This is a genomic window from uncultured Thiodictyon sp., from assembly GCF_903828115.1.
GTDB lineage: Bacteria > Pseudomonadota > Gammaproteobacteria > Chromatiales > Chromatiaceae > Thiodictyon.
Map to the genome: position 1 here is coordinate 1 of NZ_CAIKKU010000868.1, position 45,773 is coordinate 45,773.

Sequence of the window (45,773 nt, forward strand, 5' to 3'; positions counted from 1 at the left end):
CCCTACGCGGCGCCGCGCCCGTAGGGTCCGCTGTGCGGACCACTCAGGCGTCCGCAGGAACCATGGTCAGGTTGGGCTTGGGACCGGACCCCACGCGGCTGCTCCTCGGGCGAAGGACTGCATTCTAAGCCCATGCGGCTCCCGCGGACGCCGGCAGCAGTGCAGGCCGCCGGGCCATGCCGAACACGCCGGCCTTACTCCAGGCACGGACGGCGTCCTTCTGATAGGGCCGCAGTTCGAGCCCGGCGGGCGGGGTCAAGGTGGCGCCGGGGCCGGGCTCGCGGACCTGGTTGGGGTCGATGCCGGGCGGGGGTTGGTCGGGGTTGCGGTAGCGTTCCAGGAGGACGCGGCTGGCCTGGCTGAAGTCGATGATGGAGAGGCCCGGGACCTGGCCGGTCCACAGGGATTCAAAGTCGTCGATGGCGGCCTGGACCCGGCCTTCCAGGTCCTGCCAGGAGCGGAACACGTCCAGGTGCTCGAAGTTCTCGACCAGGCCCCCGGCGGTCTCGTTGGCGGAGCCGGAGAAGCTGACGTGGTGGCCGCGGTCGTCGGAGAAGACGCCGGTCTTGGCGTGGAAGAGACCGCGGGCGTAGCTCCCCTGCGGGGTGACGCGCAGTGCGAGCTTGATCTCCAAGAGGCCGGCGGCGGCGAGCCAGGCGAGCGCGTTGAGCCGGTCCCTGATCAGGGCGTCTTCGATCTCGGCCAGGCTGCGGGCGGCGATGGTGCGAAGGCAAGCTGCCGGGGTGTCGTGGGCGCGTTCCAGGGCGGCGCAGTCGTCCGGTTCCAGGTGTGGGGAGACGATGAGACGCATCCGCCCGCGCCGCAGCGCCAGGCTCGCGACCCCGCGGGCGGCGAGCGCGAGGCCGCTGCTGGTGAAATAGCCGGCGGCGCGGCGGTAGAGGACGGCGGCCTCGAGACAGGGGACGAAGAAGCCGTGGACCAGGTCGTCGCGGCCGGTGCGGTAGGTGAGTTGCAGCGGGAGGTCGGTCAGGTTGGGCACTGGGTGATCGGGTGTATTGGGGCAGTAGGTTGGCGACGCGTCCGGTTACTGCTGCCAGGCGGCGGCTCAGTGTTGGCGGAGCCAGGCTTCGAGGTCGGCGACGGCGGTGAAGTCGAGCAGCGCCTCACCCAGGTCTTCGCTTCGCTCCAGCGGCAAGTCGGCGATACGCTCCGCAATCTCGGAAGACAGTGAGCCGAAGCGGCGCCGCAGTTGTCTTTGCACCAGGGCCGAGGCTTCCATCTGGCGGCCTTCCTCATGGCCTTCCAGATGACCCCGTTGGTACCCGATACGTTCGACAGAGGTGACGTAAGGCATGGTCTTGTTGCACTCCAGGGTGGTGAGTTCCTGCCAGAGCTTGGTTTCCAACTCGGCGGGCAGGCGCATCATCCAGTCGATAACGGCGAACAGGTCGATGATCCTTTGACGGTCCCAGTCCCGTTCATAGAGTAACTGGGCGAGGCGCCATTTTGCCGCATATCTGCGCTCGGCGTCGCCGCGCGTCTGGCGGGTGAGCAGATGCGCGGCGGTGACCAGGGCGAAGGGGTTGGGGTCTTCCAACAGGGCTTCCAGGCGGGGCGCATAGTCGAGGAGTTTGACCAGCGGGTACTCCAAGACGAGCCGACAGCCGAACAGGTCCCAGCCGAAGGCGCCCGGACGCCAGTTTGGGCTGTCGTCCGCGAGCACGGCGAGGCTGGCGACGGGTCGGTCGTAGCGTTGGAAAATCCGACAGTTGTAGGTGAACATGCGCTTGGGGAAGGCGCTGTCGTGGCCGCCCTGGATCTCGATATGGATGTAGACCCAGTCCTCTGCGCCGTCAAGGCGGTGGACGCAGACCAGCTTGTCGACGAAGCGCTTGCCCACCTCGGCGTCCTGGACCACTTGGGCCAACTCCTTGTCCAGGAACTGGTACCCGCGGCTCCAGTCGATTTGCGCGTAGGCGGTCGGGAAGTAGAAGGCGAGGAACTCCGGGAAGTGGTGCTCCAGGGCGTTCTTCCAGGGGGTGTCGTTGTCGGCCGTGGGGGTGGGCTGGTCGGGGCGCTCGGCCATGGTTGAATCTCGGGTTCGTCGGGGCCTTGTGATCATGGTGCCGGGCGCTACGTTGACGGCGAGGGCGCTGGTCCGCACAGCGGACCCTACGCGGCGCAGCTTCCGTAGGGTCCGCTGTGCGGACCACTGGGCGTCGGCAGGAACCATGGTCAGGCCGGGTGTGGGACCGGACCCCAGGCGGCTGCTTCTCGGGCGAAGGACTGCATTCTAAGCCCATGCGGCTCCCGCGGACAGATCAAGGCGAAGTCTTTACCCATGGGCGGATCTTCTCCAGCATCTTCCCGCCGATGCCCCTCACCCGCAAGAGATCTTCGACGCGCTGGTATGGGCGCCCCGCGATGATGGCATCGGCAGTCGCTTCGCCGACCCTGGGGATGCCCATCAGTTCATCTCTGGCCGCAGAATTGACATCCACCATCTGCGTGGGCTGCTTCGACTGCTGGTGCACAGTGGCAATACGGGTTTCCGAATCCTCCACTCGCTCGGCGCGACGCTCCTCCGCCAGGGCATCCCAATCGGTGTAGGCCCAGACCCCTTTGCGTTTATTGGCCGCCAGCAGTTCACTGTCGCGCAGGGCTGCCCGATAGTCTTCCTTGCTCAATCCCTTCGGCGTCGCACGATAGACGCCAAAGGCGCGGGCATGCCCCGCGGAAACCAGCGATGCGGCAAGGTCCTCGCCGTGGGCGGTGGTAACGAATGCATAAATGCGCTGGTACCTGGCGTCACCTTTGGCATCGGAAAACGCGGTGTGCACTGTGAAGGGTTGCGCCAACAGTGAACGTACCACGGCGGCTGCGGCCTCCCCCAGGGATTTTGCCAGTTCGATCGACGCGGTCGGCGTTCCGCCGTAAGCGGAAATCCCGAAATACCGTCGCTGGGCACGCAGGCGCCTGGCGTCGACATCATCCGTAACATGCCACTCCAGGCAATCCGCACCATACAGGCGCAGCGTGTGTTGCGTTCCGTCCGGAAACCGCGCCGGGAAGCTGTCGCCATCCGCCCATGCGGCTGGCACCAAGCGAACATTCTCGATGGTTTGCAGATCAGCGGCAACGCCGAATCCGTTCAGAAAGATAAGGACGCAGAGCAGTGTCGAGCGGATTGCGGCGCAGATCATGATATGAAGCGAATCCACTGACCCAGTCTGAAACATGGCAGCTTGCCCGGTCGCGTCGCGGCTGAAGCCGCTCCCACGGGCCTGAGCCTTGGAGGGGCGTGGCGGACGCCGCCGCGTCAGGGGATGACGCGGCGGCCTGGCGGCTACTGCGGGGCCTTGCCGTCCTGGTTGCGGAAGAAGCGGAAGAACTCGGAGTCGGGCTGCAGGACCATCATGTCGCCGCCGGGGCCGAAGGCGCCGCGGTAGGCGTTGAGGCTGCGGTAGAAGGAATAGAAGTCCGGGTTGGCGCTGAAGGCGGCGGCATAGATGTCGGTCGCCTTGGCGTCGCCCTCGCCGCGGGCCTCCTCGGACTCCTTGTAGGCCTCGGCCAGGATGACGGTGCGCTGACGGTCGGCATCGGCGCGGATGCGCTCCCCCGCCTCCTTGCCCTTGGCGCGCAGGTCGCTCGCGACCCGCTCACGCTCGGCGCGCATCCGCATGTACACCGATTCGCTGACCTCCGGCGGCAGGTCGATCTTCTTGACCCGCACGTCGATCACCTCCACCCCCAGGGTATTGGCCTGGAGGTCGGCCTTCTTGGTCAACTCGGCCATCAGCTCGGTGCGCTCCTCGGACACGACCTCCTGGATGGTCCGTCGCCCGAATTCCTCGCGCAGACTGCCGCCGATGCGCTCCCCCAGAAGCTTGGCGGTGCGGCTGGAACTGCCGCTGGTGGAGCGGAAGAACTGCGCGGGGTTGCTGATCCGCCACTTCACGTAGTAATCGACGATGACCGCCTTCTGCTCCACCGTGAGATAGCGCTGGGGGGACGAGTCCAGGGTCTGGATGCGGCGATCGAAGAGCTTGATCTCGTTCAGCAACGGCACCTTGAAGTGCAGTCCGGGCGTATAGTCGGTACCGGTGATCTCGCCCAGGCGCAGCTTGATGGCGGTCTGCCACTCGTTGACGATGAAGGTCGATGACCAGATCAACAGCAGCAGACCGACCAGGACGGCCGGCAGGAAGTTCTTGTACTTGCTTATCATGTCCATCAACGCGCCCTCCGGTCACGATCAACGGGGCGGGCGACCGCCGGGCGGGGCTCGGCTTCCGCCGGCGCGGCGGGCGGCGGGGGCGCCGTCACGCCCGTCGTCTGACGATTCCGCATCAGTTGATCGAGCGGCAGGTACAGATTGCTGGCCCCCTCCTTAACGTCGAGCACCACCTTGTTGGTACCACTCAAGACCTCCTGCATGGTGTCGAGATACAGCCGCTCGCGCGTCACCTCGGGCGCCTTGAGATAAGCCGCCAGCACCGAGGTGAAGCGCGACGCCTCGCCCTCGGATTCCGCGACCACCTTGTCCCGATAGGCCTTGGCATCGGCGATGATACGGGCGGCCTCGCCGCGCGCCTGGGGCAGGACCTGATTGGAGTAGGCCTCGGCCTGGTTCTCCGAGCGCTGCTTGTCCTCACGCGCCTTGATCGCGTCGTCGAAGGCCTCCTTGACCTGCTCCGGCGGCTTGGCCGGCTGCATGTTGACGGAGGTCACCTTAAGACCGGTCTTGTAGAGGTCCAGAAGCTCCTGCACCCGCTCCCTGATGATCGTCTCGATAGCCTCGCGGCCGTCGGTCAGGATGAAGTCCAGCTTGCTGCCGCCGATGGTCTTGCGCACCACGGTCTCGGTCGCATCCTTGATGGAGCGCTCCGGGCTCTGGTCTTGGAACAGAAACTGGGCGGGGTCCTGGACCAGCGACTGGATCGTCAACTCCACGTCGACAATGTTCTCGTCCTTGGTCAGCATGGCCGCCTGGTGGCTGAAGGTCGATACCTCGTCCACGTTGACCTTCTCGACCGTTTCAAAGGGATAGGGGATCAGCCAGTGCGGCCCCGGGTCCGTGGTGTCCAGATACTTGCCGAAACGCATCACCACGCCGCGCTCCGCCGGCGCCACGATGTAGAGACCGGTGGCGAGCCACGCCAGGACCAACACCCCGACGATGATGGCGACGGTGCGCGCCGCCAGGGCCCCGCCGGGGAGATTGAAGCCCCCGCCGCCGCCTGAGCCGCCGTTACCGCCGGACTTGTTCCCGCCGAACAGTCCGCCGAGCTTTTCCTGGAGCTTGCGTACGACCTCATCGAGGTCGGGCGGCCCTTGGTCGCCGCCGCTCTTGCCGCTCCAGGGGTCTTTGTTGCCGCCACCTGGCTCATTCCAGGCCATAGAAACTCCGTCTGTCGTAAGTCAGCGTCAGTGATTGGGGAAGCCCCGAGCGGCGCGCGCGCCGGACTGAGGCCGTGTATGGACCATACCGCGACCGGGATCGCCGAGCGCCAGTCAGCAAGATGCCGACGATACCGGCCGAATCAAGCATCGCACACCGGGTCGCGCCGCGACACCGGACCGCCGATTGTAGGCAGCGGACCGCCGCGGCGCAAACCCGGCACGCGTGAGTCACTCCGGGGTTTCAGGTTCTTCGTCGCCCCCGCCCTCCTGGTCCAGCCCGAGTTGGTCCGCCAGACCCGGCGCCTGCGCCGCCAGGCGCCGCAGGTCGCCCGGGGCGATCAGTATCTCCATACGCGACCCCCCAAGGTCATCGGGCTCATCGGCCAGGACGCCGGCATGGGCGTAGATCCAGGCGCGCAGCCGGGCGTCCTGCGGACCCAGGAGCAGGCTACGGGGCGAGCGCGCCCCGTCGATCAGTTCCGCCACGGCCGTCAACAGCAGGTCGATCCCGGCCCCGGAGGCGGCCGACAGCCAGACCCGCACCGGCGTCCCGGCGGCATCGCGCTCCAACCGTGGGGGTTCGTCGTCCAGCAGATCGATCTTGTTCCAGACCTCCAGGCGCGGCAGTTCCAGACTCCCGATCTCCGCCAGGACCGTCTCCACATCGGCGATCAGACGCGCGCGATGGGGGGCCGAGGCATCCACCACATGCAGCAGCAGGGCGGCGTTGCGGGTCTCCTCCAGGGTGGCGCGGAAGGCCGCCACCAGCTCGTGGGGGAGTCGGCTGACGAAGCCCACGGTGTCGGCCAGCAGGGCCCGCCCGCCGTCCGGCAGGGCGAGCCGCCGCAGCGTCGGGTCCAGGGTGGCGAAGAGTTGATCGGCCTCGTACACCCCCGCCTCGGTCAGGCGATTGAACAGGGTGGACTTGCCGGCATTGGTGTAACCGACGAGCGAGATCACCGCGAGTTCCGCCTTGTCGCGGGCGCGCCGCCCCTGGGCGCGTTGCGTCTGGATCTGGTCGAGCCGTTGATTGAGCAGCGCGATGCGCTTGGCCAGGAGCCGACGGTCGGTCTCGAGTTGGGTCTCGCCCGGACCGCGCAGGCCAATGCCGCCCTTCTGGCGCTCCAGGTGGGTCCAGCCGCGCACCAGGCGGGTCGAGAGATGGCGCAACTGGGCCAGTTCCACCTGGAGCTTGCCCTCGAAGGAACGCGCCCGCTGGGCGAAGATATCCAGGATCAGACCGGTGCGGTCCACCACCCGGCACTCGAGCAGACGCTCCAGGTTGCGCTCCTGGGCCGGGGAGAGCGGGTGGGCGAAGACCGCGAGCTCAGCCCCGGTCGCTGCCACCAGGTCCTTCAACTCCACGGCCTTACCGCTGCCGATGAAGAGCCGCGCGTCGGGCACCTTGCGGCTGCCCCCCAAGGCGCCGACCACCAGGGCACCGGCGGAGCTGGCCAGCAGCGCAAATTCCTCACGCTCATCGGGCTCGGCCGTGCCGCCCAAGTCCAGGTGGACCAGGATGGCGCGCTCGCCGGAACTCGGCCGGTCGATCACGACAGAACCGGTGCCCTAGGCATTCCCGGGCTCGTCGAGTTCGTCTCCGGTCGGGGGCAGCTTGACGTTGCGGGCCGGCACCACGGTGGAGATCGCGTGCTTGTAGATCATCTGACTAACATTGTTCTTGAGCAGCACGACGAACTGGTCGAAGGACTCGATCTGGCCCTGGAGCTTGATCCCATTGACCAGAAAGATCGACACCGGGATGCGCTCCTTGCGCAGGGCGTTGAGGAAGGGGTCTTGCAGGCTTTGGCCCTTGGACATGGCTTTGGCTCCTTGTTGTAGTCGCTACCGTGAGGATTTGCCCGGCTTGAATGCCTGACCGACCGCGACTGGCGCGGGCGTCGGCGTGCGTGGTCTGCAGCCGGGACCTGCCGAGCCACGCAATCGAATTCTCTTAAGTGTATCGCCTTTGCCGTCTCTCGGGGCGCCCGATCATCCTGGAAAGAGTGGTCGGTGGTCAGTGGTCAGTGGTCAGCGATCAGCCGTCAGCGATCAGCCGTCAGCTAAACGTGCGTCAGTGCCGTCAGGCCCGGCCCCGGTGGGAGCGGCGTCAGCCGCGACGCGACCGCGCAAGCGGCCGTGGCCTCGTCGCGGCTGAAGCCGCTCCCACGCGATCATTACAAGCCCCCTCACGGCCGGTCGCGCCGGGCCGCGATCAACGCCAGTGCCCGCGCCAGCGGCTCCCCCTCGTCGGGCAACCAATGACAATCGGCCTCGGCACGCAACCAGGTGAACTGGCGTTTTGCCAGTTGTCGGGTCGCGACGATGCCGCGGTGCAGCATTTCATCGAAACTGTACTCTCCCAAGAGGAATTTCAAGACCTGCCGATAGCCTACGCAGCGCATGGACGGCAGTTCCGCCGTCAGGTCGCCGCGCGCCCAGAGGCCCTGCACCTCCGCGACCAGGCCCTGCTCCACCATAGCGCGGAAGCGCCGCTCGATGCGCCCGTGCAGGGTCTGGCGGTCCGTCGGCGCCCGCACCAGCTTAAGCAATCGATAGGGCAAGTCGCCGCCCTCCCCGTTACCGCGCCCGATCAGGGTGCTCATGGGCTCGCCGGTGACGGCGTAGACCTCCAGGGCACGCTGGATGCGCTGGGGGTCGTTGGGGTGAATCAGGGCCGCCGTGGGCGGGTCCACCAAGGCCAGCCGCCGGTGCAGTGCCGCCCACCCGAGCCGCTCGCCCTCCTCCAGCAGAGCCGCACGGATCGGCGCGTCCGCATCCGGCAACCGCGCCAAACCCTGCTGGAGTCCGCGGAAATAGAGCATGGTGCCGCCCACCAGCAAGGGGATACCGCCCCCGGCGCTGATCTCGCCCATCGCCGCCAGGGCCTCGGTGCGGAAGCGGGCGGTGGAATAGGACTCGCACGGGTCCAGGATATCGATCAACCGGTGGGGCGCCGCCGCCTGCACCTCCGGCCCCGGCTTGGCGGTGCCGATGTCCAGCCCCCGGTAGATCATGGCCGAGTCCACGCTGACGATCGCGCACGGCAGGCGCTGCACCAGTTCCACCGCCAGTTCGGTCTTGCCGGCGGCGGTGGGGCCCATCAGGAGGATGGCGAGCGGGCGGGGGTCGGGGGCTGGTGAGGGGTCCATCGCTGGGTCTTCGGCGTTCAAGGGTCTATTTCGAGCCTCCCTGCGCCAGGACTTTCTGGATCAAGGGCAGCATACGGAGCGAAAGCAATCGGAAAGGTACAGGTCGATTGCGCAGCCACAATCCCGGATCGCCTCGTCGGATCGCCCGCGCATGAAGAGGATCGGTGTGGCCGTAGTCGGTGTTGCGAATGGCAAGCCAGAGGCCCAGGGCCTCGGCCGGCGGGCTCAGGGTTCGGATCGGGGCCTGCTGCTTGTCGTGGTCCGGGTCGAAGTCCAGCTTCGGCACCACGGCCTTGGGGTCCAGCAGGCCGAACAGTTCCGGACAGGGGGCGGCTTGGCCGGCGTCGATGCCCGCGTCGATCAGGGCCTGACCGGCGTGGGAGAGCCCGGCCGCACGGCGCAGCCACACGCGACCACCCAGGCAGGCCCGATCGGTGAGGGTGGCGTGGACGATGCGCAGGCCGTAGCAGGTCAGGGCGCTCGGCGGTTCGTCGCCGCGGGCACCGACCAGCCACAGGAACTGGCTGGCCAGCGCGACGCAGTGCAGCTTGGTTGCCGAGGTATCTGCGTCCGTGTGTGCCATGGAGTCTCTTCCCGTAGGGTTTCTGCGGTGCGGGCCGGGTGGTCGTTGGTGTGCGATGCGGCCAGTTCATGGGCCGACCGGGGGATTGTATCCAATGGCAGCCGCGCAGGAGACGGCGCCTTCGGTCCCCCATGATTCGCACGCCTGACCACCCCGCGGCATCGGGTCTTCGCGGCTCTGTCGCCAGACCAGGGTGGACCTCGCGGACCTCGGCTACACCGAGCTTGCCCAAACCCGCGTAGAGCGGAACGCCGCAGGCGGTTCCGCCATCTCGGTACACGACGCGATGGCGGATCGACCTGCGGGCATCCGCCCTGCGGAGACGAGCGGGTACGCCGAAGTCGTCAGCGCCGCTGCCACCGTCCCCCGGTTACGCTATAGTTTCACCATGCAACACGCCATCGACCCCAAGATCGATTGTGTCTTCAAGGCCCTGCTCGGGGCCGAGGGCAACCGTCGGCTGTTGATCCACTTCCTGAACGCGGCCTTGGGCGACGACCTGCCGGCGGACCCAGGCGGCGGCACAATAAGTACCGGGTGTTTCTTAAGATCGGTGTCGGTGAGGCTGTAACCGGCATCCGGAGGCGGCGGGAGCCCTGCCAGCCCGAACAAGAGGGCCGGGCGGTCCTGAAACAGACGGTAGAACAGCTGCACGACGCGGCGGCGGATCGCCGCTTTCTGGGGTCGGGCGTCTGAGATTATACTGAAGCATGTTCAGAATCCGGATACCGCCACCGCGCGTACCAGCCTTATGACCCAGCCGACGATCCTCTGTGATCTGAGCCCGCACCGACCCGATCCCCGGACCCTCTTACTCTATGACCGCCTGGACGGGCGGCGGCGTGAATTGGACGGACTGCGGCCCCTGGCGCCGGACCAGGCGGCTGACCTCAAGCGGCTCTATGACCTGGACCTTACCTATAACAGCAACGCCATCGAGGGCTCGACCCTGACCTATGCGGAGACGCGCGTCATCCTGGAGCAGGGTATCACCGTCGCGGGCAAGCCGTTGCGCGAGCACCTGGAGGTGATCAACCACAAGGAGGCGATCGACTTCATTGAGGAATTGGCGGCGCGGGGGGGCGGACCGATGCGCGAGTCCGATCTGCTGTCGGTCCACAGTCTGATCCTGCGCGGTATCGATCCCAAGAACGCCGGGCGCTATCGCACCGTACCAGTGGGCGTGCGGCAAGGGGATGGCGAGATTCGCCACTTCTGCGATCCGTTGCAGGTGCCGCTGGCGATGCGCGCCTTTCTGGACTGGCTCGGCGAGAATGGCAACCACCCGGTCCAGAAGGCGAGCGAGGCGCACCTGCACCTGGTGAGCATCCATCCCTTCATCGACGGCAACGGCCGCACGGCCCGGCTCTTGATGAACCTGATGCTGATCCAGGCAGGCTTCCCTCCGGCGGTGGTCCTGGTGAAGCGGCGTCTGCATTACATCGAGGCGCTGGAGAGCGCCCAGGGGGGCGGGGAACGGGGGCCATTCCTTGCGCTGATCGGCGCGGCGCTGGATGACAGTCTGACCCTTTATCTGGACGCCTTAGGCCGCGGCACGCGCTATCTCTGAAGGTGCGCACAACGCAGGTCGCAAAGCGCTCTATGACGGGCATGGCGCCGCTAACGCCCCCGCGAAAACAGCCGATCCAGTTCCACCTGGGTCACCTGGATCCAGGTCGGCCGGCCGTGGTTGCACTGGTCGGCCCGCTCCACCCGCTCCATGGCGCGCAGCAAGGCGTTCATCTCGTCGAGCGTCAGGCGCCGGTTGGCGCGCACGGCCCCGTGGCAGGCCATGGTCGACAGGACCCGATTGACCTCCTCGCTCACCCGCGCGGACTCCCCGTGCACCGCCAGATCTGAGAGCAGGTCCCGGACCAGGCGCTCCAGGTCCGCGTCGCGCAGGAGCGCCGGGACCTCGCGCACCGCCAGCGTCCCCAGGTCGAGCCGGTCGATCACCAGACCCAGACCCGCCAGGACTTGCCCGTGGGTCTCCAGCAGGCCCGCCTCGCGCGGGCTCACATGCAGGGAGACCGGCACCAGCAGGGGTTGGCTGACGATGCCCCCGGCGCGCCAGGCCGACTTGAGCCGCTCATAGCCGATGCGCTCGTGGGCGGCGTGGATGTCGACGATGATCAGCCCCGCGGCGTTCTGCGCCAACAGATAGACACCGCCGAGTTGCGCCAGGGCGAATCCCAGCGGCGGGGCCTCCCCGTCCGTTGCCGGGAGCGCCGTGCCCCAGCCCGGTCCGGCACTCTCCGCCGCCGCGGTGCCGGACACCCCCGGCCGCTGAAAGGCAAGCCCCGCGGCATAGAGACCCGCCGCCCCCTCGGCCACGCCCAGCGGGAGGCGACTGGTCCCCGGCGCCGCCGTGCTCAGATCCGCTCGCGACAGCGGCCCGAGTGCGTCCGGCGGTCCCGGGTCCGACCAAACGAGCCCCGCCGCCGCGGCCGACGCGCCCCCCTCGCCCGCCGCCCCCAGACTCCCGACCGCCAACCGCCGCTTGAGTCCGCTGAAGATGAAGTCGTGCACCTGGCGCCCCTCGCGGAAGCGCACCTCCTGCTTGGTCGGATGGACGTTCACGTCCACCAGCCGCGGCGGCAGTTCGAGAAACAGCACATAGGCCGGGTGGCGGGCCTGGTGCAGCACGTCGCTGAAGGCCTGGCGGACCGCGTGGGTCACCAGCTTGTCACGCACCATGCGCCCGTTGACATAGAAGAACTGCTGGTCCGGCTGGCTGCGGGAGAAGGCCGGGCGCAACACCCAGCCGGACAGACGCAGTCCCACCGCCTGCTCGTCCAGCCACAGTGACTGGTCGCCGAAGCCCTGACCGAGCAGGGTGTCCAGGCGGGCGCGCACCAGGTCCGAGGCAGCCCCGGCCGGGGCCAGGTCCAGCACGGTGCGGCCGTTGTGGCGCAGGCGCAGGCCCAGCTCCGGACGGGCCAGGGCGATGCGCCGCACCACCTGTTCCAGGTGCCCGAACTCGGTCTTGTCGGTACGCAGGAATTTACGCCGGGCCGGGGTGTTGTAGAAGAGGTCGCGCACGTCTACCGTGGTCCCCGGGGGATGGGCGGCGGGGCGCAACTCACCCGGGGTCCCGTCCGGCCCCACCGTCACCTCATGGCCGCTGCCCTCGTCGGCGGCCCGCGAGGTCAGAGTCAGGCGGCTCACCGAGGCGATGCTCGGCAGGGCCTCCCCGCGAAAGCCCAGGGTCGCGACCGCCTCCAGGTCGGCGAGGTCTGCGAGCTTGCTGGTGGCGTGTCGGGCCAGGGCCAGGGCCAGTTGACCGGGGGGGATCCCGCGCCCGTCGTCGCGCACCCGCAGGCGTTTGATCCCGCCCTGCTCCACCTCGATCTCGATGCGGGCGGCGCCCGCGTCCAGGCTGTTTTCGAGCAGTTCCTTGGCGACCGCGGCGGGGCGCTCCACCACCTCGCCGGCGGCGATCTGGTTGACCAGGTGGCTCGGCAGCACCCGGATCGGCAGGCCGCGGGCGGCGGCGGCGGGGGTGGATTGGTCGATCAATAGTACCCCCCGTTTCAGCTATTCTTGCGCCTGCTCAAGCCCCGCAGGGGCGCGATATACCAGCCCAGGGCAACGCCCTGGGATAGCGTTATTAATATCGGCCTAGCCCTGAAAGGGCGTGACATCAGGAGCCACGCCGTTATGTCACGCCCTTTCAGGGCTAAGCGCTGCGATAACCCATACCCAGGGCGTTGCCCTGGGCTGGTATGTTCGACCCCGTTGGGGTCGCTACGCAAGATAAGCTGAAACCGGGTCCTAGCCGTCGCCCGCGCCATTACCGGACTGCGCGTCGGCACTCAGAGGCCGCACCGCCGTCTGCTCCCGGTAGTGCTGGAAATACTGCTTGATGCCCGCCAGGATGGCCACCGCCAGGCGTTGCTGTTGGGCGCCGCTGCGCAGGCGCGCCTCCTCGCCCGGGTTGCTGATGAAGGCCGTCTCGATCAGGATCGAGGGGATGTCCGGTGACTTGAGCACCACGAAGCCGGCCTTCTGGACCCCCTGCTTGTGGGTCGCGCCGAGCCGGCTCAGGTTATTCAGCACCGCACCCGCGGCCTTCACGCTGCGCTCCTGGGCGGCGTTCTGCACCATGTCGAGCATCACGGTTGCGAGTTGGTCATCGTGCTCCCCCAGGTCCACCCCGCCCACGCGGTCCGCGCTGTTCTCCTTGTCAGCCAGCCACTTGGCCGCCTCGCTGCTGGCGCCCCGGCGCGACAGGGTGAACACCGAGGAGCCCCGCGCCCGCGGGCTGTCGAAGGCGTCCGCATGGATGGAAATGAACAGGTCCGCGTTGTGCTTGCGCGCCTTGCGGATGCGTCCGCGCAAGGGCACGAAGGTGTCACTGTCGCGGATCAGCACCGCTCGCATCCCCGGCTCCTTTGCCACCAGGGCGGCCAGACGCCGCGCGATGGCGAGCGTGATGTCCTTCTCGCGCGTGCCGTGGGCGCCGATCGCCCCCGGATCAGCGCCGCCGTGGCCGGCATCGATCGCCACCACCAGGGTACGCGCCGCCCGCGCCCGCGCCCGTGCCTTGGTGCGCGGCGGCGGCTGGGCACTGGGGGGGGCGTTCGCGTTCAGGGCCTCAGCCGCGGCAGCGACGGCGGCAGCGGTGACGGTGTTGGTGTTGGTATTGGTGTCGGTACGGGCATCGGCACCAGTCCTGGCCCCCGCGGTAGGAATCAGGTCCACCACCAACCGGGACCCGCGTCCCGCGTCCGCCGCCATGGCATAGCTCTTGATCCCCACCGGGCGTTTCAGATCCAGGACGATGCGCAGGTCGTCCCCCGCCCGCGCCCCGCTGCGCAACCCGGTGAGATTGGGGTCGTCCCCGGCGGGCTTGGGGAGCTTGGCGGCGAGTCGCGCGTCCGCGAGGTCGATGACCAGCCGGTCCGGCCCGGCGAGCAGGAAGATCTGCGGCGTAACCTTCGCGCTCAGGGCCAGCACCAGCCGGGTCTTGTCCGGGGCCTGGGTGACGCGCACACCCGTCACCCGCACCGGCTCCGCCGCCAGGGTGGGCGACAGCAGCAGCAGGAGCACCGGCAACAGGACGGCGAACAGCGGCTTCACGGCTTTCACCCGAGGGCAGAATGCGGCGACGGACATGCCCAAAAGATAGCACGGTCCTAGGACCTTTTCCAAATGAAATCCTGAGATTAGACAGGCTTTCTCAAGAACCCGACAGATGGTGGCGGGATCAAACCCCCTCGATCGCCGCGGCGAGTGTCTTAACCGCCAGGATTTCAAGCCCCTCCACCCCCTCCTTCGGCACATTGCCGGCCGGGACTATGGCCCGGCGGATGCCGTGTTTGGCGGCCTCGCGCAGCCGGTCCGGGCCGTTGGGCACCGGCCGCACCTCACCGGAGAGCCCGATCTCACCGAAGGCCATCAGCTCCAGCGGCAGCGGGCGGTCGCGGTAGCTGGAGAGCACCGCCAGCACCAGGGGCAGGTCGGCCGCCGTCTCACTGATCCGCACCCCGCCCACCACGTTGACGAAGACGTCCTGATTGAACATGCCGATGCCGCCATGGCGGTGCAGCACCGCGAGCAGCATGGCGAGCCGATTCTGGTCGAGCCCCAGCGCGACCCGCCGCGGATTGGCCAGCGGGCTCTCATCGACCAGGGCCTGCACCTCGACCAAGAGCGGCCGGGTCCCCTCGCGCGTCACCATCACCACGCTGCCCGGCACCGGTTGGTCGTGGCGCGACAGGAAGATGGCAGAGGGATTCCTGACCTCCCGCAGGCCCCGATCGCCCATGGCGAAGACCCCCAACTCGTTCACCGCCCCGAAGCGATTCTTGATCGCCCGCACCATCCGGAAGGGCCCGCCCGCCTCGCCCTCGAAATAGAGGACCGTGTCGACCATGTGCTCCAGCACCCGCGGGCCGGCGAGCGCCCCCTCCTTGGTCACATGCCCGACCAGGAACACCGCCGTGTCCGCCCGCTTGGCGAAGCGCACCAACTGCGCCGCCGTCTCGCGCACCTGGCTGACCGAGCCGGGGGCCGAGGGCAGCAGGTCCGTGTAGAGGGTCTGGATGGAGTCCACGACGATCACCCGCGGCCCCTCGCGTTCCGCCAGGGCCAGGACGCGCTCCACGCAGGTCTCCGCCAGCAACCGAATGCCGGCCCCGGTCACCCCCAGGCGCCGGGCGCGCAGCCCGATCTGCTGGGGCGACTCCTCCCCGCTCACATAGAGCACCGGGTGCTGGGCGCCCAGCGACTCGCACGCCTGCAGCAGCAGGGTGGACTTGCCGATCCCCGGGTCCCCGCCCAAGAGCACCACCGAGCCGATCACCAGTCCCCCGCCCAGCACCCGGTCCAGTTCGCCGATCCCGGTGCCGGTGCGCACCCGCTCCTCGGGCTTAAGGTCCGCCAGGGACTGGATCTCCGACTGCGCCGCCCCCGCGAACCCGCCCCGCACGGCCGCACGGTGCTGGGACGGCGGCGGCCGTGTCGCCTCCTCCACGCTGTTCCAGGCCCCGCAATCGGCGCACTGACCGCTCCATTTGGGCTGCGCCGCCCCGCAGGCGTTGCACACATAGGCGGCGCGGGGCTTCGGGGGAACGGTGGCCATTAGTGGTTGCCCTTGCAAATGGGTGCGATCAGAACTGATGTGGTGACCGAGATCCCCGGTACGCTGTCGTTGTCGTTGTCGTTGTCGGTGTCGTTGTCGGTGTCGGTGTCGGTGTCGTTGTCGGTGTCGTAATCGAATAATCCGACCACGATTACGACAACGACAACGACAACGACAACGACGCAAAACCCGGCCCGGCGCTGGCCGGGTCGGGTCATGAGCAGGCGTCCAGCCCGCCGGGCGCGGCTCGCCTGATCAGGTGCCGGGGACGATGTCCACCGTGATGATCGCCTCCACCTCCGGGTGCAGGCGCAGCGTGACCGGGAACTCACCGACGGCACGCAGCGCGGCCGGGAGGCGCACCTCCGCCTTGGTGATGGCCACCCCGGCGCCGGTCAGGGCGGTGGCGATGTCGCCCGCGCCCACCGAGCCGAACAGGCGGCCCTCGTCGCCGGCCTTGCGGGCGATGGTGAGGCGCAGCCCTTCCATGGCGGCCTTGCGCTCCTGCGCACCGGCCAGGTTGGCGGCGGCCTCACGCTCCAGTTCCGCGCGCCGGGCCTCGAAGGCCTCCAGGTTCTTGGCCGTGGCCGACACGGCGAACCCGCCGGGGACCAGATAATTGCGGCCATAACCGGGGCGCACCTTGACCTTCTCGCCAAGGCTGCCCAGACCACCGACGTTCTTCAGCAGGATGACTTCCACTTCGCTTTTCCTCGAGTCTTTAGGGGGACGGCCGTGCGTGCAGCGCACGCGCGGTCCGGCAATTCAGGCCGGGGGCCGCGGCCCGAGGCGGGCACGCAGGTCGACCCAGATATCCACCAGGCCCAGACAGGCCACCAACACCAGGGTGCGGGGCATGAACACGACCAACAACATATAGAAACCCACCAGCCAAGCGCGCCGCGCGCCGCGCTGCGCGATCAACTGGTGGATGACCGCCAGCCCCTGGAACAGCCACAGGGGGGAGAGCACGAGCAACAGGTCCGGGATCAGGCCGGGGCCCGGCTGAAAACCGACGCCGGCCACCAGCAGCAGGCCGACGAGACCGACCACCGGGTGTAACCGGAAGGAGCGGAAATCCGCCCCGAAACCGCCCGGATTGTAGAGCTGCCCCTGCCACCAACGCCCGATGAAGAGCCCCACCAGCACCTGCAGCATCAAAGCCGCGGCCAGGGCCCCGGTCATCCAGGGGGCCAGGGTCACAAAGACCGCCGCGGCGGCCGACTCGTCCAGTCCCCCGTCCTTGATCAGGGCCGCGCGCAAGGGCTCCAACAACCGCAGCCAGGCGCTGGTCGGGTCGCCGATCAGCGCATGGATGGACAGGACGCCCAAGACCCCGGCCAGCCCCGCCGCCTGGGCAGTGAACGCCAGTGACCGGGAGAAGCGCAGGATCGCCGCGAGCCCCCACACCGGCAGCCACAGGACCAGCAGAATCGCGAGCGCTGGCCAGGGCGAACCCAGCAGCAGGGTGCACAGGATCAGGCAGCCCAGCCCCGCCAGGGCGCCGACCCGCACGCCGTACCAGGTCCCGCCGCGCAGGGTCACCAGGGCCAGGGTCGCACTGCTCAGCAGGCCCACGAGCGGGAGCAGCAGGGACAAGAGCCCGGTGCACCAGGCCACCAGGCTGGCTTGCACCGGCCCACGCATGATGAACGCGGCCAGGGGCTTCATCGGCTGGGAGGCGCGGCAGGTCCGGACCGGTCCCGGGCGCGGCGCTCACCCGCCCGGTGCCGGGCCGGCGCCCGCTCGGGGCCCCGGATCAATGCGCGTCGGTATAGGGCAGCAGGGCCAGGAAGCGGGCCCGCTTGACCGCCTGGGCGAGCTGGCGCTGGTACCTGGCGGAGGTGCCGGTGATGCGGCTCGGCACAATCTTGCCGGACTCGCTCACATAGGCCTTGAGCAGGTTGAGGTCTTTGTAGTCGATCTCGGCGATACCCTCGGCGGTGAACCGGCAGTAACGCTTGCGACGGAAGAAACGGGAGCTATTTTCCATGGTGTCTGGCCCTTTGAATGTCGATGAGCGGGGTCGGTCTTCAGTCGCTGTCCGCGTCGCCGCCAAGCGGCTCGGGGCGCTCGCGCTCCTCACCGGTCTTCAGCAGCGGGGACGGCTCGGTGACCGCCGCGTTACGACGCAGGATCAGATTGCGCAGGACCGCGTCGTTGAAGCGGAAGGCACTCTCGAGCTCGTCGATCGCCTCCTGGTCGCACTCCACGTTCATCAGCACATAGTGGGCCTTGTGGACCTTGTTGATCGGATAGGCCAGGGGCCGCCGACCCCAGTCCTCGAACCGGTGCACCACCCCGCCGCGCTTCTCCAGGTTGCCACGGTAGCGCTCTACCATGGCCGGCACCTGTTCGCTCTGGCTCGGGTGAACCAGAAACACCACTTCAAAATGTCGCATTGCTGCTCCTCATGGATTGACAGCCTCCCGCCGGGGTCGGTCCGAAACCGACGCCGGGGGTGAGGCAAGGAGTTTTCCCGGATCGCGGGAAACCAGGCATTATACGGAGAAAGGGGGGGGAGTCAAAGGGGTTCGGAGTTCGGAGTTCGGAGTTCGGAGTTCGGAGTTCGGAGTTCGGGGTTCGGAGTTCGGGGTTCGGGGTCAGGTCGCGCGGCGGGCGCGCGAAATTGTCGATATCGGTGCGCGCCTCCAGCCGGGGGGCCGGTTCGGCCTGGCCGACGTCGCAGGCATCCACCCGGCCGTCGCACTCCCGATTCAGGTCCAGGGCGCGCCGCGGGTCGCCGTCTCGTCCCGGGCGGAGTTCCCCCGACTCATGCTCAGCACTTGGATCACGGCAGGGGCGCCCAGCCCCGGCACCGGGCCAGACGGGCCAGGCGCGCTCCGGGTCCCGCCACCGGGCGATCTGGTTCAGTGCGGGTTGCCAAGACTTGGGGACAATCCAAGCCTACCCGGGCAGCCAATCTTCGGCCAAGACCTGTCCGGGCGACCATGGGCAGATTTCGGGAAAGCCAGACAGACTTGCCTCAGATGCAACCTGGGCCGTTGCATCGTCCCAGACCTCCAGCCACCACTCGGGGTTCTTTGAGTTCCGGCTTCAGGCTCGGCGTCTTGTCGAGGCGCCGCGCCACGCCTCTGCGCTGATTGCTGATGGTGATTTGCCAACTCGCGCCGCGGCGCTCCGGTTGGAGCTGCCACTTGATGAGGTGGGCCAGGAGGACCGCCATGCGATTGGCCAGCTCGCGCTGCTCGCTCTTGCCCACGTCTTCGATCTCCTCGGCCAGATGCGGGGTGTCCAACAGGTCGAGGCGGCACTCGCGCAGGAACCTTGCCTGCTCGTTGGCCCAGGCGACCACGTCGTTTTCGTAGCGTGCGGTCTCAATCATGGGTCTGTCCTCGGTGGCTTCTGCGGCGGCGGGCGGTCGGCACACCGGGACCCCACTGGCGCGCGCCGCGACGCCTCTGCAAGACGTTGGGGCGCGACTGATGCCGCTTCCACCGGATGGCAGATTACTATAGCCTGGGACCTGGGCAACCAGAAGCCCGCTTCTTGTTTGGCGCAAGGGCCGGGGCGGGTGAGTTCGGGTAGACTGCCGACACGACTCTGGAAGGTTCCCGACCATCAGCAAAGGAGCCGCGAATGCCCCAGCGCCCGTTCGACCCGCCCGTCTACGACTGCTTTTTGAGCTACCGCTCAGCCCGGTTCGACTGGGTGGAGACCCTGGCGCGCAACCTGGTGAGCCAGGGGCTCAAGGTCTTTCTGGACCGCTGGGGGCTGATCCCGGGGGAGGACTTTCCCACCTAGCTCGACGGGGCGCTCAAGGCATCGCGCGCCGGGCTGTTGGTGGCGAGCCCGGACACGGTGGACTCCGAATGGGTGCGCAACGAATGGAATCGGATGCTCGCCCACCGTCATACCGATCGCGGCGGCGGTGCTGCCGCCCCCTTCCGGATCGTCCCCCTGCTGCTGGGGCCGATGCCCGCCCTGCCCTTCATCGGCAACTATCACGGCATCGACTTCGGCGCGGCGACCGACGAGCCCGGCTACCGGCGCGCCTTCGGGATGCTGGTCAAGGCACTGGCGGGCGAGCCCCCGGGGCCGGACCCGTACCACCGGGGGCCGCTGATCCTGCCGCCCGGGCTCGCGGCGGACCCGCCGATGGCGCCGAGCCAGCGGGGCGCCATCGACGAGGCCCTGCTGCTGCTGCGCTCGCCCAACCCGGTCGCCATCCTGGCGCAGCGGCACTACCCGCTGGGGCGCATCGCCGCGGTGTTGGCGCAGCGGCTGGGCGAGCAGTATGGCGCGGAGCGGGTGGTGCAGATCGCGCCGCTGAACGACCCGGGGACCGACGGCGCGACCTATTTCGCCCATCTGGCCCGGCAGGCCGGACTGGACGGGACCGTCGTCGGCGCCGGGACTTGGCGCCAGGCCCTGGAGGAGCGCTTGCGCGGCGATCCATGGGCGCTGGTGGTGCGGGACTTTGACCAGGGTCCGGACGGGCCGCGCCGGGCCCTGGCCGCGGAGCTGCGCGCCCTGGCCGGCGGCGGCCGGGCGCGCATCGCGGTCCTGGGCGGAGTCCACCTGGCCGAGCAGATCTACGCGACCCCGGAACTGTCCCTGCTGCGCGGGGCGAGCCCGGTCATGCTGGACGACCCGACCGCCCTGGACCTGGTCCACTGGCAGCGGGAGCTGTTCCCGGCCCTGGCGCCCTGCCCGGCCGAACTCGACGCCATCGCCGAGTGCTCCGGCGGACACCCCAGGCTGATCCAGCACGCGCTGGTCGCGCTGGGTCTGGGCCAGGACTGGCGCGCCGCGCTCGCCGACACCCGGCCCTACGAGCCGCTGCTCACGCCCTATTACCCGCACCGGGAATCGGTCTGCCGGCTGCTGCGCCAGGGCATCCCGGGGCTGGCCCAGGGGTGGGACCCGGACCCGCTGGTGCGCGGGCTCTATTGGGACAACCTGCTGGCGCGGCGCGGGGGGCGCTATGCGTGGCGGTCGGCGGGGATTGAGGACGCGGCGCGGAGGCTGCTGGGGTGCGGGGGATGAGACGGCTGGTCGCCGCGCTGGTCGTTTGGGGGTTGCTGATCCTGGCGGGGACGGCTTGGTCTGCGGCGTCGACGCTGGTGGATAGGCCGGAGCGGGTGGAAGGGTATGTGGTACTGGCGCCGCCAATGGGCAAGGTGAACGTCCTGGCCGTCGATCCACAGGGGCACTGGTTGGCCTCGGGCTCGGGCGACAACACCTTGCGCGTCTGGGACCCGGCCACCGGGACCTTGCTCCACACCCTCACCGGGCACACCGGTTCGGTCCGGACCCTGGTCGCCGATCCCGAGGGGCGCTGGCTGGCCTCGGACTCATGGGACAACACAGTGCGGATCTGGAACCCGGCGACCGGGACCCTGTTGCACACCCTCGCGGGGCACACCGGTTCGGTCTCGGCAATGACCGCCGATCCCCAGGGGCGCTGGTTGGCCTCGGGCTCATTCGACAACAGTGTACGGGTCTGGGACCCGGCAACCGGCACGCTGCTCCACGCCCTGACCGGGCACACCGGTTCGGTCCAGACCCTGGCCGTCGATCCCCAGGGGCGCTGGCTGGCCTCGGGCTCGGGTGACGACACGGTGCGGGTCTGGGAACCGGGTACCGGCGCATTGCTCCACACCCTCGAGGGGCACACCGCTCGGGTCTCTGCCCTGGCCGCCGATCCCCAGGGACGCTGGCTGGCGTCGGGCTCGCAAGACAATACCGTGCGGCTCTGGCACCCCGCGACCGGGACCTTGCTCCACACCCTGACGGGGCACACCGATGCGGTCCGGGCCCTAGCTGCCGATCCCCGGGGGCGCTGGCTGACATCGGGCTCGGACGACGAGACCGTGCGGGTCTGGGATCCAGCGACCGGGACGCTGCTCCACACTCTCACCGGGCAGACCGGTTCGGTCAGTGCCCTGGCCGCCGATCCCGAGGGGCGCTGGGTGGCATCTGGCTCATCGACCGACCCCATCGTGCGGGTTTGGGACCCGGCGACCGCGACCCTACTGCGCACGCTGGAGGGGCACACCGGTTCGGTCTTGGCGCTGGCAGCCGATCCCCAGGGGCGCTGGCTGGCGTCGGGTTCGGGCAACAACATTGTGCGGGCCGAGTCCTCGGCCACCGGGACCAGCGAGCGATGGCGCGTGGCGGGAGGTTGGCTGGCATCGAGCTCATCGACAGACCCCACCGTGCGGGTCTGGGACCCCGCGACCGGGACGCTGCTCCACACCCTCACCGGGCACACCGGTTGGATCAAGGCCCTGGCCGCCGATCCGCAGGGGCGCTGGCTGGCTTCGGGCGCTACCGACGGGACGGTGCGGATCTGGAGCACCAACTCTTGGACAACCATCCGTATGCTGATCGGTGGATCGGGGCGCGACTGGACAACCTGGGACGCGAACAGCGGATTGGCGCGCTGGGAATCCGGCGGACTGCTGCTGCAACAGACGCCGGATCGCGGCCTGCAACCCATCCCACCCACCCCGACCGCCAACGGCGCCGATCTGGCCCTGGTCTCCAGCACGCCGCCGGAGCAAATCGCGGCCGATGGCCTGGCAACCTGGACAATCGAGGTCAGAAACTCAAGCAACATCCCCGCCCACTGGATCCGCGCCGAATCGGCCAGCGATTCGGACAGCCTTGCCGTTTACGGCTCCCGCACCGAGATCCGCCTGAACCCCGGCGAGCAGACCAAGCTCGAGTTGAAGGTCGCCCTCCGCCGCCTGCCCGCCGGCAAGGACCCCGCAGGCTGGGTCCAGGGCTGGCCGGAGCGGGCCAGTCTGCCGCCGATCCGGGTCTTGAGCGCCGGTGGCGCCGGTCCGCTCGTCCCGGGCGGGCAGGAGATCCCGGTGGAGCGCCCGAGCCTGGCCCCCAGTGGCGAGCTGTTGGAAGACGGCAAGACCATCCGCGTCACCCTCGCCAACCAGGGCACCGGGTCCTCCGGCCCGCTGCGCATCCGGCTCGGCTCGCCCTCCTGCCGTGCCCAGGCGCAAACCCAGTCCCAAACCCAGCACCAGGCCGAGATCGGGACCGGCAAGCCCACCGACTCCTGCCGACGGCTGCTGCGCCTGCTCGACTCGCTGGTGGAGGACGCCGCGGTCCAGTCCATCCCGGCCCTGGACGCCCGGCCGGTCTCCTTCGCTGCCCAGGAGCGACTTAACGTCAAGGACCTGGAGCGTCTCTCGCTCCTCGCCTACCGCACCCAGGGCCCGGCGACCGACTGGGACTTTGCGGCGATCCCGATCTCCGGCGCGCTGCCGGTCTGGCTGCTGAGCGCCGCAGCCCTGCTGCTGCTCGCCACCGCGGCGGCGGTGTATTACTGGCGGCGCTACCAGCACCCGCTGGTGACAACGATCTGCCGCGATGCGCAGGCCCTCTTCGCGCTCGCCCCCGAGCGCCTGCCGGAGGCGGAGCGTCGGCTGCGCCTGATCCGGCGCCTGGACGGCGCCATGGACGCGCTCGGCCTGCCGCGGGCGAGCCTTGATCGGGTGCGTGCCTGGCTTTCTGCACCGGCCGCGGAGCAGGCGCGGCAGATCGCCGAGCGGCTCGGGGCGGCGTGCCACCCGCTGGAGCCCGACGGGCAGCGGGCCGAGCCGCCCGTCTGGCGGCTGGGGCTCCAGGCGTTCCCGCAGAACCTGAGCACGCTGGCCCTGACCCTGGTCCCGGCCGGATCGTTCAGCCAGAGCGACCCGGAGGGCCTGCTCCAGGGGCTGCGCGAGCGCCTGGACGCGGTCCGCGGTCTTGGGACCGGCGGCCTGCCGCTCCTGATCCTGAGCGCGGACGGCGAGACCCAGCGGGACCTGAACCGGCGCACCGCGGAGCGGCGCGACCGGCTGATCGCACCAGCCCCGGAGGTCCTGACCCGGCTCCTGCTCGCCCCCGAGCCGGCCCTGGTCCTGGCCCGGGCGCTGGCCGAGCGCATCCCGCGCACCGAGCTCTCGCCCTACCAGACCGGCGGCGGGGTGCAGGACCCGCGGATGTTCTTCGGCCGCGCCGGGCTCTTGGACCACATCGTCAACCGGGACCCGGGCAATTATCTGGTGGTCGGCGGCCGTCAGGTCGGCAAGTCCAGCCTGCTCCAGGCGGTGGCGCGCGCGCTCGCGGGCTCCACCCGGGTGCGGGTGCACTATTGCGCGCTGGGCGGTGCGGACCTGGCGGAACCGCTGGCCGCCGCGCTCGGGCTGGCAGCAGGCGCGGGGCTTGCCGACATCGAGTCGCTGCTGCACCGGTCGGGGGGCGCGCGGCCCCGGGTCCTCTTGATCGACGAGTCGGACGCCTTCGTGCGCGCCGACGCGGACCGGGACTACGCGGTGCTCAAGCGCCTGCGGGGGCTGAGCGAGTCGGGCCTCGCCTATTTCAGCTTCGCCGGCTACTGGACGCTCTTCGAGCGCTCGGCACTGGACTTTCATTCGCCGCTCAAGAACTTCGGCGAGCTGATCCAGGTCGAGGAGTTGGAATGGGAGGCCTGTCTCGCGCTGGTGCAGCGCTGGCTCGGGCTCTCGCTCGCATCCAACGCGCTCGCCGAGCGCCTGGTGCGCGACTGCGGCCAGCGCGCCAACCTGATCGCGATGGCCTGTCACCAGCTCGTCGCCCGGGTCCGGCCAGACCAGCGGGAGATCGGCGCCGCGGACCTGGAGGCGGTGCTCGCGGGCGAGCGCATCCGCGACGAGCTGCTCGGCAACTGGCACAAGCTGGTCGCCGACGAGACCGAGCAGCGGCTGGACCGCATGGCGGTCTATGCGTCGGTGGACTGGAACGACTTCGGCTATGGCGAGTTGGCCGCGCGCCTCTCGGATGCGGGGCTCACGGTGGACCCGGAGCGGTTGGAGCGCAGCCTGCGGCGCCTGCGGCTCGCCTTCGTGCTGGGACTCGCAGACGGCCGCTATTGCTACCGGGTCCCGCTGCAACAACGGCTGATCCGGCAGGACGACCCGGGGATACGGCTGCGGCAGGAGGTCGCGAACCAGGGGGGTTTCCTGATGTGATGCCGCTCACCCCCCGGTGGGAGCGGCTTTAGCCGCGACGCTCGGGCAACCCGCGAGACCTCGTCGCGGCTAACGGCTATGAAGGCTCGTCCGTTACCCCGAAACATGATAAGGAGCTTGGGGGCGCGGCCTCCGGCCGCGATGCGGCACTGTGGCGAACTCCGATGCCGCGTTCCCGCGCGCCCCGTCGCGGCTGAAGCCGCTCCCACAGGCGCCGTCACCGTCGGGTTCGGCTTCGCTAACCCGACCTACCCAACTGCGCCGGATTGGCGTCACGTCAGGTCCCGGCGCGGCCCGCGGCGGACGCATCCAGCCAGCAAGCCGAGGCCGAGCAGCAGCAAGACGGGGGGCTCGGGCACTTGCAGGGGCTCGGCATAGAGGAAGTCGTCCATCACCACGACGTCGTCGTTGGGATTGCCGAGGTTACCATTGGATAGGATGGTGTTGAGGCCCGCGGTGATGCGGACAAGGCCGATGCGCTCGCCGGCATCGGCCACGGCGCCCAGAAACGACAGACCCTGGTTCCCCGATTGCAGGGCGTCGCGGGTAAAGATGGCCGCTCCGTCCTGATCGAAGAATTCTACCTTGGCGGAAATGGTCTCGACATCCACGAAGATCAGGCCAAAGGCGCTGGTAGTGGCGGCTGTGCTGGTGCCGGGCAGGAAGAACGAGACCTCGGTGACGTTACTCCCGATGGCGGTGAACAGCCGTTGGGCGCTGAAGGTCTGGAAGTCGTTTGGGAACCCGAACAGAACGGGGGAGCTTTGACCCGAGTTCGTGCTCACCATGAAGCCGGTGCCGGGGGTGCTGAACTCGACGCCGCGCGGCGAGGTGCTGTTGAAGAAGTCGCCGGGCATCGGGGCGGGGTCGGCGAGGGTATTGGGGACGCCATCCCAGTTGATCTCCCGGCGCTGCCCGCCGAAAGAACCGTTAGGCCCAGCAACGGTGTCGCCGCCGACGGCGGTCCGGAACCCGTCACGGGCCGCGGTGATCGCGGCGGCATCGGCGCCCGCCGCCTCGAAGACCACAAAACTGCCGTGGGCGGCGGACGCCGAGAGCAGCAACACCGCGGCGAGCATAGGTAGGCGTGGCATGGTCCAGTCCTCATCGGTTTGGGTGATCGGGGAGGGTCCCCGGGCGGAGGGGCCTGTGGGGGCGGTGGGCACGCCCGTACTTACCGACGGCGATAACCTGCCCACTTCGCCGTCAAGCGCCCTCTCGAACTTTTCGGGATGGGCTGACCAAGCCAAGCGGCGGCCCCCTTGGTCCGCACCGCGAGTCATCCGCACCGGCGGCAACCGGCCGACGACTTGGTTGCAGCCCCACTCTGCAATCCTGAGGATACAAGTCGGAAATTCAACCGCCCACAACCGCGTGTTGCTACGCTGGCGCTCAACCAACTCTCTGCCGCGCACACGCAGCGCTTTGCCGATCGGCTGGCGCGGATGCACGGGGCGGCGATGAAGATGGGCCAACTGATGTCCCTGGACGGCTCCGACCTACTCACCCCGGAGGCGGCCGCGATCATGGCCAGCCTGTGCGACCGCGCCCAGCCGATGCCGCTGGGGCAGATCAACCAGGTGGGGAACGCGGCATCGGAGTTCGCCGCAGCGCCGCATCGCGGCCAGAGGCCACTCCCACAGATCCTTTCATGTTCCGGGGTGCCGGACGAGCCTGCATGGCCGTTAGCCGCGACGCAAGGCCGCGGTCACCCTTAGAAAGAGCGGTTCTCACGCCAAGGCGCCAAGCTCGCCAAGGTTTTTTCGTGCCTTATCGGCGGTGGGCGATGCACCCGGCGGGTGGTCTGGATGCTGGATCTACCCTATTGAATTTCTTGGCGAGCTTGGCGCCTTGGCGTGAGCACTTGCCGGATCTGGGTTTACCCCTTCAGGTCGGCCGCGACAAGTCCGACCGGCCATCCATGGATTTGCGCCACCCGACAACCTTTGCGCGAATCTCGTCCACGGTCTGAGCAAGCTCCGGCCCCATTCGTTTGAAATCGTTCGCTCTCGATTCGCCGAGCTCCGCGAGCAGGGCGAAGTAATGCGGCTTGAATCGATCCTTGAATCGGTAAGCGGCGAAGGCTTCGTCTTCAAACAGCCGACGGACGTAGGCAGTTTGCTCGGCGGCGAGCAGGACGGTCAGAAGAGTGGTGATACCAGATGCTTCTGCATCGAAATCCAATCTCGGAAGTCTCGCCTCCAACACCTCGAATGCCTTGGGGACTTCCTGGTTCCAAACGTAAGCAAAGGCTACCCCAAGCCCTGAATCCCCGATCCTAAGTCTTCTCATCTCCGAGCTCAACTCAAGTCCCGCTTCGCGAAGCCTGGCATATATTCCATCTGTCTGGTTCCAAAGTTCAACGAGGCCAGGATAAATATCATACCCCTCAGGCGCCTTTACCTTTTCACGCGCTTCCAAATCAGACAAAGCTCCGTCAAGATCTCCGCGCTCCATCCGATGGACAAGCTGACCGCCAATGGCTGTCGATTTCGTCAGGAGAGATGAGAATTCGTCACATAGCTTGAGTGCTTTCTTAACGTATTCAAGCAGCTCGATCCGATCCATCGCTGCCATACGTTCTCTGTCGAAGAGCGGGCGGAGATGCGCGGGAAAAGCGCTTTCGTACTCTTCGACTAGCTCGGTGACGGAGGGCTCGACGCGATCCCGCAGGTCCCCGGCCAGGTACTCCCTCGTCGCCTTCACCAACCGATCCTCGGTCTCCAGGTCCAACCCCGCCCCACGCAATGCCTCGGTCATTAGCCAGGCATGGTCGGGCGCCAGGAGCGCGTCGCTGAGCATGGTCAGGTGACCGAGCGCACGCGCGCGCAGGTCATCCGGCGAGCACCAGATCTCCAGAAACCGCACCAGCCACAGCGCCCGGCGCCGGTCGCCGGGGCGGCCGTGGCGCATCAGGTACCAGATATTGAAGAAGCGCTCGGCGAGCCGGTAGAGGTTGTTCTTGGTGCTGGTGGCCTCGGTGTGGATGACGTTGGCGCGCTCCAACTGCTTGAGCTGGGCCGCGATCTGCTTACTGGGCAGGCGCGTGGCGCGGGCGATCTCACCGGCGGACAGTGCATCCCAGCCCAGTGCGACGGCGTCGACGATGGCCTGCTGCTGCGTCGGCAGGTCATCCATCCGGTGCTTGTAGAGCGGGGTGACCCGGTCAAGCAGGAGTTCCAGGTCGCGGAATGCGTTGCCGTCCCGGTCGAGCAGGATCTCGAAGAGCAGCACCAGGGTGCGCGGGACGCCGGCAGTAAGACGCCTGAGGGTCTCGATCCGCCCTGGGGTGTGCACGATCACCTCCTCCAGTCGCGCCTGCTGCTCCGCGGTGCCCAGATGCCGGAGCAGGGTCAGTGCCTCCTCCTGGGAGAGGCCCGGGAGATTGATCTCGCGGAAGAACTGGTAGAAGGGCGCGCCGTGGTCGTAGTGCTGCTCCAGCATGACAGTGGACGCGCCGAGGATCTGGATGCGCTTGGTGGTGTGCAGGATCTCCCGCAGACGCTGCTGCTCCGGCCGCTTGAGCTTGCCGAAGAGGTCGCCGATGTTGTCGATCAGCAGGACCAGCCGCAGGCCCTGGTCGGCCAGGGCGCGGTCCAGGATGAGATAACAGTCCTTCTCGTAGTAGGGCGTTTCCCAGGCGGCCTCGATTGCCTCCGGAAGTCCTGTGAAGCCCGGTCTGTCGCAGAGCAGGCTTGCCGCCTCCTCCCAGAGTCGGCAGAGGCTGGTGACGCCGTAGAGCTCTTCCCTGAACAACAGCGGGATCAGCCAGTCGCGCGTCTCTTGATTGTCCCGCAGCGCGATCTGGATACGGCGCAGCAGGCTGGTCTTGCCCTGTCCTCGTTGGCCCTGAACAATCACGTGCTCGGGCTCGTCCTGCGGTCCGTTGCTCAGGATCGTTCGCAGCAGCTTGTCGGTCAGCTCCAGTCGGACGGAATAGCGGGCCAGGAACTCGGCCTCCGGCATCGCCTGCGGGTTGTAAACCCCGCCCAGTGTCTCACTCATCGTACTTGCTCTGCGTCGCTCAATTGGCAACGTTGCGCCACCACCATTCCCGGATGACCGGCGAGTTGAAGTGATAGCGCGCCGGGTCCTCCTGGTTGTTGAGGTAGCCGTCATGCTTGAGAATGCCGACGAGATCGACCTGATGCTCCAGCAGGCCATGCTCCACGGGTTGAGGCATCGGGTGGCAACTCCTCCGCGAGACGCCTGATGAAGAGGGGTATCAGCCAATCCCAGCCGATGCGCCCGAGCAGGTGCTCGCGCACCTCCTGCGCGAGGTCCGCGAGGCCGAGACCGGCCAGTTCCTGGTCCAGGAAGGCGCGTCCCTCGTCCGGGGTGAGCGGAGGGATGCGCAGCGTCTTCAGGTCATTGATATGCTTGCTTGCACCGAGGGCCGCCGCGACGTTCTCCAGTCCAATCGAGCCGGCGAAGACAAACTGGATGCGCTCCCCGAGGCTGGGATCGTGTCGGCAGTCGCGCAGGGTCTGGAGCATCCGAATGGCTTCGCGCCGTTCCGGCTCGGACTTGCTCCCCAGGGTGTTCTCCACCGCCTGCGGGAGCTCATCGACCATCAGGACGATGCGCCCATCCAGTTCCAGGCCTCGGCAGAATTGGACAAACTCGCCGAGGTGATCCACCGGCCCGGAGGCCCCAAAACGTACCTTTGAGCCGATCTCCTCAATGCGAATCTGTTTGACCCAGGTAGCGAAGCGCCGGGAGGCGCGGCTGAGTCGACCGACGAATTCCTGATCCAGGAGTGCGGACAAGAGCTTTCGATACAGCTCATCGACCGAATCCACAGACTCCACGAAGACATAGACGGGGAAAAAATCGGCGCTGGGCCGGGCGAGTGCCTGCTTGAGGAGCGTGGTCTTGCCGATGCGCCTGGGCCCTGGGATCAGCAGGTGACGGCCGGACTGCAGGGCTCTCCAAAAGGCGTCTTCGAGGTTCGGACGCTGGAAGGTCGACATGGCGAGAAGAGAACTTTAGCAACGAATTTGTTGCCACTATAGATAACAAAAACTTCGTTGTCAAAGTGACGTGAGCCGCCACTTCCCATCCCGAGGTAAACACCTCAGCGCCCGGCGCCGTTCAACCTAGAAAGAGCAGTTCGCACGCCAAGCCACCAAGCTCGCCAAGGTTTTTGAGCACCTTATCCGCCTTAGGCTATCCACCCACCGGGTGATTTGGTGACTGCGCCTACGCTATTGTCTTTCTTGGCGAGCTTGGCGAGCTTGGCGCCTTGGCGTGAGTAACTGCCAGACTTAGCGTGCAGCGACGCCTGGGCCGCGGACCTGCCGTAAGGGCCGGCGTCAGGGGCCGCCGGCGTCCAACACCCCCAGGCGTTGGGCTTGCCGGCGCCTGGATTGCGCATCGACATCTGCGGCCGCATATTAGCGCCCACTGATAGGCCACCTGGCCTGCAACCACCTGTCGAGGGCCTCGCACCATGGCCAACCCCCAACTCCCCGGCGGCCTGGCCGTCCCCAGCAAACGCCTGGCCCGGCTCTGGCACCTGGGCCGCGCCACCGGTGACCTGGCGGCGGGGGTCGGGGTGCGCGGCTTAATCGAGTTGGCGCTCAACCGCGACGGCGGGATGAACCGGGTCCAACTCTCCGCCGCGCACACGCAACGCTTCACCGATCGCCTGGCGCGGATGCGCGGGGCGGCGATGAAGATGGGGCAACTCATGTCCCTGGACGGCTCCGACCTGCTCACCCCGGAGGCCGCCGAGATCATGGCGAGCCTGCGCGACCGCGCCCAGCCGATGCCGCTGGGGCAGGTCAACGAGGTCCTCTCGGGCGAACTGGGGGCCGACTGGGACAAGCGTTTTCGCCGCTTCAACTTCACCCCCATGGCCGCCGCCTCGATCGGGCAGGTGCATCGCGCCGAGACCCGCGACGGCCGGCACCTGGCCATCAAGATCCAGTTTCCCGGGGTGCGCGAGAGCATCGACAGTGATCTGGACAATTTCACCTTCCTTGGGCGAACCCTGGGGCTCGCGCCCAAGGGCCTGAACCTGGAGCCGGTCCTGACCGCGGCCCGCCGCCAACTCCATCAGGAGGCCGATTACGTGGCCGAGGCCGATGCGCTGGAGGCCTACGGGGCGCTCGTCGGCGACGACCCCGACTTCCTGGTGCCCAGGGTGCACCGGGACCTCTCCAGCACCCGGGTGCTGGCCATGGACTTCGCCGACGGCATTCCGGTCGATCAACTCACCGGCCAGGCGTTTCGCCAGGTGGAGCGTGACCGTGCCGCCACCCTCCTGGTCCAACTGCTGCTGCGCGAATTGTTCGACTTCTCGCTGGTACAGACCGATCCCAACTACAGCAATTTTCTCTACCAGGCAGAGACCCGCAAGCTGGTCCTGCTCGATTTCGGGGCCACCCAGCGGGTCGCCCCCGCGCTGGTCGGGTACTACGGCCAGATGCTGCAGGCGTCCGTCGTCGGCGACACGGAAACGGTGCGCCAGTGCGCCCTGGCCCTGGGCTATCTGGACCCTGGCGCCTCCCCGGAACAGGTCGCGAGCATCGCCGGGTTGATCGCACTCACCGGCGAGCCGCTGCGCCACTCGGGACCCTATGATTTCGGGACCTCCGATCTCTTCGAGCGGATCTATGTCGGCGGCCGGGACCTCTTCTTCCAGGACGCCTTCGGCCACGCCCCCGACCCGGCGACCTTCTTCCTGCACCGCAAGTTCGTCGGCACCTTCATGCTGTGTCGCCGCCTGCGGGCACGGGTGGATTTGAATGGATTGACGGCGGCCTACGGGTGACAACGTAAATGGAAAACGCTCTTGCGATGCATGCCCCTGCGGGATAGCATCTTGCACCTCCACCTGAGTGACTCGGGCAGACATCGGTGAGCCGATATGCCTCGGAACCAGAGCCCCAGACGGAGCCCCGATGAGTCCCGCTCCACGACCTCCCGTCGCCACGAAAGCCGAACCGATGAGGCTGCTTGCCGCCAACGAGCCGGCGCTGCGCCGGCTCGGCGTCCGAACAGTCGGGTACCTGATGCAACGACGAGCCATCCAATGAGCGGCTGGCCGAACAGGGTGCGCGCGGCGCGCAGTCTGACCGAGCGTCGAGGTCTGGCTCCAGCGCGTAGCGCGTAGGGCGAATGCCCGCAGGGCGATCCGCCATGACCCGCGCCGCGGATGCCGGAACCGCTACGCGTTTGGCCCAACGCGGGCTGCAACCCCAGCCCCAACCCGGCATAATGACGAGGCCCTGCCCGCCCACCGAAGCCGCGGCCCCGCGCCGCCCGGGGATGTCCCGTGCCATTCGAGCTTGCCCGCCGCTACAGCCGACTGCCCCGCTGGGGGCGCTGACACCCGCGAGGCCCACCCGGAGCATTGGGCCGGGACCCAGAACAACCTCGGCATCGCCTGGACGGACATACCCACTGGGGACCGGGCGGAGAACCTTGGCAAGGCCATCGTGGCCTACGGGTTGGCCCTGGATGTCAGAACCCGCGAGACCCACCCGGCGGACTGGGCCACGACCCAGAACAACCTCGGCGAAGCCTGGCGGAACATGCCCACCGGCGACCGGGCGCAGAACCTCGGCAAGGCCATCGCGGCCTACGGGCTGGCCCTGGAGGTCCAAACCCGCGACGCCCACCCGGCGGCCTGGGCCATGACCCACTTCAACCTCGCCCTGGCGTATCGGGACCGGGTAGCCATGGGCGGCGGCCGGCCGGACCTGGGGCTGGCCATTGCCTCGGTGCGGGCGGCCGCGAGCGTCTGGACGGATGCGGATTTTCCCTACTACTACCGCAACTCCATCGCCCCGGCGCTGCAAGAATTCCTCACCACCTGGCTCCAAGGCGGCCACGGCACCCAGGCCGAATTCGACGCCATCCCCCCGGCCGAGTAGGGGCAAGTGCCGGTCTCACCAGGCCGCGGGGTGGCAGATCTGCCGGACGTTTGCCAGAGCAGCAAAAGGCGCTGAAACGATCGAGCCTGCCCTGGTACCTCATTCCGCCTGATCTTGCGCCTGCTCAAGCCCCAAAGGGGCGCGACATACCAGCCCAGGGCGACGCCCTGGGTATGCGGTAACACAGAGCTTAGCCCTGAAAGGGCGTGACATCAGGAGCCCCGCCGCTATGTCACGCCCTTTCAGGGCTACGCCGAATAGACAACGCTATCCCAGGGCGTTGCCCTGGGCTGGTATGTCCGACCCCGTCGGGGTCGGCACGCAAGACAACAGCGATTCGCTCTGCGGTTCGCCGGTCGCCGACAACCGTCCCTCAGGCCGCCCGCGCCAGGGGCAGGAGGATCTCGATCGCGTCGAACGGCACGGCGACGGTTCCGTCCGGACCGCGTTCGACAAGCCCCAGTTCCGCCAGGCGCGAGGTTTCCGCAGCGACCTGGCCGGCATCGCCGCCGAGCGCCGCGGCGAGTCTTGCAACGGAGCAAGGGCCTGCCCGCCTCAGGTTGTCGAGAAGATCCAGTCGCGCCGGTGTGATTTCGGCGAACAGCGACTTTGCGGATTCAAAGCCGAGGCGATAGTCGGGGCTGCGCCCGGCGCGGGCTTCCGCAAGCTGCCGAGCGGCGGTCGCGAAGATCGACCCCGCCTTCGTTACCTCGATGATGGCCTTCACCGTCTACCTCCAGTCTTCAATGTCCCGGCGAAAATCGTCGAGCAGGACGAGTTGGCGAGCCGACATACCCGGTATCTTAGCAGTCGATCGGCGGGCGCCCAAGGGACATGGAGGCTCGCGGCGGCTTTTCCGGCCGCTGCGGCGCCTTGGCCCAGGCTTGTCGGCCATCGTACCTATTTCGGCCAGAACGCCCCGCCCACCGACTCTGTCCGCAAGGTCGGTCCTTATCGATGGGTATCGCACGGGACCACTTGGGACCCGCCCCGCGACTGGCCGCAAGGCTAGAAAAGCCGGACAATGCCCCCTGCCCCGCACCGCCGTCGAGACGCAAATGCCCAATCCCCAGTTGCAGTTGGCGCAGGACCTCATCCGCGGCACGGATCTGAGTGTCTTCCTGACCGGCAAGGCCGGTACCGGCAAGACCACCTTCCTGCACACGCTGAAAGCGGACCTGCCCAAGCGCACGGTCGTCACCGCCCCGACCGGGGTGGCCGCGATCAATGCCGGCGGCGTGACCCTGCACTCCTTCTTCCAACTCCCGTTCGGACCCTTCGTGCCCGGCGGGGAGGTCCAGCGCCAGGCGGCGGAGCGGCGCTTGAGCCGGCAGAAGCGCGAGCTGGTCCAGGGCCTGGATCTCCTCATCATCGATGAGATCAGTATGGTCCGCTGCGACCTGCTCGATGCGGTCGATTTCGTGCTGCGCCGGGAGCGCCGCTGCGAGCGGCCCTTCGGCGGCGTCCAACTCCTGATGATCGGCGATCTGCATCAGCTCGCGCCCGTGGTGCCCGGGCAGGACTGGGCCATCCTGCGGGAATTCTATGAATCCGCGTATTTCTTCGGCAGCCGGGCGCTGCAGGCGACCGAGGTGGTGCCCATTGAACTGGAGCACATCTACCGCCAGTCCGACGCGGACTTCATCGCGCTGCTCAATTGCGTGCGCGACAATCGGCTGGACGATGCGACCCTGGAGCGGTTGAATTCACGCTATCTGCCCGGGTTCCAGCCCGGGGAGGCGGCGGGCTATATCACGCTGACGACGCACAACCAGGGCGCCGATCGCATCAACGAGACGCACCTCGACGCGCTCGCCGCCAAGTCATTCACCTTCGCCGCGAACATCCAGGGCGACTACCCGCCGCACAGCTACCCGACGGCCGAGAAGTTGACCCTGAAGCAAGGCGCCCAGGTCATGTTCGTCCGCAACGACGGCGCACCCGAGAAGCGCTATTTCAACGGCAAGATCGGCACCGTCACTCACCTTGGGCGCGAGCGCGTCGTGGTGCGCTGCCCGGATGAGGAGGACGCGATCGAGGTCGCGCCGGTCACCTGGGACAATATCCAATACCGCCTCGATGAAGAGACCAAGGCGATCACCGAGGAGGTCATCGGCCGCTTCACCCAATACCCGTTGCGCCTGGCCTGGGCCATCACCATCCACAAGAGCCAGGGCCTGACCTTCGAGCGGGCCATCGTCGAGGCCGGAGCCGCCTTCTCCCACGGGCAGGTCTATGTGGCCTTAAGCCGCTGCAAGACCTTCGAGGGGCTGGTGCTCGGCACCCCGATCCCGCGCCGGGCGGTCATGACCGATCGGGTGGTGGCGGACTATGTCACCGAGGCCACCCGCTACCCGCCGACCCAGGACCGGATCGATCAGGCGCGCGGCGCCTACCAGCAGCGCCTCCTGCTGGAATGCTGGGACTTCGACGAGCTCGGCGCCCGCTTGCGGCGGCTGCTCGCGCTGCTGCGCGACCACCGCCAGGTGATCGACGCGAACGGCGCTGATGTCATCGACGCGCTGGAGCGCCAGACCCATGCGGCGGTCGTCGCCGTCGCCGCCAAGTTCCGGGGCCAACTGCGCGCGCTGTTCCGGGAGGACCGCACCCCGGAGGACGACGAGCGCGTGCAGGAGCGCCTGCGCAAGGCGTCCGCCTATTTCTCCGAGCACCTCCAGCAGGGCTTGTGCCCCTGGCTCGCCGCCTTCTCGTTCGGGACCGACAACAAGGCGCTGCGCAAGTCGCTCGGCCAGGCCGTCGAGGACCTGCGTCAGGAGCTGGCGCTCAAGACCGCCGGCGTTGCGAGCTGCCGGGAGGGGTTCGCGACGGCCGCCCATCTGGGCGCGCTCGCGAAGGCGCGGATCGACGCCGAGCCCAAAGGGCCGCCGACCGGGCAAGGGTTTGCGCCGCGGCCCGGCGCTGCCGAGGATTCCGGACTGCTGGGGGCGCTGCGGCGTTGGCGCGACCAGAAGGCGGCAGAGGAAGAGCGCGAGGGCCTCGAGCGCTACCGCGTTCTGACCCGCGCCGTGCTGAAGCAGATTGCCGCCACCCGGCCCCAGGACCCGAAGACGCTGGCCGCCGTCAAAGGCCTGGGCAAGCCCTCCGTCGCGCGCTATGGCCAGGAGATCCTGGGCATCGTCGCCGACTGGTGCCGCGGCCAGGGGATCGAGGCCGCGACCGCGGCCGATGCCGCGCAAGATGATACAAAACTGATCAGCTATCGCCTGTATCAGGAGGGCTTGAGCATCGAGGAGATCGCCGGCCGCCGCTCGCTACAACCCAACACCATCGCGGGCCATCTGGCCCACTATATCCGCAGCGGCGAACTCGCCGTCACGGACTTCATCGACGAGAAGAAGATCGCGCGGATCAGCGCCGTGCTTGCGCAGACGGGGCCGGAAGAACTCGGGTTGGTCAAGCAGAGGCTCGGCGATGACTGTTCCTATGGCGAGATCAAGATGGTACAGGCGCATCTGGCGCGGGCGCGCTGACCCTAAATCCGGCAATTGCTCTCACAAAGACACAAAGAACACAAAGAAAAACAGATCATTGAAGGCGTTGCGCCGATCACCGCCCAGGTGACCACGTCGACCGACATATCGCTTTGAGAATCTTTGTGATCTTTGTGTCTCTGTGAGAGAACTGCTCTTTCTCGGATGACCGTGCAGCGGACACTCAATGAGCACTCTCTTCCCCAACCACGACCGGACTGAAGGCACCTTCACCATGATTTCTCAGGCACTCCTGCTCCAGCGCACCAGGGCGTTTACGATTGGATGAAAAAGCGCAATACCTGCCAGGACGCTGCTTGCCTGAAAAAGGTCTACTCGCAGCGCGTTGCTGAACTGACGCGCGAAGGCGCCCCGGCCGCACCAGGTAACAGCAAGTCGGCTGACCAACAATCACTGCCGGGCGACAAACAAGCCGATACCCAAGACGCGGGCGAAGCCATACGCATCGGCTCCGTGAGCGACGCGGCAATGGTTTCCGGTTGCAGTTGTACGGTATGTGGATGCTGAGCCGAACCGCCTGTGGGGTGCGACAGGCAGCGGTGCGCACACTGACCAAGGTCCTGGCTTGGCTGTCGGCACTCACGCTGCTGCTGTTCGCCGGGCTCGCCGTCCAAGTGGTCCGCGACAGCCGGCCCCTGGTCCCCCTGGATCGCACCCTGACCGGCGCCGAGCGACTTTGGGCCAAACAGTGGCTGGCCGCGGCCACGCCGACCGGCCGGCGCGCCCGGGAGCGCATCACGCTGACCCTCTCCGAGGACCAGGCCAATATCCTTGGCGCTTATCTCATCGAGCGCGTCGGCCCGGGCCGGGTCGCGGTGCGTCTGGAGCGCGACCGGGCACGGGTGGCCGCCTCCCTGGGCCTGCCCTGGGACCCGCGGGGGCGCTTTATCAATCTGGATCTGAGCCTGCTGGCGGGTGAGCGACTGCCGCGCATCGAACGGGCGCGCCTCGCCGGCCTGCCCCTGCCGCGGGCCCTGGTCGAGACCCTGGCGGAGCGCCTGACCGCGGCCCTGGACCAGTCAGGCCTGATCCAGCGCGTGGCAATCAAACCGGACCTGGCGCTCCTGACCTACGAATGGCACCGCGACGCCCTGGCCGAGGTCGGCAGCGGACTGGTGTCGGCCGACGAGCGGGCACGGATGCTGCGCTATCAGGGGCAACTGATGCGCTACGGCGCCGGCCGTCCCAAGCGGGCGGTGATCCCCCTGCCTGAGCTGCTCACCCTGGTGTTGACCGCGGCCGGCCGGCAGGACGCCGCCGCGGCGCCGACGGAGAACCGGGCGGCCATCCTTGCCCTGGCCGCCTATGTGAACCGCCAGGGCATCCGCGATCCGGCCCAGGCCGACGCGACGGCCCCCGCTTCCGTCTTTCGCGCCGTGGAACTGCGCGGACGCGCCGATTTGGCTGCGCACTTCATGACCTCGGCGGCCATCACGGCCGGGGGCGGCACTACCCTCGCGGACCTGGTGGGACTCTACAAGGAGCTTTCCGACTCCCAAGGCGGCAGCGGATTCAGCTTCGCGGACCTGGCCGCAGACCGGGCGGGCACCCGCTTCGGCGAGGTCGCGACCAGCGAGCGCAAGTCCGCCCGGCTGATCCAGCAGGCCGCGGCGAGGGGGCTGACGGAGGCCGACATCATGCCGTCCATCGACGGACTGCCGGAGGGTTTCAGCGCGGCGGCCTTCGCCGCCGCCTTCCAGGACACCAAGGGCCCGGCCTACCGGCGCCTCACCGATCACATCGAGCGGCGCATCGACGCCCTGCCCTTCATGCAGCTGGTCATCAAGTCGTTCTTCTGAGGATCGTCAGGGTGTACGCGCGACCGCCCACACCTCCACCGAGCGCGCCCCGGCGCGGCGCAGCACTCGCGTCAACTCATTGACGGTGCTCCCGGTAGTCAGGACGTCGTCCAAGATGGCGACCTGCCCCCACGCAAAGGGCGTCAGGGCCGTGAAGGCGCCGCGGATGTTGCGCCGGCGGGTCGGCTCGTCCAGACCGGCCTGGGGTGGGGTGGCCAATACTCGGCGGCAACACGCGACATCGAGCGGCAGGTCCAGCACGCGCCCGACTACGCGGGCGATCTCCACCGCCTGGTTATAGCCGCGCGCCGCCAGCCGTGCGGGGTGCAGCGGCACCGGGACCAGCGCCTGCGGCAGCGGCGCGGCCCGGCGCTGCACCGCATCCGCCAGCAAGGCTCCGAGCAGGCGCGCGTGGTTGAGCCGGCCGCGGAACTTCATCCCCCCGACCAGGGTCGGCAGCGGCGTCTCATAACGTAGTGCCGCGAGCGTGCACGCGCTGGGCGGCGGGCGCCGCTGACAGGCGCCGCAGAGGCTGCCCGGCGGCCGCGGCGCCGCGAAGGGCAAGGCGCAACGGGGGCAGGCGTCGCGGTTGTAGGGCAGGTCCGCCGCACAACCCTCGCACAGGTCGCGCCCGAGCGCACCCGGCGCGCCGCACAGCAGGCAGGTCGGCGGGAACAGTGTCGCCAGCAGCCGGCCGGGGGCGAGGCGCAGGGATGCAGTGTGGATGTTCGTGATGAGAAGCCGGTTCATAACCCTGAAAAGGGCTGTCAGAGATCAGCCTGGAAAGAGCAGTTCTCACGCCAAGGCACCAAGTTCCAAGGAATTTCAAGGCGTTGCCGGAGTGATTTGGCTCACCCATCGGGCGAGCCGGATGCTGCTCAGATCCCCTTGTTTCTTCTGTGTCAGCGTCCGGAGCGGCTAATCTTGCGGCCACTGCCGTTGGGGTAAAATGACGGCGCCCCGGGGCGCCGAGTGCCCCGCGAAACCCGGTGACCACCTGGGGGTCACCACGCCACTGTCGCTGGAGGTCACGCAGCCATGTTGGAGTATGTCTTTTTTCAGGAGGCCCCGCGCAAGCACTTCCAGGAATTTTTGACCGAACAGGGCCTGGCCTGGACCCTGGAGCCCGGCGTCCTTGAGACCCTGGTGGTCGTCGATGAGGCCGGTCTGGATGACGAACTGGCAGAGCGCGTGGAGTCGATGTATGACGAGCTCTTCGCCGTGGAAGAGGCCCTGCGGGCCGAGCACGCCACGCCGCCGCTGCGCCCGCACGACGGCAGCGGCCTGACCATCAAGCTCCCGGACGAGCGCAGCGTCTCTATCCAGCTTCCCCCGGAACTGATCGACCGGATGCTCACCGTCATCACCGCGGAAGAACTCGAGGTCTTGGTGGAGGTGATCGCCCATGCGGTCGCGGACGCCGGTAGCGCCACGCCCGGAGCGACCTGAGTCACCGCCGGGTCTCAGTACCGCCCAGCGGAACTCCCGACACCAGTCCGGCAATCGCGCAAGAGCCGACAGATTTTTCAATCCCGGGCTCATTGACGAGTATTATCGGGAGTCCGCGCCACCGTAGGCGCGGGCGATGAGTGCGCGGATGGCGGACTCCTGGGCCTCGATGTCGGCCACCAGGGCGAATTGGACGCCAGCCTTATGGAGATTCTGGCCGCGGTAGGCGACGCGGAAATAGCGGTCGCCCTCCAAGTGGTCGTTGAGGAAGCGCAGGCCCAGTTCAAAGGGCATGAGACGGATGCTGTCGTAGAGCACCGCGACCTCCCCACTGGTCAGGAAGTCGCGGGTCTGCGCCGCATAGGCGCTCAGGATCTGGTCGCACAGCGCAAGGTCGAAACGCACCGCGAGACCGTCCGCCGACTCGCCCTGGCGGTTGCAGCAGGAGCGCAGGCAGTCGCCTAAGTCGTGCTGGATCAGACCGGGCTGGACCGTATCCAGGTCGATCAGGGCCAGCGCCCGACCATCCACGGCATGAAACAGGATGTTGTCGATCTTCGGGTCCCCGTGGATGACCCGCAGCCCGATGCGGCCCGCAGCCAGGGCCTCCTCCAGCACCGGAGCGAGCGCGCCGCGGTCATTGATGAAGGCCATGCAGGCGGACTCGGCCGCGTCGCCCGCGCCCGGCCCCGCCGCCGCGCGCAGGGCCAGATGGCGGGCGAGATAGTCCGGTGTGCGGTGGAAGCCGGGGAGCGTGAGCCCCAGGCGCCGCGGGTCCAGGTCCCGGGTCAGCCGGTGGAAGCGGCCCAGCGCGCGGCCGACCTGGTGCGCCTGGGCGGCGGTCGTGAGCCGTTCCAGGGTGACGGCGTCCGGGATCAACTCCATCAGGCGCCAGAGGTCCCCCGCCGCGGTCCGCAGGAAGGGGCGGCCGTCGCGCGCCGCCACCAGGGCCGGCACCCGCAGCCCGTCGCGACCCGCGGTGTGGGCGGCAAGCACGGCGAGATTGGCCATGATCCGCTCGGGCTGCGGAAAGACCCGCTGATTGACACGCTGCAGGACATAGCACCCGGCGGTCGTGGTGACGGCAAAGGTATCGTTGATCAAGCCCTTGCCCAACGGGACCACGGGACCCGCCAGGGCCCCGGCGACAAAGCCCGCAACGATGCCGTGCAGGTCGGGCACCGGGGCCTGGTCCGGACCCGCAGTGGTCTGCGCAGGCATCGGTATAACGGGCGGGGTCATTGGCGATAGCACTTGGGAACGGTTCACTGATAAGTTAAACATGTCCATTAGAGAATGCTCTTGGCGCCGTTGTCGTTGTCGTTGTCGTAATCGAGGTTATCGTAGTGCCCAGGAGTCTCTCGCACCCCAAATCGCATCGTCTCTCCGATTACGATTACGATTACGACAACGACAACGACAACGACAACGATACTCAGGTCACCGGTGCGCACGCAGGGTCAGGGTGTCGCCGCGCTGAACCAACTCCAGTTGCTTCAGATAGCTCATCCCCAGCAGGACCTCATCCCCCGCCATGTTGGGCAGGACACTGGCGCGCAGATTGCGGGCCACCAGCCCCCCCAGGTCCACGCTGTCCAGGCGCGTGGCCCAGGTCTGGACCGTCCCGTTGGCGGTCTGACTCAAACCGCCCGGGCGCAACGCCAGACCCAGGCGACGGGCCAGCGGCAGGGGCAGGGCTACATCGGTGGCCCCGGTATCCAACATGAAGACCACGGGCTGTCCGTTGATCCGCCCGCCGGCCACGTAATGACCGGCACGGTTGCGGCGCAGCACCACCTGGGGCGCGCCGGCCTGACCGACGCCGGCGACCGGCTCCGGGTTGGGGTTGGCCTGGCGGTCGATCATGCCCTTAAAGAACAGCACCAGGAGGGCGAGCCCCACGACCCAGGCGGCGAACAGCATGACGCGGCCGAGGCGCGAGGGGGTGTCGTCGAGACTGGGGATGGGGTCTTTCATGGTCAGGGAGAGGATTGAACCGCAAAGACGCGAAGAACGCCAAGAATTCTGTACCATCGAAGCTGCCAACCCACGAGCGTGATCATGCCCGCGACCGACCCCTACACCGATCCCGACCTCCCGCTCGCCGACCTGCTGCCGCTGCGCGCCGTCGTCGTCACACTGCAATGTACGGCCCCCAGCCAACCCCGCTTTTTCCACCAGGCAGCGCTCACCGCCCTGCTGCGCAGCCTCCTGCACGACGCCCCCGGTTACGACCTGCACATCCGCATCGACACCCCGGAATCCGGCCATACCGACTACCGGCCAGGGGACTATTACCGCTTCCTGATCATCGCGCTGCGCGGCGGTGAACCCACGCTCGCGCAGTTGCTGACCCGCCTGGGAGACCTGCCGCGCGGCGCCCCGCGGGGCGGGCGCGGGGTGCCGTTCGCCGACAACTGGCGATTGGCCCGGTTGCAGGACGCCTTCGCCGAAACCCCGGTCGCGTCGGTCGCGGATCTCAGCCCCTACAGCACCGAGACGCTGGAGCGCGAGCTTGGGTTGTGGATCGGCCAGGACACCTGGCACTGGCAGTGGCTCGCCCCGGCCCGCCTGCTCAAGGAAAAGTCCAGCCGCGGCGACCAGACCGGCGAGGCCCGCTATTGCCGCGACCCCGGGGACCTGCCGCCCGCCCTGCTGCTCGCGCGTCTGCACGATAGCATGGCCGACCTGCTGCGGCGGCGCGCACAGGCGACCAGCGCGCGCGGCGCGCCGCCGCCGCTCGCCTGTCCCCGTGCCCACCTGTTCTGGGTGGATAACGAGTACCGTGACGTCGAAGACCGCGACCAGGTCATGGGCGGGCTCTCCGGGCGGCTGCAACTGGAAGGCCGGCTCAGCCCGGCCTGGTGGCGGCTGCTCATCCTCGGCCAGTATATCGGCATGGGGCAACGCACCGCCTTCGGCTTCGGCCGCTACCAGTTGCGCACCGCCGACGGGGGCTTCAGCTACCGCCGCCCACTGCCCGCCGCCTCCCTGCTGACGCTCGCCGACCGGGAGGACAACCTCGCCGCCGCCTGGCGCCATGTCCTCACCGGCAGCGACGAGATCGCCCAGCTCACGCTCGATCCCGCGGTCGCCTGGCTCGGCGACCCGGACGCCGATGACGCGGACGCTGAGCGCGACGCGCCGCCGCCGCCCATCGAGACCCTGCACGCCGACCTCGCCCGGCTCCTGGCCGGAGACTATCAGGCCCCGGAACTGCGCGGTTTTCTCATCCCCAAGAAGGACGGCGGGCTGCGCCCCCTGGCGGTCCCGCCGCTGCGCGACCGCGTCGTGCAGCGGGCCGTGCTGCAGGTCCTCTCACCCGCCATCGAATCGCTGTTCTCCACCGGTGCCCACGGGTACCGCCCCGGCCACTCCCGGATCACCGCCAGCCACGCCATCCAGGCCGCCTGGCGGGCCGGCTACCGCTGGGTCTACGAGTCCGACGTGCGCGACTTCTTCGACAGCGTGGACCTGCGCCGTCTGCGCGAGCGCCTGAGCGCGCTGTTCGGCGAGGACCCGGTGGTGGACGCCGTCGCCGCCTGGCTCGCCGCCCCGGTCCGGTTCCAGGGCGAGCGCATCGAGCGCGTCAACGGCCTGCCCCAGGGCTCGCCCCTGAGCCCGCTGATGGCCAATCTGATGCTCGACGACTTTGACAGCGACCTGCAGACCGCCGGCTTCCACCTGATCCGCTTTGCCGACGATTTCGTCGTCCTGTGCAAGGACCCGGAGGAGGCGCGCCGGGCGGGGGCCGCCGCCGCCGCCTCGCTGGCCGAACACGGGCTCGCCCTGCACCCCGACAAGACCCGCATCACCGCCATGGACCAGGGCTTCCGCTATCTCGGCTACCTGTTCGTCAACGACCTGGTCGTCGATGTGAGTGGCGAGCGCGGCGCCCTGAGCAAAGCGGACCAGGTCCCGGCGCACTCCTGGCTCGCCGCCCTGGCCGCCCGGGCGGCCGAACCGGTCGATGCCGAGGACGACCTGGCGACCCTGATCGCCCGCATCGCCCGCTGCGAGCCGGTGAATCTGGGCGAGGCCGACACCGAAGGGGTGCTGCTGTGCGTCACCGGCGACCCCTGCCTCATCGCCGCCCGCGACCGCCACCTCACCGTCCTGCGCGACGACCAGGTCGTCCATCACCTGCCCTGGCACGGACTCCAGGCGGTGATCCTGTTCGGCAACCACCAGATCACCACCCCCGCCCTGCGCGAAGCCCTGCGCCAGGAGGTCCCGATCCATCTCGCCACCGGACTTGGCGCCTACGACGGCGCCCTCTGGTCCGGCACCCCCGGGGAGCACGGCAGCGGCCTCTGGCTGCGCCAAACCGCGCTCTTCAGCGACCCGCAGCGCACCCTGCCGGCCGCCGTCGAGGTCATCACCAGCCGCATCCGCCACCTGAAAGAGACCCTGCGGCTGCGCGAGAAGGGCTGGGACACCCGCCTCATCGACCAGGCCCTGCGCGACCTGCCCAAGGTGACTGACGCCGCCACCCTGCTGGGGCTCGAAGGGGAGGCCACGCGCGAACTCTACCGCCGGATCGCCGAGACCCTGCCGGAGACCTTGGGCTTTCAGGGCCGCAACCGCCGCCCTCCGCGCGACCCCTTCAACGTCCTGCTCTCACTGGGCTACACCCTGCTCTACGGCTACTGCGAGAGCATCGTGCGCGCCGTCGGCCTGCTCCCCTGGAAGGGTTTCTACCACCAGGGCCGGGGCCGCCACGCGGCGCTCGCCTCCGACCTCATGGAGCCCTTTCGCCACGTGGTCGAGCGCGCCGCCCTCACCGTCATCACCCGCGGCGAGATCACCCCCGAGAACTTCAGCCAGAGCCCGGCCGGCGGCTGCATCATCGACTCCGCCGCCCGGCGCAAATACCTCGCCCTACTCATCCGCCGCTTCGAGACCCCCGTCACCGCCCTGGGCGACGAAAAGCCGGAGAAGCTCTTCGTCCATCTCCACCGGCAGGCGCTGGGCGTGCGCACCTGGATCAACGAGGGCAAGCCATTCAAGGCGTGGCGGATGCGCTAGCACGATCGGCAGCGCCCCCCGACAACCGAGCACCGCGACGATGAACCTCTACCTTGCCTGCTTCGACATCACCGACGACGCCAACCGCACCCGTGTCGGCAAGCACCTGGCCGTCTACGGTCAGCGGGTACAGCGCTCCGTCTTCGAGATCGTCGTCGCGGGCGAGCCGGAACTCGCCCGGCTCAAGGCCGAGATCAAGCCGCTGCTCGCCGCGGGCGACGACCTGCGCTTCTACGCCATCTGCCGCGCCTGCCGTCAACGCTCCCACAACCACCGCGACGAGCGCGTCGCCTACATCCCCGCCGCAACCATCCTCTGACCCAGCGGGGAACCCCCCGCCGCCCCGGCCCCGGCGCCCCGCGTGCACGAAAACCTCAACCTTCATAGAGGCTTGCGCTCACCCGCCGAACGCCGGTTCCCCAGCCAGCAAAATCAGAAACCTGAGTTGCATTTTCTCGCCCGCCGCGGTTCAATCAGCACCTTGGATCGCAACCGCCGCGAGGTTCCCCGAAAGGCTCCCTAAGTGCGTCTGGGGACAGAGGTTTCCGGGGTGGCTGTTGAATCCATTCCAAGCTGCTAAAGCTGTGCGACAACTTGATCACCAGATTTGAAGTATTTACTCAGTTGAATCCATTCCAAGCTGCTAAAGCTGTGCGACTTAACTGGGTGCTATTTAGTCCTTTAAATATGGTTGAATCCATTCCAAGCTGCTAAAGCTGTGCGACAGGCAAGAAACGCGGATCTACGAGCATAGCAGGTTGAATCCATTCCAAGCTGCTAAAGCTGTGCGACTGAAAATTTCTTCGAGGGTCATGAACTGATTCGTTGAATCCATTCCAAGCTGCTAAAGCTGTGCGACCCTACATCAGCACCACCAGTTTCGCGATTATCTGTTGAATCCAATCCAAGCAGCTAAAGCTGTGCGACTTGCCCATGGTAACGGAGGGTCACTAACTTTTGAGTTGAATCCATTCCAAGCTGCTAAAGCTGTGCGACAATACTGTCACGATAGCAAGGTTGATCATAGATGTTGAATCCATTCCAAGCTGCTAGAGCTGTGCGACCCGTGAAGAGACTGGCGATAGTATTTTCAGACGTTGAATCCATTCCAAGCTGCTAAAGCTGTGCGACCCGGGGCGGGCGCGCCGAAATCGACCTTGGGCGTTGAATCCATTCCAAGCTGCTAAAGCTGTGCGACTTTCGGCCCGAACAAGAGAAATCCCCCTAAGAGTTGAATCCATTCGAAGCTGCTAAAGCTGTGCGACTTCAGCGGCAAGAACCCCATGGTCGCGCCCTTGGGTTGAATCCATTCCAAGCTGCTAAAGCTGTGCGACTACTGGTGTGCCTGGAGGAGATGACCTATGAGTTGAATCCATTCCAAGCTGCTAAAGCTGTGCGACTGGCAGCGCGCAGGACCTCAGGCTCCGGTGTCTGTTGAA

The 45,773-nt window shown here is 67.9% G+C and carries 40 protein-coding genes, 1 pseudogene and 1 CRISPR repeat array; of the genes and pseudogenes, 14 read left to right on the plus strand and 27 right to left on the minus strand.

Going from position 1 to position 45,773, the window contains the following annotated elements:
- Positions 1 to 124: 124 nt before the first annotated feature.
- The 9 genes from QZY48_RS32525 to QZY48_RS32565 all read right to left on the minus strand — a co-directional run bounded on the left by QZY48_RS32525 (position 125) and on the right by QZY48_RS32565 (position 9,099).
- Positions 125 to 1,000: a phospholipase D-like domain-containing protein gene (locus tag QZY48_RS32525; protein WP_295438596.1), complete on the minus strand. Its 876-nt coding sequence runs from the start codon at positions 998 to 1,000 to the stop codon at positions 125 to 127.
- 66 nt (positions 1,001 to 1,066) lie between these two features.
- Positions 1,067 to 2,047, minus strand: coding sequence for a DUF4351 domain-containing protein (locus QZY48_RS32530; protein WP_295438598.1), 981 nt, complete (start codon positions 2,045 to 2,047; stop codon positions 1,067 to 1,069).
- Between the two features lie 235 nt (positions 2,048 to 2,282).
- A complete protein-coding gene (locus QZY48_RS32535) occupies positions 2,283 to 3,164 on the minus strand; it encodes a helix-hairpin-helix domain-containing protein (RefSeq protein WP_295438601.1) in 882 nt (293 codons plus the stop codon).
- Between the two features lie 143 nt (positions 3,165 to 3,307).
- Positions 3,308 to 4,195 carry a protease modulator HflC gene (hflC, locus tag QZY48_RS32540; RefSeq protein ID WP_295438603.1) on the minus strand — a complete coding sequence of 296 codons (888 nt, stop codon included), beginning with the start codon at positions 4,193 to 4,195 and terminating at the stop codon, positions 3,308 to 3,310.
- A complete protein-coding gene (hflK, locus tag QZY48_RS32545; RefSeq protein ID WP_295438604.1) occupies positions 4,195 to 5,361 on the minus strand; it encodes an FtsH protease activity modulator HflK in 1,167 nt (388 codons plus the stop codon). The genes hflC and hflK overlap by 1 nt, the downstream gene beginning before the upstream one ends.
- Before the next feature lie 231 nt (positions 5,362 to 5,592).
- Positions 5,593 to 6,918 (minus strand): ribosome rescue GTPase HflX, encoded by a 1,326-nt coding sequence (gene hflX, locus QZY48_RS32550; protein WP_295438606.1) that lies wholly within the window; start codon positions 6,916 to 6,918, stop codon positions 5,593 to 5,595.
- A 15-nt stretch (positions 6,919 to 6,933) separates the two neighbouring features.
- Positions 6,934 to 7,185 (minus strand): RNA chaperone Hfq, encoded by a 252-nt coding sequence (gene hfq / locus QZY48_RS32555; RefSeq protein ID WP_295438610.1) that lies wholly within the window; start codon positions 7,183 to 7,185, stop codon positions 6,934 to 6,936.
- Between the two features lie 368 nt (positions 7,186 to 7,553).
- A complete protein-coding gene (gene miaA / locus QZY48_RS32560) occupies positions 7,554 to 8,516 on the minus strand; it encodes a tRNA (adenosine(37)-N6)-dimethylallyltransferase MiaA (protein ID WP_295438678.1) in 963 nt (320 codons plus the stop codon).
- Positions 8,517 to 8,541: 25 nt separating this feature from the next.
- Positions 8,542 to 9,099 carry a hypothetical protein gene (locus QZY48_RS32565; protein WP_295438612.1) on the minus strand — a complete coding sequence of 186 codons (558 nt, stop codon included), beginning with the start codon at positions 9,097 to 9,099 and terminating at the stop codon, positions 8,542 to 8,544.
- 388 nt (positions 9,100 to 9,487) lie between these two features.
- On the opposite strand from QZY48_RS32565, the gene QZY48_RS32570 reads away from it, so the two are divergent.
- Positions 9,488 to 9,670, plus strand: coding sequence for a hypothetical protein (locus tag QZY48_RS32570; protein WP_295438614.1), 183 nt, complete (start codon positions 9,488 to 9,490; stop codon positions 9,668 to 9,670).
- 180 nt (positions 9,671 to 9,850) lie between these two features.
- Positions 9,851 to 10,669, plus strand: coding sequence for a Fic family protein (locus QZY48_RS32575; protein ID WP_295438616.1), 819 nt, complete (start codon positions 9,851 to 9,853; stop codon positions 10,667 to 10,669).
- A gap of 50 nt (positions 10,670 to 10,719) precedes the next feature.
- Here QZY48_RS32575 and mutL read toward each other — a convergent pair whose 3' ends face one another.
- From mutL to QZY48_RS32620, 10 genes are all read right to left on the minus strand, one after another.
- A complete protein-coding gene (gene mutL / locus QZY48_RS32580) occupies positions 10,720 to 12,618 on the minus strand; it encodes a DNA mismatch repair endonuclease MutL (RefSeq protein WP_295438618.1) in 1,899 nt (632 codons plus the stop codon).
- Positions 12,619 to 12,873: 255 nt separating this feature from the next.
- On the minus strand, positions 12,874 to 14,181 hold the full coding sequence (locus tag QZY48_RS32585) for an N-acetylmuramoyl-L-alanine amidase (protein ID WP_295438621.1): 1,308 nt from the start codon (positions 14,179 to 14,181) through the stop codon (positions 12,874 to 12,876).
- 127 nt (positions 14,182 to 14,308) lie between these two features.
- Positions 14,309 to 15,685 (minus strand): DNA repair protein RadA, encoded by a 1,377-nt coding sequence (gene radA / locus QZY48_RS32590; protein ID WP_295438623.1) that lies wholly within the window; start codon positions 15,683 to 15,685, stop codon positions 14,309 to 14,311.
- Complete coding sequence (locus QZY48_RS32595; protein WP_295438626.1) at positions 15,685 to 15,903, minus strand: hypothetical protein; 219 nt, start codon at positions 15,901 to 15,903, stop codon at positions 15,685 to 15,687. Before QZY48_RS32595 ends, radA begins: the two co-directional genes overlap by 1 nt.
- Before the next feature lie 37 nt (positions 15,904 to 15,940).
- Positions 15,941 to 16,387, minus strand: coding sequence for a 50S ribosomal protein L9 (gene rplI / locus QZY48_RS32600; RefSeq protein ID WP_295438629.1), 447 nt, complete (start codon positions 16,385 to 16,387; stop codon positions 15,941 to 15,943).
- Between the two features lie 63 nt (positions 16,388 to 16,450).
- Positions 16,451 to 17,356, minus strand: coding sequence for a hypothetical protein (locus QZY48_RS32605; protein ID WP_295438631.1), 906 nt, complete (start codon positions 17,354 to 17,356; stop codon positions 16,451 to 16,453).
- 88 nt (positions 17,357 to 17,444) lie between these two features.
- On the minus strand, positions 17,445 to 17,678 hold the full coding sequence (gene rpsR / locus QZY48_RS32610) for a 30S ribosomal protein S18 (RefSeq protein WP_100919619.1): 234 nt from the start codon (positions 17,676 to 17,678) through the stop codon (positions 17,445 to 17,447).
- A gap of 40 nt (positions 17,679 to 17,718) precedes the next feature.
- Entirely contained in the window at positions 17,719 to 18,087 is a 369-nt protein-coding gene (gene rpsF, locus QZY48_RS32615; RefSeq protein WP_100919618.1) for a 30S ribosomal protein S6, read from the minus strand.
- A 505-nt stretch (positions 18,088 to 18,592) separates the two neighbouring features.
- On the minus strand, positions 18,593 to 18,712 hold the full coding sequence (locus QZY48_RS35185; protein WP_366929824.1) for a DUF29 family protein: 120 nt from the start codon (positions 18,710 to 18,712) through the stop codon (positions 18,593 to 18,595).
- The gene (locus tag QZY48_RS32620; RefSeq protein WP_366929823.1) at positions 18,672 to 19,031 is read right to left on the minus strand and encodes a DUF29 domain-containing protein; all 360 of its coding nucleotides are present in this window, start codon (positions 19,029 to 19,031) and stop codon (positions 18,672 to 18,674) included. Before QZY48_RS32620 ends, QZY48_RS35185 begins: the two co-directional genes overlap by 41 nt.
- Before the next feature lie 254 nt (positions 19,032 to 19,285).
- Between QZY48_RS32620 and QZY48_RS32625 the strand changes: the two genes are divergently transcribed.
- Genes QZY48_RS32625 through QZY48_RS32635 form a run of 3 tightly spaced genes read left to right on the plus strand, consistent with a single transcriptional unit; the run spans position 19,286 to position 24,663 of the window.
- Positions 19,286 to 19,450: a toll/interleukin-1 receptor domain-containing protein gene (locus tag QZY48_RS32625; protein WP_295438638.1), complete on the plus strand. Its 165-nt coding sequence runs from the start codon at positions 19,286 to 19,288 to the stop codon at positions 19,448 to 19,450.
- 39 nt (positions 19,451 to 19,489) lie between these two features.
- Positions 19,490 to 20,695, plus strand: coding sequence for a toll/interleukin-1 receptor domain-containing protein (locus QZY48_RS32630; RefSeq protein ID WP_295438639.1), 1,206 nt, complete (start codon positions 19,490 to 19,492; stop codon positions 20,693 to 20,695).
- A complete protein-coding gene (locus QZY48_RS32635) occupies positions 20,692 to 24,663 on the plus strand; it encodes an AAA family ATPase (protein WP_295438642.1) in 3,972 nt (1,323 codons plus the stop codon). Before QZY48_RS32630 ends, QZY48_RS32635 begins: the two co-directional genes overlap by 4 nt.
- Positions 24,664 to 24,935: 272 nt before the next feature.
- Here the strand turns inward: QZY48_RS32635 and QZY48_RS32640 are convergent, their stop codons facing one another.
- Complete coding sequence (locus QZY48_RS32640; RefSeq protein WP_295438645.1) at positions 24,936 to 25,742, minus strand: PEP-CTERM sorting domain-containing protein; 807 nt, start codon at positions 25,740 to 25,742, stop codon at positions 24,936 to 24,938.
- Positions 25,743 to 26,060: 318 nt separating this feature from the next.
- On the opposite strand from QZY48_RS32640, the pseudogene QZY48_RS32645 reads away from it, so the two are divergent.
- Positions 26,061 to 26,243, plus strand: a pseudogene (locus QZY48_RS32645) (AarF/ABC1/UbiB kinase family protein); the annotation flags it as partial.
- 307 nt (positions 26,244 to 26,550) lie between these two features.
- Here QZY48_RS32645 and QZY48_RS32650 read toward each other — a convergent pair.
- From QZY48_RS32650 to QZY48_RS32660, 3 genes are read right to left on the minus strand one after another with little or no spacing between them, the layout of a single operon-like run.
- Entirely contained in the window at positions 26,551 to 28,629 is a 2,079-nt protein-coding gene (locus QZY48_RS32650) for an NACHT domain-containing protein (RefSeq protein WP_295438649.1), read from the minus strand.
- A 58-nt stretch (positions 28,630 to 28,687) separates the two neighbouring features.
- A complete protein-coding gene (locus QZY48_RS32655) occupies positions 28,688 to 28,846 on the minus strand; it encodes a hypothetical protein (RefSeq protein ID WP_295438652.1) in 159 nt (52 codons plus the stop codon).
- Positions 28,779 to 29,636: an AAA family ATPase gene (locus QZY48_RS32660; RefSeq protein WP_295438655.1), complete on the minus strand. Its 858-nt coding sequence runs from the start codon at positions 29,634 to 29,636 to the stop codon at positions 28,779 to 28,781. Before QZY48_RS32660 ends, QZY48_RS32655 begins: the two co-directional genes overlap by 68 nt.
- Before the next feature lie 479 nt (positions 29,637 to 30,115).
- Between QZY48_RS32660 and QZY48_RS32665 the strand changes: the two genes are divergently transcribed.
- On the plus strand, positions 30,116 to 31,441 hold the full coding sequence (locus tag QZY48_RS32665; RefSeq protein WP_295438658.1) for an AarF/ABC1/UbiB kinase family protein: 1,326 nt from the start codon (positions 30,116 to 30,118) through the stop codon (positions 31,439 to 31,441).
- Positions 31,442 to 31,958: 517 nt separating this feature from the next.
- Positions 31,959 to 32,546: a tetratricopeptide repeat protein gene (locus tag QZY48_RS32670; protein ID WP_295438660.1), complete on the plus strand. Its 588-nt coding sequence runs from the start codon at positions 31,959 to 31,961 to the stop codon at positions 32,544 to 32,546.
- Positions 32,547 to 32,919: 373 nt separating this feature from the next.
- Here the strand turns inward: QZY48_RS32670 and QZY48_RS32675 are convergent, their stop codons facing one another.
- Positions 32,920 to 33,273 (minus strand): MarR family transcriptional regulator, encoded by a 354-nt coding sequence (locus QZY48_RS32675; protein ID WP_295438662.1) that lies wholly within the window; start codon positions 33,271 to 33,273, stop codon positions 32,920 to 32,922.
- Between the two features lie 331 nt (positions 33,274 to 33,604).
- On the opposite strand from QZY48_RS32675, the gene QZY48_RS32680 reads away from it, so the two are divergent.
- The 3 genes from QZY48_RS32680 (at position 33,605) to QZY48_RS32690 (ending at position 37,857) form a co-directional block, all read left to right on the plus strand.
- On the plus strand, positions 33,605 to 36,037 hold the full coding sequence (locus QZY48_RS32680) for a helix-turn-helix domain-containing protein (protein WP_295438663.1): 2,433 nt from the start codon (positions 33,605 to 33,607) through the stop codon (positions 36,035 to 36,037).
- A 285-nt stretch (positions 36,038 to 36,322) separates the two neighbouring features.
- Entirely contained in the window at positions 36,323 to 36,565 is a 243-nt protein-coding gene (locus QZY48_RS32685) for a hypothetical protein (RefSeq protein WP_295438665.1), read from the plus strand.
- Positions 36,559 to 37,857 (plus strand): hypothetical protein, encoded by a 1,299-nt coding sequence (locus QZY48_RS32690; protein WP_295438667.1) that lies wholly within the window; start codon positions 36,559 to 36,561, stop codon positions 37,855 to 37,857. Before QZY48_RS32685 ends, QZY48_RS32690 begins: the two co-directional genes overlap by 7 nt.
- A gap of 6 nt (positions 37,858 to 37,863) precedes the next feature.
- Here QZY48_RS32690 and QZY48_RS32695 read toward each other — a convergent pair whose 3' ends face one another.
- Positions 37,864 to 38,607: a ComF family protein gene (locus QZY48_RS32695; RefSeq protein ID WP_295438669.1), complete on the minus strand. Its 744-nt coding sequence runs from the start codon at positions 38,605 to 38,607 to the stop codon at positions 37,864 to 37,866.
- A 288-nt stretch (positions 38,608 to 38,895) separates the two neighbouring features.
- Here QZY48_RS32695 and QZY48_RS32700 point away from each other — a divergent pair, with 288 nt between their 5' ends.
- Positions 38,896 to 39,306, plus strand: coding sequence for a hypothetical protein (locus QZY48_RS32700; RefSeq protein WP_295438671.1), 411 nt, complete (start codon positions 38,896 to 38,898; stop codon positions 39,304 to 39,306).
- Between the two features lie 102 nt (positions 39,307 to 39,408).
- On the opposite strand, the gene QZY48_RS32705 is transcribed toward QZY48_RS32700, so the two are convergent.
- Positions 39,409 to 40,527 (minus strand): aminoglycoside phosphotransferase family protein, encoded by a 1,119-nt coding sequence (locus QZY48_RS32705; protein ID WP_295438672.1) that lies wholly within the window; start codon positions 40,525 to 40,527, stop codon positions 39,409 to 39,411.
- A 219-nt stretch (positions 40,528 to 40,746) separates the two neighbouring features.
- Positions 40,747 to 41,283, minus strand: coding sequence for a TIGR02281 family clan AA aspartic protease (locus QZY48_RS32710; RefSeq protein WP_295438674.1), 537 nt, complete (start codon positions 41,281 to 41,283; stop codon positions 40,747 to 40,749).
- A gap of 84 nt (positions 41,284 to 41,367) precedes the next feature.
- On the opposite strand from QZY48_RS32710, the gene cas1 reads away from it, so the two are divergent.
- Positions 41,368 to 44,334, plus strand: coding sequence for a CRISPR-associated endonuclease Cas1 (cas1, locus tag QZY48_RS32715; RefSeq protein WP_295438675.1), 2,967 nt, complete (start codon positions 41,368 to 41,370; stop codon positions 44,332 to 44,334).
- A 40-nt stretch (positions 44,335 to 44,374) separates the two neighbouring features.
- Positions 44,375 to 44,653 (plus strand): CRISPR-associated endonuclease Cas2, encoded by a 279-nt coding sequence (gene cas2 / locus QZY48_RS32720; RefSeq protein ID WP_295438677.1) that lies wholly within the window; start codon positions 44,375 to 44,377, stop codon positions 44,651 to 44,653.
- A gap of 237 nt (positions 44,654 to 44,890) precedes the next feature.
- A CRISPR array of direct repeats spans positions 44,891 to 45,734; the repeat unit is 35 nt; unit sequence GTTGAATCCATTCCAAGCTGCTAAAGCTGTGCGAC.
- Positions 45,735 to 45,773: the final 39 nt, after the last annotated feature.

Excerpts from the sequence above, each read along its gene's own strand:
- hfq (WP_295438610.1), bottom strand. The coding sequence starts at position 7,185 with ATGTCCAAGGGCCAAAGCCTGCAAGACCCCTTCCTCAACGCCCTGCGC.
- cas1 (WP_295438675.1), top strand. The coding sequence starts at position 41,368 with ATGCCCGCGACCGACCCCTACACCGATCCCGACCTCCCGCTCGCCGAC.
- QZY48_RS32535 (WP_295438601.1), bottom strand. The coding sequence starts at position 3,164 with ATGATCTGCGCCGCAATCCGCTCGACACTGCTCTGCGTCCTTATCTTT.
- QZY48_RS32625 (WP_295438638.1), top strand. The coding sequence starts at position 19,286 with ATGCCCCAGCGCCCGTTCGACCCGCCCGTCTACGACTGCTTTTTGAGC.
- QZY48_RS32665 (WP_295438658.1), top strand. The coding sequence starts at position 30,116 with ATGGCCAACCCCCAACTCCCCGGCGGCCTGGCCGTCCCCAGCAAACGC.
- QZY48_RS32650 (WP_295438649.1), bottom strand. The coding sequence starts at position 28,629 with ATGCCGGAGGCCGAGTTCCTGGCCCGCTATTCCGTCCGACTGGAGCTG.
- QZY48_RS32705 (WP_295438672.1), bottom strand. The coding sequence starts at position 40,527 with ATGCCTGCGCAGACCACTGCGGGTCCGGACCAGGCCCCGGTGCCCGAC.
- QZY48_RS32690 (WP_295438667.1), top strand. The coding sequence starts at position 36,559 with ATGCTGAGCCGAACCGCCTGTGGGGTGCGACAGGCAGCGGTGCGCACA.
- QZY48_RS32700 (WP_295438671.1), top strand. The coding sequence starts at position 38,896 with ATGTTGGAGTATGTCTTTTTTCAGGAGGCCCCGCGCAAGCACTTCCAG.
- QZY48_RS32680 (WP_295438663.1), top strand. The coding sequence starts at position 33,605 with ATGCCCAATCCCCAGTTGCAGTTGGCGCAGGACCTCATCCGCGGCACG.
- QZY48_RS32575 (WP_295438616.1), top strand. The coding sequence starts at position 9,851 with ATGACCCAGCCGACGATCCTCTGTGATCTGAGCCCGCACCGACCCGAT.
- radA (WP_295438623.1), bottom strand. The coding sequence starts at position 15,685 with ATGGCCACCGTTCCCCCGAAGCCCCGCGCCGCCTATGTGTGCAACGCC.
- QZY48_RS32660 (WP_295438655.1), bottom strand. The coding sequence starts at position 29,636 with ATGTCGACCTTCCAGCGTCCGAACCTCGAAGACGCCTTTTGGAGAGCC.
- QZY48_RS32695 (WP_295438669.1), bottom strand. The coding sequence starts at position 38,607 with ATGAACCGGCTTCTCATCACGAACATCCACACTGCATCCCTGCGCCTC.
- QZY48_RS32655 (WP_295438652.1), bottom strand. The coding sequence starts at position 28,846 with ATGCCTCAACCCGTGGAGCATGGCCTGCTGGAGCATCAGGTCGATCTC.
- QZY48_RS32685 (WP_295438665.1), top strand. The coding sequence starts at position 36,323 with ATGAAAAAGCGCAATACCTGCCAGGACGCTGCTTGCCTGAAAAAGGTC.
- QZY48_RS32570 (WP_295438614.1), top strand. The coding sequence starts at position 9,488 with ATGCAACACGCCATCGACCCCAAGATCGATTGTGTCTTCAAGGCCCTG.
- QZY48_RS32595 (WP_295438626.1), bottom strand. The coding sequence starts at position 15,903 with ATGACCCGACCCGGCCAGCGCCGGGCCGGGTTTTGCGTCGTTGTCGTT.
- QZY48_RS32565 (WP_295438612.1), bottom strand. The coding sequence starts at position 9,099 with ATGGCACACACGGACGCAGATACCTCGGCAACCAAGCTGCACTGCGTC.
- cas2 (WP_295438677.1), top strand. The coding sequence starts at position 44,375 with ATGAACCTCTACCTTGCCTGCTTCGACATCACCGACGACGCCAACCGC.
- QZY48_RS32620 (WP_366929823.1), bottom strand. The coding sequence starts at position 19,031 with ATGATTGAGACCGCACGCTACGAAAACGACGTGGTCGCCTGGGCCAAC.
- rpsR (WP_100919619.1), bottom strand. The coding sequence starts at position 17,678 with ATGGAAAATAGCTCCCGTTTCTTCCGTCGCAAGCGTTACTGCCGGTTC.
- rpsF (WP_100919618.1), bottom strand. The coding sequence starts at position 18,087 with ATGCGACATTTTGAAGTGGTGTTTCTGGTTCACCCGAGCCAGAGCGAA.
- QZY48_RS32605 (WP_295438631.1), bottom strand. The coding sequence starts at position 17,356 with ATGAAGCCCCTGGCCGCGTTCATCATGCGTGGGCCGGTGCAAGCCAGC.
- QZY48_RS32530 (WP_295438598.1), bottom strand. The coding sequence starts at position 2,047 with ATGGCCGAGCGCCCCGACCAGCCCACCCCCACGGCCGACAACGACACC.
- QZY48_RS32640 (WP_295438645.1), bottom strand. The coding sequence starts at position 25,742 with ATGCTCGCCGCGGTGTTGCTGCTCTCGGCGTCCGCCGCCCACGGCAGT.
- QZY48_RS32635 (WP_295438642.1), top strand. The coding sequence starts at position 20,692 with ATGAGACGGCTGGTCGCCGCGCTGGTCGTTTGGGGGTTGCTGATCCTG.
- miaA (WP_295438678.1), bottom strand. The coding sequence starts at position 8,516 with ATGGACCCCTCACCAGCCCCCGACCCCCGCCCGCTCGCCATCCTCCTG.
- QZY48_RS32710 (WP_295438674.1), bottom strand. The coding sequence starts at position 41,283 with ATGAAAGACCCCATCCCCAGTCTCGACGACACCCCCTCGCGCCTCGGC.
- hflK (WP_295438604.1), bottom strand. The coding sequence starts at position 5,361 with ATGGCCTGGAATGAGCCAGGTGGCGGCAACAAAGACCCCTGGAGCGGC.
- hflC (WP_295438603.1), bottom strand. The coding sequence starts at position 4,195 with ATGGACATGATAAGCAAGTACAAGAACTTCCTGCCGGCCGTCCTGGTC.